A 54,738-nucleotide genomic window follows, 5' to 3' on the forward strand; every position below is an offset into this window, starting at 1 on the left:
CGAATAGTTGCCCGGCGTCTGATTGGCCAAGACATTGAGCGTCCCGCCGACATTGAGCGTGTCCTGCCCCGAAGCGCCCAGTACGCCGATGCCGAACGTGCCGGCGTCCGACGTAAAGTCGCTCACCTGCATTGTCGCCGCGCCCGAAGAGATCGTGGTGGTGCCCGGCAGGGTGACGAGGAACAGCCGATAGGCGGATCCGTTGAGCTGGAAGCTGGCCGCGCCGCGGCCGCCACTGCTCTGCGCCAGCGAAAGGTTGCTCGCCATGCCGCCAGTGCCGGTGACGGCACCGGTGGTGCTGACGGTTTCGGTTCCGGCCGTGGTCGGCCGCGTGAAGGCGCCGAAGCGCAAGTAGGCCAGCGGCACAATCTGCGCGGGCGCCACCACTTCGGCGGTGGCCGAACCCTTGGCCCCGGCCGCCAGCGCTGCCCCCGGAGCCAGCGTGCAAAGCACGGCTCCGAGCAGGGCAAGATTGGCCCGGTTCTGTCTCCTGCCGGTCATCCTCGTCCTTTGCAGCTGCTGACGGAAAGGTATGTCGGCCCCGATCCCCCTCGGGGCCGACACGGACGAGCCTTCGGATGGCGGCCCGCGCCGCCTCCGGAGGGCCCACCCCCAACGGGATCAGTTGTAGGTGACGGTCGCGTCGTAGCTGCCGGTGTAGCTGCCGGCGACGGCGGTCGACGGAACGGTCAGCGTGCCGCCAACCGTGAAGCTGGCCGCGCCCGAGCTGCTGAGCGTGCCGCTGGTGGCCGATGCAAGGGTGGTGAAGCTCAGCGTGTTCGAGCCGCTGGCAACGGTGCTGCCGGTGGTCGAGATCGTGAAGGCGCGGCTGGCATCGCCGCCGACCGTGAAGGAATCGGCGGTGTTGGTCGAACCGGCGACAAGGACGACGCCGCCGGTCTTCGAACCGGCACCGGCCGAAGAGACGATCACGGTGCCGCCCGTGCCGGCGGTGAACGAACCGAAGGCCAGCGCCGAACCCGAAGCGTGGGTCAGCGTGATCGGCGCGACGACAGTGGCGGTGGCAGTACCCTGCGCGGTAGCCGCCAGTGCCGAACCGGCAAGAAGCGGCGAAGCGGCGGCAACCGCCAGAGCGGAAACGAGAGCAAGCTTCTTCATGATAAGTACCTCCTGAATAGTCCGGACAAAGCGGAGGGCCCGGACCACACGAGGCGACCCCCGTCTCGTGTCGACTAGGGGCTTATGCTGAGGATTCTTACTGAAAAATAATCAATATTGCCGTTTCACACCAAAGTACTAGGCGCTTCATACGGTTGTCGGAGAAATCTTCCCCAAAATGGCATGTAATCAACCGTAGACAACAATGACCGGTACTTGCGCGCGGTAGTGCGAGGCTTCGGTGCCCGGCGGGATGCGCAGTTCGCCCCCGATCTCGAAACCGTCGCCGCCGGCTTCGTCGAGCACGCCTTGCGCGCCGGCCTGCGGACGGCTGTCGGTCCGCACGGTCAGGCCGGTGACCGGCAATGTCGGCATTTCGGCGGCGGTATCCGCCGCGTGGGCCAGGACCGATTCCGGCACGACGACACGGTAAGCGCGGCCGGGCTGGCCCTCAACCCGCAGGCGCGCAGCGTGAGGTGCGGCGCATTCGGCCTCGGCAGCGGGGCAGGCGGAATGGGCGGCTCCGGCATAGCGCGCCTCGCCGCCGCCGGGCAGGACCATCAGGCTGCCACCCTGCGCACCGACATCGCCAACCGATCCGAAGTCGAGATCCGAAAGCGCGCGGACCGAAAGCGGATCGACCACCGTGGCACTCGCCACGCCAGCCGCACGCGCGCCCCCCTCGGCTACGCCATCCGCAGCCAGCGCCGGTGCGCCCTCGACAAGCGCTCCGGCGGCGAGCAGTCCGGCAGCGACGGGAAGGACAGGCGATCGGGACACGGCATTCTCTCGCAGCGCGGCGCACGGGCCGCATCCGGGTCGTCGGGCCCTGCGTATGGCAAACGGACGGACGGCAAGCCGGTTCCGCGCCCGACACATGCCGGGCCCTTCGCCTTCATTTTAGGAAGAAAATCGCAAGACCGACGGTACGCGCGGCTAGGGAAATGCCCGTGACCTTTGCTTCAGTCGATGCCGACAACGGTGGCATCGATCGGCAGCGGCATCGCCAGCGTGCCGCCGCCATAGCGCCGCGTCAGGTCGATCCGCGCGCCGACCCGGAAGCTGCGCGAGCAGATGCGCTGGGCGCAGCTTTCGAACGTGATGCGCACCACTTGCCCCGGCACGACCGTGCCATATCCGGGCAAGTCCGTCTCGAAAGCGGAAAGCTTACCCGTGACGCCGCCGCTGGCCACCGTTCCCGGTGCGGAGAGCACGACTTCCACCGTGATGTCGAGCGGCTTGCGGTTCTCGTTCCCGCGATCGTAGGCCACCGTGAACTGCGCCGGCCGCGTGCTGCCGCCGGATACGGGCATGACGCCGCTGTCAGTCACCATGCCGCTTGCCGAGATGCGCCGACTGCCGCTGTCGACCACCACCATCTTGCCGAAATCGAGCCGGAAATCGGCAGTAACCGTGGTACGCGCGGGATCCGCCAAGGCCGGAACCGCAATAACGGCGATAGAGAGGGCAGCGGGCAGCAACGGCGCCCGGCGGAGCACGCGCAAGTTTCCCGTTCGATTAATAGAACCGCAGCTGTCCATCCCGCCGCCGAGCTTATACCGCCCCTCCCGCGCAGGCCAGCCCCGCCGAAGGGGCGCACGAAGCTGTCCCCTTTCAGGTCAGCCGCAGAAAAGCCGCAAAGGCCTGCCGGTTCTCGATCAGGAAGGCGATCATCGCCAGAGCACGGTGCCGTTCTGGTGGATATCGCGCAGCATGGTGGTCAGAACGGCCTCATCGGTCGCGGCGCGATCAAGCATGCGCTGGACGAACGCCTCCTGATCCAGCGCGGTGAACACGCCGAAGAACAGCAGGTTGTCCAGCCGCTCATCCTCCAGCCTTGGCGCCCGGGTGCGCGGCATCACCGCCCCCATCGCCAACAGCGCCGCCACGAACGCGAAGCAGACGAGGGTCAGCAGCGAATAGCGATAATGCCCGGCATCGAATTCGCGCATGGACAGCGTGAAGACCAGAAAGGTCGTGCCCATCAGGATATTGGCCTTCTGGTCCGCCATCTGGCTGAGCGCCATGTGATTGGTCATGGCGGTGCGCACCATGTGGATCGAATGGACCGAGAACGTGCGCGGCACGCCCTCCGCAATGGCCAGATCGTGCGTCAGATCGTTCATGAGCAGCCCCCTGCCGGCCGCCGCCGCCCCCGGGCCGCGACGTTCACGAAGGTGGCAGCATATCAGGCAATCAGCCCTCGCGCACCCATTCCCGGCGCAGCGCCGGTCCCGCCAGCGCCATCAGCAGCGCCGCCAGCAGGTAGAGCGTGAGCCCGATCAACATCGAATAGCGCAGCGCCTCTGCGCCCCACACCGGCGTCAGCGCCTTGGACAGTGCGCCCAGCGCATAGATGCCGCCACCAAGGCCGATCAGGTTGTTGATGAGCAGGAACAGCGCCGAGGCGGTCGCCCGCGCGGGCGGCTCGACAAGGTGCTGCACCGCACTCGTCACAGGGCCCAGCCAGACGTAGGCGAGCGCTTGCGGCAACAGGAACAGCACGAAGGCGGTGGGCACGCTGTGCGTCCAGATCCCGCCCGCATAGAGCGGCACCGCCAGCACGTAGGCCATGGCCGGAACCCAGCCGTAGAACGCGCGGTCGGCGCGGCCCAGCCGGTCCGCCAGTCGTCCGCCCGCCAGCACGCCCACGGTCCCGCCCAGCAGCAAGACCGCGCCGAGGAACCACGAAGTCTGCACCAGATCGAGCCCGAAGCTGCGCTGGAGCAGGCTGGGCATCCAGAACATCACGCCATAGCCCAACATCGAACTGGACGCCGCGCCGAACGAGAGCAGCCAGAACGCCTTCTTGCGCATCAAGGTGGCGGCCACTTCGGCAAAGCGCACGGTGGGCGGGGCAACCGCCGGCTTGGGCTTGTCGCGCACGATCATGCGGAACGGCACCGCCGCCAGCAGGCCGGACAGGCCGACGACCACGAAAGCCGTGCGCCAGTCCACCCGCGCAGCGACATAGCCGCCCGCCAGCACGCCCGTTGCCGCGCCGATGGGAATGCCCAGCGAATAGATCGAGAGCGCGAAGGCCCGCTTCTCGCTGGGAAAATGGTCCCCGATCACCGCGTAGGACGGGGCAACGCCGCCCGCCTCCCCCACACCGACGCCCAGCCGTGCCGCGAACAAGTGCCAGAACCCCTGCGCCGCGCCGCAAAGCGCGGTGAACAGGCTCCAGACCAGCAGCGATCCGGCGATGACCCAGGACCGACTGGTGCGGTCCGCCAGCCATGCCAGCGGCACGCCCAGCGTGGAATAGAGGATCGCGAAGGCCAGCCCGCCCAGCATGCCCATCTGCGCATCGTCCAGCCCCAGATCCTTCTGGATCGGCGCGGCCAGAATGGCGAGGATCTGGCGGTCCACGAAGTTGAACACGTAGACCAGCAGCAGCATCGCCAGCACCAGATTGGGCGAGGCGGATTTACGTAACGAAACCTTCGGCAAGGAGGCAGAGGCGCTCATGTCAGTCCAGATATTCCTTGCAGAATGAGAGGATCGCCGCGAGCGCGGACACCTCGTCGAGAATCGGGGCATGGCCGACACGCGGCACCTCGACATGGCTGTAGGGCCCGGAATGGCGCTGCGCCATCTCGCGCACGGTCTCGCGGCTGAGCAGGTCGGACAGTTCGCCGCGCACCACCAGCACCGGCGCGGCGTCCAACGCATCCCACAGCGGCCAGAGATCCACCGGCACGGTCTGCGGCGCATCGCCCGCCATGCTTTGGGCGATGGCGGGGTCGTAATCGAGCGAGACGGTGCCGTCTGCATTCTCACGGCAGGTGCGGCGGGCAAAGGCCAGCCATTCGGCCTTGCCGTAGTCTGGAAAGGCCACGGCATTGACCGCCCGGCAACGCGCCGCCGCCGCCGTCCACGAGGCCATCGGCTCCGACGGCCCGACATAGCCCTGAATCCGCGCAAGCCCCGCCGGATCGAGCACCGGGCCGATGTCGTTGAACACGAACCCGGTGGCAAGGCCCGGCCGCAGGGCGTTCATCACCATGGCCATCAACCCGCCCATCGAGGTGCCGACAAGACAGGCGCGTTCGATCTCCAGCCCGTCGAGCAGGGCGAACATGTCCTGCGCATAGACATCGGGCCGGTAATTCGCAGGCTCCGGGTCCCACTGCGAAAGCCCGCGCCCGCGCTGATCGGGCACGATCAGCCGGTAAGTGCCGGAAAGGTGCGCCGCCAGCGGCTCGAAATCGGCACTGTTGCGCGTAAGACCGTGCATCAGCAGCAGCACGGGCGCGGGTCCGGTCCGCGTGTAGTCACGGGCCGGATAATCGCGGGCGACAAGGTCCAGCCGCCCGCAGGCGCTGCGATAGCGGTGGAGGCTGTAGTCCATCTCTTGCGAAATCCTCTTGTACCGGAAAGGGGGCCCTAGAACTTGACCGTACCCGTTACGAACACCTGACGCGGATTGCCGTAGAACCCAGTCAGTGTGCCTTGCGTACCCAGCGTCGGGATCGGGTTTCCGGCGGCATTGAGGTTCACCGCCCCGGTCAGCGCATCCTGGCTGATGTAGCTGTAGCCCGAGGTGATGTACTCCTTGTCGAGGATGTTCTTGCCATAGACGCCCAACGTCCAGCGTCCGCCCGGCGCCGAATAGACAAGGCTGGCATCCCACAGCGCATAGCCCTTCTGGTCAAGGTAAGGGTTGGGGAACTCGAACTGGTGGACCTTGGAACGGTAGGACACCGTGGTCTGGAACAGCAGGTCGCCGGAACCGACGGGGGTATCGTAGCTGAGCGTGCCGCTGGCGGTCCACTTGGGGGTATTCTGGATATTGCGGTACTTGGCGACGTCCACCGTCTGGCCGGCGATCAGCGTTTCGTACTTGCGGAACTTGGCATCGATATAGCCCATCGAGCCGGACAGGCTCAGCCTGTCACCCGAAGTCACGAAGTTATGGGCAAGCTGCGCGGTGCTCTCCAATTCGAGGCCCTGCAAACGCGCCTTGCCCGCATTGGACACGACGCCGCAGAAAGTGGGCACGCCGCTGACGGTGCAGGCCACCGATCCGGGGATCTGGATGTCCTTGTAGTCCATGCGGAACGCCGCCGCCGCCACATAGAGCGCGCCGCCGAAGAGGTTGCCCTTGTAGCCGAGTTCGTAGCTGTTCACCGTTTCCGGCTTGAAGCTCAGGTAATCGGCGATCTCGGCGTCGCTGGGGATGCCGTTGGCATTGCTGGTCGGCGCGTTCTTGCCAACGCCGCGCGGGTCGAAGCCGCCGCCCTTGAAGCCCTGGCTGTAGCTTGCGTAGATGTTGTTGTCGCGGTTCGGCTTGAACGAGAGCGAGGCGCGCGGGGTGAACTTCTTGTAGACCGCGCTGCCGGAAAAATTGGTGTCGGTGGAGAACAGCACGCCCGGATTGCCGAAGCGCGCGCCGCCGCCCAGGAAGTAGGTCTGCTTGACGATATCCGCCTCGCGCTTGTCCCAGGTATAGCGGCCGCCCACCGAGAGGCTGAGTTGGTCGGTGAAGTTGTAGGTCACGTCGCCGAAAACAGCCCAGGTCTTGGTGTCGACATCGGCCTCGGTATGGCCGGTCAGCATCGGCAGCAGCGCGGGCAGCGTGGTGTAAGTGCGCGAATCGAAGTAAGTGTCGGCGCTGGCGTTCAGCCAGTAGAAGCCGACCAGCGCCTGAAGCGGGCCCTTGTCGTAGGCGAGCTGGAATTCCTGGCTGAGCTGCTCGTTGTCATAGAAGGCGGGCACGTCCAGATCGATCGTGGGGCTGGCGTCGAAGTCGATCGGGGTGGCCGAATGGTCCTTGCGCCAGGCACTGATCGATTTGAAGGTCAGCGCGTCCGACAGGTCCACCTTGATGTTCATGGCAAGGCCCCATGCCTCGATATCCTGCTTGGGATCGTCGATGGCGCCGGCGCTGTCGAACACGTCGGGCAGGATCTCGCTGCCCGGCGCGGAACCGGCGATCAGGCGGTGCCCGCCGCGCGGGTTGCTGCGGTCACGCGTATAGTCGCCGGTGATGCGGATCAGCACCGGCTGGCCGCTACCACCCATCTCCAGCGTGCCGCGCGCGCCCCAGATGTCCTTATCGTAATTGTCCTTGCCGGTGGTGATGTTGTCACCAAACCCGTCGCGGGTCAGCCGCGCCACCGAACCGCCGACACGGACGATATCGTTGATCGGCGCGGACGCAGTGACCACGCCGTCGAGCTGGTTGTAGGTGCCGTAAGTGGCACGGGCCTTGAAAGCGAACTCATCCGGCAGCGACTTGGTCACATATTTGACGGCGCCGCCGATGGTATTGCGTCCGTAAAGAGTGCCCTGCGGACCGCGCAGCACTTCGATGCGATCGACGTCGTAGATATCGAGCACGGCGGCCTGGGGACGGTTGAGATAGACGTCGTCCAGATAGATGCCGACGCCCTGTTCGAAGCCCGAAACGGGGTCCTGCTGGCCAACGCCGCGGATGAAGGCGGAAAGCGTGGAGTTGGTGCCTCTTGAGGGCTCCAATGTCACGTTAGGTACCGTCTGGGCCAGATCGGTGATGTCGGCCGCGCCGGAGCGTTCGAGCTGCGCGCCGCTGAAGCTGGTGACGGCGATCGGCACGTCGACAAGGCGCTCCTCGCGGCGGCGGGCAGTGACGATGATCTCGCCCTCGCCCACGTCCGAGGATGCCGCCGGGGCCGCCTCCTGCGCCAGTGCCGGGGCTGCGCCGAAGCCCGCCAGAACCGTTGCCAATGTCAGAAAACCGGTGGTCGCACGGCCACGCAGGCCGCCCCTCTGCGCCTTTTGCATCACTAGTCGCTCCCAATGAATCTTATCGTTGGAGAGGGTTATATTGATAGTTGAACCATGTTTCAATATTGAACATTTGCCAAGGGGCGGTTGCGGGTCTAGCTGTGTCCCTGTGAGCACAGATGCCCCCCTGCCCCCGGCCGACATCGCACCGGAAGAGCGGCTCGCCTCGGCCAAGACCCCACGCACCGAGCGCGGCCGGAAAACCTTGCGCAAACTGCTCGACGCGGCGGCGGTGGAGTTCGGAGAGCGCGGATTTCACGAAGCCTCAATCACCGGCATAACCCAGCGCGCGGGAACGGCGCTGGGCAGTTTTTATACCTACTTCGATTCGAAGGATGAGATCTTCCGCGCGCTGGTGGACGACCTCAGCGGCAAAGTCCGGCAGGCCGCGCGCGAGGCGCTGCGCGAGCCGCTGCCCGCGTTGGAAACCGAACGGGCCGCGCTCACCGCGTTCCTCCAGTTCGCCCGTGATCACAAGGAAATCTACCGCATCATCGACGAGTGCGAATTCGTCGATCCGGCCAGCTTCCGCATCCACTACGAATCGACGGCAAGGCGCATCACGGAGCGGCTCGGCGAAGGCGTCCGCAAGGGCGAACTGCGCGAAGGCCTGGGCGAAGCGCATGCCTGGGCGATCATGGGCATGAACGTGTTCCTGGGCCTGCGCTACACCGTCTGGTCGGACGAAATGCAGCCTGAAGACGTTGCCGAACTTGCCAATTCGATCCTGCGCAAGGGCATAGCGGCTCCGGAAAGCAGCTAACCGACTAACATAACATGTTAACACTTTGGCTGGTAAGCAGTCTCACAACGAGACGCCATTAGTTAACGCTCTGGCAACTTCCGCGATTCCGCGCGATAAGCGTCTCGTGGAAAACAACGCTCATCCCCGCAAGCGCGCCCCGATGAGGGCCCGGCTCCTCCTCGCTTCGGCGGCACCTGCCCTGGCGGTGATCGCGGGCGTGCTGGTCATGGCCATGCAGCCCTCAACCCCGGCCAGCGCCGAGGCGACATTCCATCCCGCCGCGAAGACCGCGCCCGCTCCGGCGCAAGCTGCGAGCCCGAAAACGGCGGCCGACAGCGCTTTCGTCATCAAGCGCATCCTGCCGATCGAAGGCGCGATCAAGTACGGCGAATGGCACTGGGACGAAGCGGGCGTGCCTGCCGGTCCGATCGTCATCACCGTGGACCTCGACGCCCGCGTGCTTTCGGTGTTCCGTGACGGCTACGAGATCGGCGCGACTGCGGTACTGCTCGGCACCGAGGACACGCCTACTCCGCTCGGCGTGTTTCCGATCACCGAGAAGGACAAGGATCACGTCTCGAACATCTACACCGGCGCGCCGATGCCCTACATGCAGCGCCTGACCAACGACGGCATAACCCTGCACGGTTCGGAAGTGGCCAAGGGCTACGCCAGCCATGGCTGCGTCGGCATGCCGGACGATTTCGCCGCCAAGCTGTTCGCGGTGACCAAGCTGGGCGACAAGGTCTACATCACGCGCGGCAAGCAGGCCGGTTTGGGTGACGATCTGGTTGGGGCGTGAGTTTGGCGAAAGCTACCGCATTCCGTCCCTCTCCTCCTTCGTCATTGCGAGCGTAGCGAAGCAATCCAGGGGGCGCATTAGGCCGCTCTGGATTGCTTCGCTACGCTCGCAATGACGAAAGGAGGGGTGGACCGCTTTCTGCAATCGACGGAAAGGTGGGGCCTGCCCCCCACAAACCTCACAATCACAACACTCCGTCGCCCCCGCGAAGGCGGGGGCCCCGCTTCCTTCTGCAACCTCTCGCATGTCGCAAGAAAAGCGGGATCCGCCAAGTTCACAAACGAAGTGCAACACCAGGTTATGGTGTTGTCATGGGAAGAGCTTACGAACAGCTTGATCTGGAAGAGCGGTGTACGATTGCCCGTCTTCATGAAGACGGGCAATCGCTGCGCCAGATCGCGGCAGCTCTGGATCGCTCGGCATCGACGATCTTTCGGGAGCTGAAGCGCAACAGCGGCAGCACGGTGGGCTATCGGCCCGGCTATGCGCAAGAGCAGGCGCGCGCCCGGCGCTGGTCGGGCATGCGCCTCGAACGCGATCAGGCCTTGCGCGAGGGCGTGCTGGGCCGCCTCGCGGCCGGCTGGTCACCCGAGCAGATCGCCGGCCGCATGGCCCGCGAGGCCGGCGTGCGTATCATCAGTCACGAGAGCATCTATCGCTTCATCCATGCCCAGATCAGGCGGACGAACGATCGATCATGGCGCCATTATCTGCCCCGCGCCAAGGCCCGCCGCGGATGGCGCCGCAAGCCCGGCGGATCCTCGGTCCGCTTCATCGCCAAGCGCCAACCCATCGCCATGCGCCCGGACGAGGCCGCGGATCGGTCCCGGCCCGGCCACTGGGAGGCCGACTTCATGCTCTTCGCCCGATACGGCCAGGCCATCCTCGTCGCCCATGAACGCTCCTCGCGCTACACCCTGATCTGCCATCCGCCCGACCGAAAGGCCCGGCGCACCGCCGACCTGCTCGCCGCCATGCTGCGGCCCTGGCCCGCCGCCTTGCGCCAAACCCTGACCCTCGACAACGGCACCGAGTTTGCACAGCACCACAGGTTGCACCGTCTCGGCATCGATACGTTCTTCTGCGACCCCCATGCCCCATGGCAAAAGGGCGGCGTCGAAAACGCCATCGGCCGCCTCAGACGCGACCTGCCGCGCAAGACCAACATCGAGGATCTCTCGCCTGCCCACTTTGAGGACATCATCCAACGCTACAACAATACACCGCGAAAATGCCTCGACTTCAAAACACCCGCCGAGGCATGCTCTCTTCAACCGTTGCACTTCGAATGTGAATCCACATCCCCGCCTTCGCGGGGATGACGGATTTGAACTTAGGAACTGCCGAACGCGCGACTATGTGATCGAAGAACGGATCGCCGCAGTCAGCCCTTGATCTTCTTAGCCGCCCGCACCGGTGCTTTCGCGAAGCTCCAGCCCCCAGCATTCGGCCTCACCACGAGTTCCCCGATCGAAGCGGGCTTGCCCTCACACAGGGCATCGAACAACCGCGCCACCGCGCTTCCGCGCGGCTCTTCGCCGCCCAATTCGGCCACGCAACGCGCCAATACGCGCAGCGCGATGGCACGCGGAGCCTGAGGGCGGTAACGCAGCCCCATCGGCTCTTTCTTGACGCAAGACCGCCATTCAAGCGCGGCCATCCATTCCAGCGCCGCATCCGCATCCGCGAGATTCTCGGCACTGCGCGCCACGGCGGCCACGTCGAGCCAGTCCGCCTCGGCCAATGCCTTGCGGATGCGCACGCGGTCGAATCTATCGTTGGCATTGCTGGGATCGTCGACCGCCGAAACGCCCGCCGCCGCAACGACTGCGCCCAGTTCCGCGCGCCGCCATTCCAGCATCGGCCGCAAGAGCGGGATCGCAGTTTCCGGCACCCGCCCGCGCCCGCGCGTTCCGGCGAGCCCGGCGACGCCGCTGCCCCGGTTGAGCCGCATCAGCAGCGTCTCCGCCTGATCGTCGGCATGGTGCGCGGTAGCGAGCGCGGAAAGGCCGCGTTCGGTCACCCAGCCCGCCATCGCCGCATAGCGCGCGGCGCGTGCCTCGGCCTGCACATTGCCCGGCGCGACCGTCACCGCCAGCGTTGCATGGGGTATTCCGAGGCGCTCGCAGAGCAGCGCCACATCGGCGGCCTCGCGCGCGCTTTCAGGGCGCAGGCCGTGATCGACCGTTGCCGCCTCCACCCGTCCGGGCAGCGCGGCGGCCGCGAGCAGCAACAATGCGGTGCTGTCCGGCCCACCGGAAACGGCCACACCCAATCGCGTGGCCTCTTGGCCCAGCTCAGGCCAGACCGCGTCCAGCCCGGACCGGAAGCGGGAAACCGCTTCCGGTGCCGGGATCAGCGCGGGATCAGGAACAGGCAAGTCCACTGCGCGTGGTATCGTAAAGGCCCTTCAGACGACCTGCCGCCTCGGCCGCATAAGTCTCGCTGAACTCGGCCAGTGCGATGCAGGCACGCTTGGTGTCCTTCATCTGCTTCATCGAGATGGCGAGGTACAGCAGGCTGTCCGGCGCACGGTCGCCGCGCTTGTCGGCCTGGTAGTTCTGGACGAACCACTTGGCGGCCTCAAGCGGCTTGCCATCGTCGAGATAGGCGCGGCCCAGCAGGTTGCGGCCCCAGCTGACGCGGGCATGCTTGGGGTACTGTTCGAGATAGAGCTTCAGCTGCTGCTCCGCCTCGGGGTAGAACTTGGCTTCCCACAAGCGATAGCCGTAGGAATATTCATCGTCCGCCGCATCGCCCGACTGCGGCTTGGCAATCGCCTTGACCCCATCGACGCGCGCGTTGGACGGGCCGACCGGCCGGGTCTCTACCGCGGGCTTGAGTTCGGCAGGCTTGGTGCTCGGCCGCACTACTGCCGGCTGGGACACGTTGCCGTTCGTCGCCGTGAAGTTCGCCGGCATTGCGCCGGGACCGGCCGGCGCTGCGGGCTGCGGATCGACCGGAGCGGGCGCAGGCGCCAGCGCCGCCATCTTCGCTTCAAGCTGGTTGATGCGGTTGGTGTTCTGTTCGACCTGGCCGGTCAGGCGCGCCATCTGCCCTTCGATCGCATCCATGCGCACGAGCACGTCGCTCAGCGGCGTGGTAGCGGGCTGGCCGGGCGCCGCAGGCGGCGCGGCAGCCGGAGCGGTGATCTCGGGCGAGAAATACTTGCCGTCCGAACCGGGGAATACCTTGCGCTGAAGTGCGCGCACTTCGGCCTCGACCTTCTTGAGGCGGGCATCGGGCGAGACATCCTCGGCCTGCGCGGGCAAGCTGATGCCGACAAGCGCGAGTGCGACCACGCCGGTAGCGGCAAGCCGCATCCGCCGCACGGTGGTCAGGGAAAGCGCCTTGTTGCCGAAACCCTGCGATCCCAGTGAAGAAATCATTGCCTAATCAACTCCGTCTCGGACGATGCCCGTTGACACGCCCTCTTTACGCCAACCGCTTCTGCGCGGCAGGCTGATCGCCCGGCGAGTTGGCTCTCAACAGGCCGCTTGCGACCGAGGCTGCCTCGCTCGTTCCGAACGGGACATTAACCAATGCCTGCCGACAGAGACGTGCCGCAAGACGCCCGTCCTGTCGAGGCGGGGCTATTCGGAAGTCGTGGAAAGCGGCGTGACGGCAGGCGCCGGAGCGTCAGCCGCACCGCCCGCCGGCATCGTTGCCGGGCTCGGGGCCGCGGCCGTCGTCACCGGAACCGTCGCGCCCGCCGAAGCACGCGCCGGGGCGCCCGGAACGGTGGCAGCGGCCTGCGGATTGGTCCGCGCAATAAGATCGGCCGGGACCAGCGACACGTTCGACATCGTCATCGGCTTGCTGGCAAGCGGCGGCAGCGTGCGGCCACCGACCGTGATCGCCAGCGCATCGGGACGGCCGAGGCGAAGCTTCGGCGCTTGCGCGCCTTCCGGCACGGTCCAGGTCTCGCCCTTCTTGAGCGTGGTCTCGACAAGGCGGGTGCCGGTACCATCGGTCACGCGCAGCCAGACGCCTTCTTCCGTCGCGGTCAGCACGACCGGCCCGGTGGTGGGTGCGGCCGTCGGCGTCGCCACGGGAACCGGCACGGCCACATGGGTCGGCGCGGGTGCAGGCTGCGGCGAAATCAGGTCGGGCAGCTTGCCCTCGGGCGAGAGATAGCTGCTCCAGAACACCACCAGCAGCGCAACCACGACCAGCGCGCCAAGACCGGCGATCCAGGCCAGCTTGGCCGAAGGAACACGGGCCGGATCGCCCGGCTCGAAATCGTGGACCACCACCGGCTCGCGGCCGCCATCGGCTTCAAGCTGGCGATGCACGATATCGGCGATCACCTTCTCGTCCAGCCCGAGCGCGCGCGCATAGGCGCGCGAAAAGCCCACGGCATATGTGCGCGCGGCCAGATCCCCCAGGCGGTCTTCCTCGATCGCGGCCAGGTGCCGTTCGGCGATCTTGGTCTGCGTGGCGATGTTGGCGCGGGTCAGTCCCGCAGCCTCGCGCGCGCGGCGCAGCACAGGGCCGACAGTCGTTGCTGCCTGCTCGCCCGCCTGCCCAGTCGCGTCTTGATTTTCGACGTGTTCCATTCCGCTCCCGAAGGGAATTTCGCTAAAAGTGATAGTTCCGAACCGGGATCGACATCAAGCCGGGTGGCCCCTCAAAGTCAATCGGGGCCCCGGCTATTCTCTCAGAAATCTGCGGCGGATGCGACCCCGTGCACGGTGAGTACCCTTCCCGCAAGGCAAACCGGCGCAAATACCCGTGCAAGCTCAGTCGTTTCGCGACGACCGGAGCCGCTGGAACGACAAGCGCCGCGAATGGATCAATCCACCGCTATATCGCGCTCCGCCGCCCATGCCGTCAGCGCCGCGCGCAAGTCGGGCGGGGGCGAAGCCAGCCATCCCTCGACCGCGGCACCGATCTCGGCGAGATCGACTTTGCCGATCAGTTCCTTGACCGGGCCGACAGAGGCCGGCGTGATCGACAATCTGTGGATACCCAGCCCCAGCAGCGCCAGGGCTTCGAGCCGGCGGCCGCCCATCTCGCCGCAGACCGCGATCTCGACATTGTGCCCCTCGCAACTGCGTACGACCCGGCGCAGGAAGCGCAGGATCGCCGGGCTCAGCCAGTCGTAGCGCTCGGCAAGCTTGGGATTGGAGCGGTCGGCCGCGAAGAGGAACTGGGTGAGATCGTTGGTGCCGATCGACAGGAACGAGATCTTCGGCGCCAGAATGTCCAGCTGCTCCGCCAGCGCGGGCACTTCCAGCATGACGCCGTAGTGGATCGCCTCGGGCAAGGTCTTCTTCTGCTTGCGCAGATAGGCAAGCTGCCGCTCGAAGACTTCCTTGGCCTGATCGAACTCCCACGGTTCGGCCACCAGCGGGAACATGACGTGAAGCGTGCGGCCCGCCGCCGCTTCGAGCAAGGCGCGCGCCTGGACCTTGAGCAGCCCCTCGCGCTCCAGCGCGACGCGCAGCGCGCGCCAGCCCATCGCCGGGTTTTCCTCACCCTCGCCGTCGTCGTGGCGCAAGTACGGCAGGGTCTTGTCGCCGCCGATGTCGACCGTGCGGAACTTCACCGGCTTGTCGCCCGCCGCCTCCATCACGTCGCGATAGAGCCGCGTCTGCCGCTCGCGCGAGGGCAGCGTCGCGGAGACGAGGAACTGGAATTCGGTGCGGAACAGGCCGATGCCGTCGGCGCCGGTCATCGTCAGGTTGGCGATATCGTCGCGCAGGCCCGCGTTGATCATGACCTGGATGCGCGTGCCGTCGCGCGATGTCGGGTGCACGTCGCGCAGCGCCGCATAGCCGGCCTGCCGCTCACGGCTCTTGGCGAAACGCGCCTCGAACGCCTCGACCACACCGGCCGGCGGGCGCACCATCGCGGTCGCCTGATCGGCATCGAGCAGCAACTGGTCGCCCTCGCGTACCACGCCGCGCAGGCCGCGCACGCGGCCGAGCACCGGGATACCCATCGCCCGCGCCACGATCACGACATGGCTGGTGAGCGAGCCTTCCTCAAGGATCACGCCCTTGAGGCGGCGCTTGTCGTATTCCAGCAGTTCCGCCGGGCCGAGGTTGCGCGCAATCAGGATGGCGTCGTTGCGCAAACCCATCGAGGCCGCCGTGCCAAGCTGGCCGGAAACGATGCGCAGCAGGCGGTTCGCCAGATCCTCCAGATCGTGCATGCGGTCCGCCAGCAGCGGATCGTCGATCTGACGCATGCGCATGCGGGTGCGCTGCTGCACGCGCTCGATGGCGGCTTCGGCGGTGAGGCCCGAATCGATCGCTTCGTTGATGCGCCGCGTCCAGCCTTCGTCGTAGGCAAACATGCGATAGGTCTCTAGGACCTCCTCATGCTCGCCGCCGACGCCGAATTCGGCCTGGCTGGACATGCGGTCGATCTGTTCGCGCATCTTGTCGAAGGCGAGGATCACGCGCTGGCGTTCGGCCTCGGTATCCTCGGCAACGATATGCTCGATAGTGACGCGCGGCTGATGGTAGACAGCCACGCCCGAGGCGAGGCCCTTGACCAGCGCCAGCCCGCGCAGCTGCTGCGGGCCCGACTGGAGCGAACCAGCGGCGTTGACATCTTCCTCGTCGATGAGGTCGGCATTGGTGATCAGCTCGGACAGCACCATGGCCACCGTCTGCAGCGCCTCGATCTCGACTTCCTCGTAGCGGCGCGGCTCGACATGCTGGACGCAGAGCACGCCCACCGCCCGTTCGCGCCGAACGATCGGCACGCCTGCGAAGGAGTGGAAGCGATCCTCGCCCGTCTCGGGGCGATAGGAAAAGTCCGGGTGGGCGGCCGCCTCGGCAAGGTTGAGCGTCTCGATCCGGTCGGCGATCATGCCGACGAGGCCTTCCGCCACCGCCATGCGGGTGACGTGCACGGCCTCCTGCGCAAGGCCGCGCGTGGCATAGAGTTCGAGCATCCCCTCGCGCAGCAGATAGACGGAGCAAACCTCGCTATTGAGGCACTCGCCGATCACTTCCACCACGTTGTTGAGCTTGGACTGCGCGTGGTTGCGCGAGGCCATGACCTCATGGAGGCGGGTGAGGATATTCCGGGCTGCTTCGACGGCTCCGCTGGTCATGGCTACCCGACTAACCGAAAGCGCACGCTTTGGAAACGCGGCAGACCCATGAAATCAGCCATTATCTTGAAATCGGCACTTATCGCACGAGCGGCCGATAAGGCTTCGCGTGCCGGAGCGCCCTTCGGGGGCCTGGGTGCGGGGGCGGCGCCCGAAAAAAGGCGCCGCCGACAGCACGGTCAGAATGCGCTCAGTGGCGCGACAATTCCTCCTTGAGCTTGAGCTTTCGCTTCTTGAGGGCCTGGATCATCACGGCGTCAGGCATCGGGCGGCTCAATTCGTCATGAATCTGACGTTCTATTCCGGCATGCTTGAGCTGCAGCGCGCTGACGTGACGACTATCCATGGACAGTTCTCCTCTTCTCGGGGGGTGAAGCCCGTACCCGCGACCGCCTTCTTGCGAAGGCTGAATCGTCGAATTTCCGACGACCGAATGTTCTGTTCACCGCGGTTTGGTACGGCGCTTTTGGCGACTCGGCATCGTGCAGATGCGGCGCGAAAGGGATCGAACCATATTCGCGCCATCTTGCGAAGAGTGTGAATGCTTCATATCGGTGAATCGCGTGACACCTGCGCCAAGCGGGGGCCCGCAAAAATCACCGTGAAACGGCCAAATCGAGAGTAGGGATTCCCTGAGTGACCGAAGAGGAAATGCGCAAGCGCCTCGAAATACTCAAGATCGAGCACCGCGATCTCGATGCCGCCATCGACGCGCTCAACGCGGCGGGGGCCGGTGATCAGTTGCAGATTGCCCGTCTGAAAAAACGCAAGCTGAAGCTGAAAGACCAGATCTCGCTGATCGCGGACTACCTGATCCCCGACATCATCGCCTGACCGGCCCTGCCCAACTCCGAGTCGCTTCCCGGCCCGCGCCTTTGCGACCGCCGCTGGCTCGCGGCCTTCGCCTTGATGGTCCGGGCGTGCTCTTGCAGGGGCAGCGGAGAGCGGCCGTAGCTGGACGCCAGCCCGCGAAATCCGACTCGAGATCCAAAAGTTCCCAATGAATTCAGTTAACAAGCGTTAGGCACGAAGCGTACCGAACGGGGACAATCGCGAAATAGGTTTGGAAATTTACCTTTGGGCAGTTGCTCGCGAGTCGTTGTTAAGAAATATCGACCGTCGAATGTCCGAACCCGCGATCATAAACCCACGCATCGTCGAAGCGCTCTATGCAGAAGCGCTGCTGCTTTCCGACGAGGTGCGCCATGCCTTCTCGTACTCGGGGCGGCTGAGCGGCGTGCCGCCTTGCGAGGACGATTTCGCCCGCGTCGCGCTGTCCAGCGAGGGGCTGCGCACGACCACGCGGATGATGCATGCGATCGCCTGGCTGCTCAATCACCGCGCCTATTTCATGGGTGAAATCAGTGAGTTCCAATTGCGTCGTCATGGTCGGTTGTCTCCGGTGATGCGTCAGTCCGATGCCCGGCAACTGGCCTTGCTGGAGCCTGAAATCATCCGGCTGGTCGAACGCACCCGCCGCTTCTATGACCGTCTGCTGCGGCTCGAAGGCAGTTGGAAACTGGCCGACGAAAACACGCCCAGCGTCATCGAACGCCTGCGCGAACGCATCGAACAGCGCCTCGCCAGCTGACAGTCGCGGACTGTACCCGAACGACACCTAAAGCGACCTGAGCGGCCAATAGAATTCGGCGCCACATGTCGCCCGATGATGCCCCCAATTTTGACGGCGAGCTCTCGGTTTCAAAACATCGTCGCCCCCGCGAAGGCGGGGGGCCCGCTTCTTTGCGACCTCTCGCCCCGCACAACAGAAGCGGGATCCGCCAAGTTCACAAACGAAGTGCAACACCAGGTTATGGTGTTGTCATGGGAAGAGCTTACGAACAGCTTGATCTGGAAGAGCGGTGTACGATTGCCCGTCTTCATGAAGACGGGCAATCGCTGCGCCAGATCGCGGCAGCTGTGGATCGCTCGGCATCGACGATCTCTCGGGAGCTGAAGCGCAACAGCGGCAGCACGGTGGGCTATCGGCCCGGCTATGCGCAAGAGCAGGCGCGCGCCCGGCGCTGGTCGGGCATGCGCCTCGAACGCGATCAGGCCTTGCGCGAGGGCGTGCTGGGCCGCCTCGCGGCCGGCTGGTCACCCGAGCAGATCGCCGGTCGCATGGCCCGCGAGGCCGGCGTGCGTATCATCAGTCACGAGAGCATCTATCGCTTCATCCATGCCCAGATCAGGCGGACGAACGATCGATCATGGCGCCATTATCTGCCCCGCGCCAAGGCCCGCCGCGGATGGCGCCGCAAGCCCGGCGGATCCTCGGTCCGCTTCATCGCCAAGCGCCAACCCATCGCCATGCGCCCGGACGAGGCCGCGGATCGGTCCCGGCCCGGCCACTGGGAGGCCGACTTCATGCTCTTCGCCCGATACGGCCAGGCCATCCTCGTCGCCCATGAACGCTCCTCGCGCTACACCCTGATCTGCCATCCGCCCGACCGAAAGGCCCGGCGCACCGCCGACCTGCTCGCCGCCATGCTGCGGCCCTGGCCCGCCGCCTTGCGCCAAACCCTGACCCTCGACAACGGCACCGAGTTTGCACAGCACCACAGGTTGCACCGTCTCGGCATCGATACGTTCTTCTGCGACCCCCACGCCCCATGGCAAAAGGGCGGCGTCGAAAACGCCATCGGCCGCCTCAGACGCGACCTGCCGCGCAAGACCAACATCGAGGATCTCTCGCCTGCCCACTTTGAGGACATCATCCAACGCTACAACAATACACCGCGAAAATGCCTCGACTTCAAAACACCCGCCGAGGCATGCTCTCTTCAACCGTTGCACTTCGAATGTGAATCCACATCCCCGCCTTCGCGGGGATGACGGAATTAGGTTGGTCGCTTTTCGATCAGGGCAATGGTCTGCCCGCTCGTCCCGCTCAGACGGAACTCAGAGCCTTATTCCACGCCGCGATCCGGCGGGCGCGTTCCTCTTCCGTCATATGCGGCGCGAAGCCGCTGCGCTCACCGGCCATCGCGCTTGCCGCAGCCTCCAGATTCGCAAAGAGCCCTGCCCCATACGCCGCCAGAATCGCCGCACCGAGCGCAGTGGTCTCGACGAAGCCGGGCCGCTCCACCGGAATGCCGAGCACATCGGCGATGTCCTGTGCCATCCAGTCGTTGGCGCTCATGCCGCCGTCGATCCTGAGGTGCGTCCAGCGCGCGCCGTCGGCGGCGAAAGCCTCGGCCAGATCGCGCGTCTGCATCGCCATCGCTTCCAGCGCCGCGCGGGCGAGGTGGGCGCGGCTGCTCGCGAAGGTCAGCCCGGTGATCGCCGCGCGCGCATCCGGCCGCCAATGGGGAGCGCCAAGTCCCGATAGCGCCGGAACGATAACCACCCCGCCACTGTCCGGAACCGAGCGCGCCAGCACCTCGGTCTCGCCCGCCGCGTCGATCAGGCCTAGGCCGTCGCGCAGCCACTGGACCAGACTGCCCGCCACAAAGACCGATCCCTCCAGCGCGTAGATCCGCTCTCCGCCCAACTGGTACAGCACTGTCGCCAGCAGCCGGTGGCGCGAGGCGGGCACTTCGCGGCCCATGTTGGCGAGCACGAAGGCCCCGGTGCCATACGTCGCCTTGGTCGCGCCGGGCATGAGGCAGCCCTGCCCGATGGTCGCCGCCTGCTGATCGCCCGCGACGCCGGTGATCGGGATCGCCGCGCCCAGCCATTCGGGCCGCGTCGTGCCCAGCAGGCCCGCGCTGTCGCACACGTCCGGCAAGGCGCCGCGCGGCACCCCGAAAAGATCGCCCAGCCCCGCGTCCCACGAGGCTCCTGCCAGCGCCATCAGCGCCGTACGGCTGGCATTGCCCGCATCGGTCAGGTGCGCGCCGCCGGTCAGCTTGAACAGCAGCCACGAATCGATCGTGCCCAGCGCCAGCGTCCCGGCATCGGCCGCCGCGCGCACGGCGGGCTCATGATCGATCAGCCAGCGCATCTTCGTGGCCGAGAAATAGGGATCGAGCACCAGCCCGGTCGCCCCCTGCACCGCCGCCTCGTGCCCGGCCTCGCGCAGCGCGGCGCACATCGCCTCGGTCCGCCGGTCCTGCCAGACGAGCGCGCGGGCCAGCGGCTCGCCGCTCACCTTGTCCCAGGCCACCACGGTTTCGCGCTGGTTGGCCAGGCCGACAGCGGCGATCCGGGCCGCGCCGCCCACTTGCGACACGGCATGGCGCGCGCAAGCCAGCACGCTCTGCCAGATTTCCGATGCATCGTGCTCCACCCACCCGGGCTGCGGGTAATGCTGCGTCAGCGGACGCTGCGCGGTGGCGCGCACGCTGCCGTCGAGCGCGAAGACCATCGCCCGATTGGAGGTGGTCCCGGCATCGATCACCAGGATCAGTTCGCCCTCACCCGCCATGCAACTCCCCTTTTCGCACCTTTATACGCGACCTCGACACCGGAGCCGCGAATGACCATATCGGCCAGATGAACGCACCGGACCTGATCGACAAGCCTTACGCCGTCTCCGAGCGGATCGCCCCGCTCGTGCGGCGCGTGCTCGCGCGCAATCCTTCGCCGTTCACCTATACCGGCACGCAGACTTATATCGTCGGCGACGCCGCCGAAGTCGCGGTGATCGATCCCGGCCCGGCCGACGACGAGCATATCGAGGCGATCCTCCACGCCGTCGGCACCGCGCGCGTGGTCGCGATTGCCTGTACCCATACCCACCGCGACCATTCGCCCGCCGCCGCCCCGCTCAAGGCCCGCACCGGCGCGCCGATCATCGGCTGCGCGGCGCTCACGCTCGACGATGATGGCCCTCGCGCCGACGCCGCCTTCGATGCGGACTACCGGCCCGACCGCGTGCTGACCGATGGCGAGACGATCTCCGGAGACGGCTGGACGCTGGAAGCCGTGGCCACCCCCGGCCACACTTCCAACCACTTGTGCTTCGCCTTGCAGGAAACCGGCGCGATGTTCACCGGCGATCACGTGATGGGCTGGTCCACCAGCGTCGTCTCCCCGCCCGACGGCGATATGACCGCCTATCTCGAAAGCCTGTCCAAGCTCTACGAGCGCCAGCAGGACACGATCTATTTCCCCGCCCACGGTCCGGCGGTGGAAAAGCCGCGCCAGCTCGTGCGCGGCATGATCGGCCACCGCCGCCAGCGCGAACGCCAGATCCTGAAGCAGATCGCGGCGGGCCACCACTCGATCGGCCAGATGGTGCCGCTGATGTACAAGGGCGTCGACGAACGGCTCTGGCCCGCTGCGGGACGCTCGGTTCTGGCCCATCTGATTGATCTGGAAAGAAGAAGCCTTGTAAAGCGCGAAGAAGAGGACTGGACGCTCGTCGCGCCGAATTCGTAATTCGTCGAATGACTATATGACCTGAACCCCAATTCACGTATTCTACGCAAGTATTGACAGCGCCGAAACACAATACGGCGCAAGAACAATGCAATGCGTAGGGAGAATTCATGGCGACTTTGCCTCAGGCGCGGATCGGCGCCTTTTCGTTCTGGCAGAAGCTGGCAATCGGGCTTTCACTGTTCATCGTCTTCGCCTTTGCGCAGTTCGGCCTGCGCGGCTTTGTCGATTATGCCCATGCGCCGCTGGTCATGCACTTGCACGGCATGGTGATGCTGACATGGCTGGCGCTGCTGACTACGCAGTCCTTGCTGGCCGGAAGAGGCGGGCTGGCGATCCATCGCCGGCTTGGCTGGGCCAGCGCGGTCATGGTGCCGACGGTCGTCGCCCTGGCCAGCGCGCTGTGCTTCACCGCGCTTCGGCTGCACATGTATCCACCGTTCTTCACGCCCGCCTATTTCCTCGCGCTGGTCCATGTCGAGGCGGCGTTCTTCGCGCTGCTGGTGGCCATGGCAGTGGCGCGGCGCGGGCAGAGCGACTGGCACAAGCGGCTGATGGTCGGCTCCACCGTGCTCCTGATGGAACCGGCGCTCGGCCGCCTGCTGCCGATGCCGCTGATCGTGCCGTGGGGCGAATGGCTCTCGATGGTGATCCAGCTTGGCGTCGTGCTGCTGATCGTCCGCCACGACCGGCGCGAGATCGGCCATGCCCATCCGGTCACCATGGCCGTGGCCATGACCGTGATCCTCAGCCACGTGATCGTCGAACTGCTGGCGATCACCCCCTGGTGGATCGCTCTGGCGGACCGCATCGCGGCCTGAGCTTTTTCTGCTTGGGCATTCCGGCAAGCCTCCCTAGATAGGCCCCGAATTCCGGCACCGGACTTTCCAACACCGGGCCGCACCGGCCAGACAGAGAGACACCATGACCGCAATGCCCGCAAACCTCTCCGGACTCGACTTGCGCGCCGAGATCGAACGGCTGCGCAAGGAGCGCAACGCGGTTATCCTTGCGCACTATTACCAGCGCCCGGAATTGCAGGACATTGCGGACTTCGTGGGCGACAGCCTCGAACTCAGCCGCAAGGCGGCCGAAACCGATGCCGACGTGATCGCGTTCTGCGGCGTCAAGTTCATGGCGGAGACCGCCAAGATCCTCAGCCCCGAGAAGATCGTGGTGCTGCCGGACATGGAAGCCGGTTGCAGCCTTGAAGATTCGTGCCCGCCGGAAAAGTTCGCCGCCTTCCGCGCCGCACACCCGGATCATATCGCGCTGACCTACATCAACTGCTCGACCGAGGTGAAGGCGCTGTCCGACATCATCGTCACCAGCTCCAGCGCCGAGACGATCCTTCAGCAGATCCCTGCCGACCAGAAGATCATCTTCGGGCCGGACCGTCACCTTGGCGGCTATCTCAGCCGCAAGTTCGGGCGCGAGATGCTGCTGTGGCCGGGCGTCTGCATCGTGCACGAGGCGTTCAGCGAGACCGAGCTGCTCAAGCTCAAGGCGCAGCACCCCACGGCGCCGATCGCGGCGCATCCGGAATGCCCGCCGCATATCGTTGACCACGCGGACTATGTCGGTTCGACCAGCGGCATTCTGAACTATGCGAAGACGGTGGAAGCCGACACGCTGATCGTCGCCACCGAGCCGCACATCATCCACCAGATGCAGCTGGCGATCCCGAACAAGACCTTCATCGGCGCGCCGGGTGCGGACGGCAACTGCAACTGCAACATCTGCCCTTACATGGCGCTCAACACGATGGAGAAGCTCTACATCGCGCTTCGCGACCTGGAGCCGCGCGTGGAGATCGACGAACAACTGCGCCTCGACGCCAAGCGCAGCCTCGACCGCATGCTCGACATGGCGAGCGGCACGGTGGGCAAGGGCGATCTCGGCAGCCGTTGAGGTTTTGAAGTGATAGGGCGGCCCTGCAGGCAGAGCCGCCCTTCACCCACGTCCGATTGCCAACACGCTTATCAAAACTCACCCGTCGCCCCCGCGAAGGCGGGGGCCCCGCTTTTCTTCGACGCCCAGCCAATAGGGTTCACGCGGAGGCGCGGAGACGCGGAGAAAACGGTTTTCCTGTCGCACGTAACCTCGGCGCACCTGCGCCTTCCCCCTTTTTTCTTCTCCGCGTCTCCGCGCCTCCGCGCGAAACCATTTCAGGTCCGACCGACACCAGCCCTTGATCACATTACAATATCCGCGCCAGAGTACCGATGAGCGGGACAAAGTCCGCAGCCACAGGGAATTGCGGACGAAATGAATCTTCAGCTCGATTTGCCCACTCTTTTCACCGGCCTCACGCTGCTTTTCGCGGCACTGAAGCTCAGCCCCCTGCCCTATCTGTGGTGGCGGCTGCGTCATGTCGAAAACCTGCTCGATGACCGACCGACGGCAGCGCTTTACCTTACGTCCAAACTTTCCGGCGTGTTGGCGGTGGCATTTGCCGTGAGCGCGGCGGCCAGTTCCGGCCGCCGGATCGAATCGATCCTCCTGTCCCTGCTCCTGGTCGTGGGTGGTGCATTGACGATGTGGAGCATTCTCGGCCGCCTTTCGGGCACCTTCAAAGGGCTAATGCCCGTTGCGCGAACACCCGACTGAAGCGGCCCCGGAGGCTCGGCGAATCAGGCGTCCCTGCACTCGCAACCCGGCCCGCAATTTTCTTTCATGCCGGAAACCGCGAAATTCCGCGGGTTTTAGCCCGAAATTGGGAAAATAATGCCCTGTGAATAAATAATCGAACCCGAATCGCTTGCAGGGTCCGAAGCTCCTTGCTAGTGGCGCGCTCCTACCACGGAGCGGTAGCAATACAGCTCCGGTGATTATGCGGTCGTGGCGGAATTGGTAGACGCGCAACGTTGAGGTCGTTGTGGGCGAAAGCCCGTGGAAGTTCGAGTCTTCTCGACCGCACCATCACCCTAAATCGGAATTGATAAAAGCCTTCGGGCACCTTCCGATTTTCTTTCCCTGATACTTGGAACTACCCTTAGGGGCCCTGCTCCGGTCAGGCGAATGCGGCTTTTGAGCTGCCGCTACTCTCCCGCTTCAGATCCGTCACTTCACCGGCATCGCCCAGCAGTTCGCGCACGATCGCGTATGTCCGCTCGTCGTCGACATCGATCGCCTGCGTGCCGTCCGCCAGCACCACCGTGCGCACCCGCATGCCCAGCCGCCGCGAGGCGCGCACGATGGCGCCTGCCAGCGTCTCCATGCCCAGCCGTACCATCACGAAGCCCACAAGCCCGATCGCGCGCCAGATCCGCAGCGCCTCCCGGTCCGTCCGCACGCCGCGAAACACTTTCACGGCATCGACGAAATGCGCGGAGGCCATGCCGTAGAGGTCGCAAGCCGCATAGTCGCCATCATGCAGCGTGATGAAGCCGCGCTGGGCGCCCGGATGTGCAGCCTCCACCGCCGCGCGGCTGGTCAGCGCGAAAGCGACATCCGCCGTTTCCAGCGCCTCGATCATCACATCGATCGACTCTGCGGACAGCAGCGCATGGTCGGCAGTGGTGACCAGCAGCGGCCCGTCCCAATCCTTTGCCGCCGCGCGCACGCTGGAGGCGATGTCCGCCTGCGCCTCCACCAGTGCCACGGTGCCGCGCCCGGGAAGCTGGGTCAGCACGTCCCACACGGGATCGAAGGCCTCGCGCTCCACGCAGATGGCGAGGCTGGTGACACGCGCATGCTGCGCGGCGGTCTGCAATACGTGCGCGATCAGCGGACGCCCCGCCAACGGGACGAGGCAGCGGTGGCTCTTGCCGAACCGCGCGGCCAGCGCATCCGCGCCCCGGCTGGGGGCGCCGGGTCCGTGCCCGGCAAGCACGATCAGCCGCAGCGGCTGCGGTTCATCGTCGCGGCTGTCAGGGAGATCCGAAGAAGCCATTACCTATGCGGCTATGCCGCGCGCGTGTGACAGGCCCGTGACCCTTCGCGCCCTTCCCTGCCCCCAAATGCGGTGTTTGCTCCAGACCCGATCCAGCGCCGATGGTGCTCCCGCCGCAGGCGGGGTAGAACTCCGAAAGACCACAGCGGGAGAACAATGTGGCCGCGGACTTCGTGAGCCCGGAGCGGGTGCTGATCGTCGACGACCATGCGCTGGTCCGCGATGGCCTGCGCACGGTCTTCGAACAGGCCTTCCCGGGCTGCGAGGTGCTGGACGCGGCGGACCTTGCCGAAGCGTTGGACAGGTTGGAGAGTTCGGGGAAAGACATCGGTGAACAGGGCGGCGATGTCGATCTTGTTCTGCTGGACCTCCTGATCCCCGGGATCGAGGGGCTATCCGGCCTGGAAACCCTGCGCGGCCGCTTCCCGACGGCGCCGGTGGTGATCGTCTCGGGCGTCTCCGACCCACAGGCCGTGCGCAGCGCGCTGGCCGCGGGCGCCGCCGGGTTCGTGCCGAAATCGCTGAGGCGCGACCAGCTTGTCGAGGCCCTGCGCCTGGTACTGGCGGGCGGGATCTATCGCCCGGAACTCCTCGCCGGAGCCCCCTACGCGGCCGAGGACGCCTCGATCCGCGCGCGGATAGATAGCCTGACACCGCAGCAACGCGTGGTGCTCGGCCAGCTTGCGGCGGGCAAGCTCAACAAGCAGATCGCCTATGAACTGGATGTCTCGATGACGACGGTGAAGGCCCATGTCTCGGCGATTCTGCAGAAGATTCATGTCTTCAGCCGGACGCAGGCAGTGATCCTTGTCAACCGGATCGATTTTCGCGGGTAGGTGAGGTTGGGCGAGCCCATGTTACGCTGTACAAAAGGCTGCCTGTCGAAATGGAATTGTCGCGGTAAATTGCGGTGACGCGGGTTTCTCCCGATAATAAAATGCAGTCAAAAGAGCTAAATCCCTGCGTTCAGTCTCATAACAGCCTCCGCTTGAGCTGCCGCCAATGCGCCACCAAGCCGGCGCTGACATATCGGGAGAATCCTATGCGCACGTCCCTGATCGCGTGGCTTGCAGGTGCCCTGATCGCAGTGAGCAGCCCGACATTTGCAGCAAAGCCGCCGGACACATGGGACGGCCTTGTGCGCGTAAGTGCCAAGCAGGTCGACGCCGTGTACCTGATGCCCGCCGCCGACTTTCGCACTTATACGAAAGTGATCATCGATACGCCGCAAGTCGCGTTTCGCAAGAACTGGCAGCGCGACTACAATAACGACAGGCGGGGCGCGTCCGGTCGCATTACCGACGAAGATATCCGCAAGGCCATCGACGAAGCCAGTGAGCGGTTCCGCGAGATGCTTGCCAAATCCTACGCCGAGGCAGGCTATGAGGTCGTCTCGCAGCCCGATCCCGCCGCCTTGCGGGTTTCGACAGCCATCCTCAATGTCAATGTCGTCGCCCCTGACGTGATGACCGCCGGCAGATCCCGCACTTACGCGGACGAAGCCGGCGAAGCGACACTCGCACTGGAAGCGCGCGATTCCGTTTCGGGAACGCTGCTTGGACGCGCATTGGACCGGCGCATTGCCGGCGACAACTCCACCTTCCGCCGCACCAGCGTTTCCAACCGGTCCGACTTCGACAGGCTTTTCTCGGTCTGGGCCAAGCTGAGCGTGGAAGGGTTGGCCAAACTGAAAGCAATGTCGCCGATCGATGCCAGTGGCGCCTCGCACAAGTAAGGGAGTAAAGGGCAGATGCGGCGAGGCCTGATACGCGCCTGGCGCGCGCCCAGGGTGAGCGGGTAAATTCCAGTCTGAACGGCAGAAAGGTTGGGGTTTTCTGACCCATTCCCTCCCTCGCCGCTCATCCTGAGCCTGTCGAAGGATGTGAGGTCAGCGCCACGCCCGCCGGGGGCTTCGACAAGCTCAGCCTGAGCAGGTTGGGAGGTCAGCCCATTGGCCCGATTTGGGAAGATGCAAAACTTCGCCCTCCTCCACGTCATCCCAGCTTCCGCAAGGGAGGCCTGCCCTCAGAACTCGCGCCCGAATATGCTCGCCCCCTAGAACGTGTAGGCGACACCCGCGCCCAACGTCCACTGGTTGGAACTGCCCCGCAATGACGTAAACGGCGTGCGCTTGCCGTCATTCAGCATCGCCGAATAGTTCAGCGCCGCGAACAGCGAGAAGCCGCCATCGGTGAAGTCACCCGAGAGGTCATAGCCTGCGAGGATACCCGCGCTCACGCTGCTCCAGCCGCCCTTCGCGTCGAATTCCGGCAAGCCGCTCCTGGCCGACTGTTCGGGCGTGACCGAGAAGTAATAGCGGGCGTATTTGTCATCGACATGGTGCGCGCGCACGTTGAGCGCGACGATCACCGCCTTGCTGAGCGGGGTCTTATACGTGATCCCGGGGCTCCAGGTCATGCCGTGGTAGGCATTCACATCCCACATCACGTCCGTCGAAAGCGTCAGGGAATCGTAGGGATTGAGCAGCCGGTTGGCGGTGACGCCGGTATTGACGCCGAATTCGATCGCCGGGTCGAGCTTGCCGAGCGATTTGACCACCGGGTCCTCGATATGCCGGACCCGGTTGTATGAAATCGACCCCACCGGGCCCAGTTCGAAGCCGAACTTCGCGTCCTTGCCGTCGGGGATCAGGTCCAGCGATACGCCGCGCGGGCGCGGGTTGATGTTTACGCCGTGAAACCGGCCCATCACGACGGGTATCGCCGAGAAGACCTGATCGTTGGAGCCCTGGTAGCTCGGCCCATAGAGGGCACCGACGCCGATGAGCAGATAATCGCCCTTCATCACGTCCTTGTGAGGCTTCGCGACGCTGTCCGCACTATCGCCGCCGGCAGTGGCGGCATCGCTGCTGACATCGCTGGTCCCGGCCCCATCCTGCGCGGCGGCATCCTGCGCTGCTGCGGGGGCAAGCGGAAAGGCTGTGGCAAGCAGCGCGAAAGGTAGGCCAAGGGTAAGTGTAGTCGGCGGGAAACGCATGGGATTTCTCTCCATCCTTTCCCCACCAACGCCTGTCGCGCCGTGCGGTTGCGAGACAGCGCGCGTCAGCGGGTCGGGGTACGCCGCCCGTTCAGGTCACGGTCTCCTGCGGAAGCGACTGGTTTCCCTCGTCCAGTTGGCGCTGCATGATGAACACGTCGAGCCACTTGCCATGCTTCCACCCGGCACCCGCAAGCGTGCCGACCGGGCGGAAACCCGCGCGGGCATGGAGCACGACCGAGGCCGGTTCGCTTTCGGCAATCACCGCGAAGGCCTGCCGGAACCCCCGCGCCTCGCACTGGGCCAGCACCGCGCCGAGCAGGGTGCCGCCGATGCCGCGCCCGACGCTGGTTGGCTCGACGAAAATCGTGGTCTCGACACTGTAGCGATAGCCCACGCGCGGGCCGTAGCGATGCGCGAAGCCGAAACCGATCACGCGCCCGGTCTCTCCGCCGTCGCGCACCAGCACGAAGGGATAGCCGGCCTCCAGCGTGGCAGCGATGCGCCGGCGCGTTTCCGCTTCGCCCGGAGGCTCGGTTTCGAAAGTCGCGGTGCTTTCCAGCACGTAATGCGCATAAATTTGGGCGACCGCGGCGGCATCGTCCAGCCGGGCGTCGCAAACAGTCAGTTCCCCAGTCATCGTCATAAATATGCCGTAAACCTAACGGGCTGCCAAGCTGCGCATCCGGGAACACTAAATCCCTTCGGGTAACCGACTGAGCCGTTCCATTTATCCATTATCCGCCTAAACGTGGTGCGATGACTGCTCGCACCTGCAACCTGGCGATCCTTGGCGGCGGCCTTGCCGGCGCGTTGATCGCGCTCGCGATGGCGCGGCACCGTCCGGACTTGCGCGTGCTGCTGATCGAGCGCGGCAACACGTTGGGCGGCGAGCATGTCTGGTCGTTCTTCGAAAGCGACCTGAACGCGGAGGGTCGCGCGCTGGTGGAACCGTTGGTGGCGGCGCGCTGGCCCGGATACGACATTCACTTTCCCGCATTTTCGCGCAGGCTCTCCACCCCCTACGCCAGCGTGACGAGCGACCGGCTGGACAGCGCTGTGCGCGCGGCGTTGCCTGCGCAAGCCGTGCTCACCGGGGCGGACGTGCGCCACGCCACGCCGGTCTCGGTCACGCTGGCGGATGGCACCGAGATTGCCGCCGATGCAGTGATCGACGCGCGCGGCGCGCGGGCTCTGCCCCACATGGCAGGCGGATGGCAGAAATTTGCGGGGCAGATGCTGCGCCTCTCCGCGCCGCACGGGCTCGACCGCCCGGTGGTGATGGATGCGCGGGTCGAGCAGGTAGACGGCTATCGCTTCGTCTATGCCCTGCCCTTCTCGCCCACCGAGGTCTTCGTCGAGGATACGTACTACGCCGATAGTCCCGTGCTGGACCTGCCGGTGCTGCACGCCCGCATCGCCGACTATGCGCGGCAACGCGGCTGGCAGGTGGCGGCTGTGGACTATCAGGAAACCGGGGTGCTGCCGGTGATCGCCGCCGGGGATTTCGAGGCGTTCTGGGCCACAACGGGCGAGCCGGAAATGGCGCGGGCCGGGACGCGTGCAGCGCTGGTTCATCCGCTCACGTCCTATTCGCTGCCCGACGCGGTGCGGTTCGCGCATCATCTCACCACTCTCGACAACCTCTCGGGCAACAGCCTAGGAAGGGCCAGCCATGCATGGGCCGCAAACCATTGGCGCGGGGGGCGCTACTATCGGATGTTGACTCGCATGCTGTTCGCTGCCGCACCGCCCGGTGCGCGCTGGCGCGTGCTCGAACGTTTCTACCGGCTGCCCGAGCCGCTGGTGGAGCGTTTCTACGCGGGCCGATCGACGCTGGCAGACCGCGCCCGGCTGCTGATCGGTCGTCCGCCGGTGCCGGTGGGTGCCGCGCTGGCCAGCCTTTCCGGCGGCGGCAGGGCGCTTGCGGACCTTGGCGCCGATCTTGGCATCACACGGGAACCTTTGCGATGAATACTGTCGAGTCCAGCAGGGCCTGCGTCGTCGGCGCCGGTTTCGGCGGCCTCGCCCTCGCCATCCGCCTGCAAAGCGCGGGCGTGGCAACCACTCTGGTCGAAGCGGGCCAGCAAGTGGGCGGCCGCGCCTGGGTCCGCGAGCAGGAGGGCTTCACGTTCGACGGCGGCCCCACCGTCATCACCGATCCCGCCGCCCTGCGCGAACTCTGGGCCCTGTCCGGCAACGACATGGCAAGCGACATCGAACTGATGCCGGTCATGCCGTTCTACCGGCTCAACTGGACCGACGGCGTGACGTTCGATTACGCGAACGACGAGCCCGCGCTGCGCCGCGAGATTGCCCGCGTCGCCCCTAATGACATCGGCGGCTACGAGGAATTCTCGCGCTATGCCGCCGGGGTCTATCAAGAGGGCTACGTCAAGCTGGGGCACCAGGCATTCCTCGATTTCAGCAGCATGGTGAAGGCCGCGCCGGCGCTGGCCCGCTATCAGGCCTGGCGCTCGGTCTATTCGATGGTCAGCCACTATGTGAAGGACGAGCACCTGCGGCAGGCGCTCTCGTTCCACACGCTGCTGGTGGGCGGCAATCCGATGACCACCAGCGCGATCTATGCGCTGATCCACAAGCTGGAAAAGGACGGCGGCGTCTGGTGGGCGCGCGGCGGCACCAACAAGCTGGCGCGGGCGATGGCCCGCCAGTTCGAGCGGATCGGCGGCACCCTGCGGCTGGGCGACAAAGTCGCGCACATCCACACGGTGGGCGATCAGGTTACCGAAGTCGAATGCGAGAGCGGCTGGAAAGCTCGCTTCGACGCCATCGCCAGCAATGGCGACATCATGCACTCCTACCGCGACTTGCTGGCAGGCAGCATGCGCGGGCAGGAAATGGCGAAGAAGCTGGCGCACAAGCGGTATTCGCCCAGCGTCTTCGTCGTCCACTTCGGCCTTGAAGGGGCATGGCCGGGCATTCCGCACCACTCCGTGCTGTTCGGCCCGCGCTACAAGGGCCTGCTGGACGATATCTACGAGCACGGCGTGCTGCCGCGCGACTTCTCGATCTATCTCCACCACCCCAGCGTCACCGATCCCTCGATGGCGCCCGCCGGCAAGAGCACGTTCTATGCGCTGGTGCCGGTGGCCAACATGGGCAAGCTGCCGGTCGACTGGGACGAAGTGGGCCCGGTGCTGGAACGCCGCGTGCTCGCCGAAGTGAGCCGCCGCCTGATCCCCGATCTGGACGACCGGATCGTCACCAAGTTCCACTATGCCCCGCCCGATTTCGAACGCGATTTCGGCGCCTACAAGGGCAATGCCTTCAGCCTTGAGCCGCTGCTGACGCAGAGCGCATGGTTCCGGGGGCACAATCGGGACGACAAGCTGAAGAATTTCTACCTCGTCGGCGCCGGGACTCACCCGGGCGCGGGCATTCCCGGCGTCGTCGCCAGTGCCAAGGCCACGGCCAAGCTGATGGTCGAGCAACTGCGATGAGCCGCGAGGTCAATGCGCTGAACGCCGCATGGGGCTGGACCGGCGTCACCTTCGCCGAAGTGGTGGCGCACAGCCTGATGGGCCACGCGCTGGTCACCGACAGCACCGGCGCCTTCCACTACCTCGACCCCGACCTTGGCGAACTGACGATGCTGGGGGACGAGGCCGCCGCCAGCGCGCACATGGCGCTGGAAGAGACGCAGGCGATCTGGCGCGCCACGGCCCTGGTAGAGGCGGCGGCGAAGCGACTGGGCCCGCCCGCGATTGGGGAAGTCTACAGTCTCACGCTTCCGGCCTTGCTCGCGGGCGACTATGCGCACGAGAATCTGATCAGGATCGAATTCGTGAAACTGATCTTTCTTACCGGCGACCTTGCCCGGCAGACACGCGATCTGCCGGATGGTGCGCCGGTCCAATTGAAGGTTATCGACTGACATGAAGCGTCTCGCGGTCTACTGCGGCTCGGCCACCCCCGCCGATCCGCGCTATATCGAACTCGCCCGCGAAGTGGGTGCGACTCTGGCCCGCAAGGGCATCGGCGTTGTCTACGGCGGCGGCAGACTGGGCCTGATGGGCGCGGTGGCCAGCGGCGCGATCGAGGCCGGCGGCGAAGTGATCGGCGTGATCCCCGAAGCGCTTACCGGCACCAACGGCGCGGGCGGCGAAGTTGCCAACCACGACTGCACCGAACTGCACATCGTCAAGACCATGCACGAGCGCAAGGCCGAGTTCACGCGCCTGTCGGACGGCTTCATCGTCATCCCCGGCGGCGTCGGCACCATGGACGAGCTGTGGGAAGCGGTAAGCTGGGCCCAGCTCGGCTATCACGACAAGCCGGTGGGCGTGCTCAATGCCTTCGGGTTCTACGACCTGCTGCTGGCCTTCAACCGCCACATGGCCGAAACCGGCTTCGTGCGCCCCGCACATCAGGGCATCATCATGGCCGAAACCGAACTGGAGGCCCTGCTGGACCGCATGGCGGCGCATGAGCCGATCGTGCCGATCGTGCGGATGGACCCGAAGACGCTCTAGACCCGCCATGACGTCTGATCGCACCGCTCTGGTAGAGGCCGCCCGCAAATCGATCCGCAAGGGTTCGAAAAGCTTTGCGGCGGCCAGCCGGCTGTTCGATCGGACCACGCGGGAGCGGGTCTGGCTGCTCTACGCCTGGTGCCGCGCCTGCGACGACATTGCCGACGAGCAGGACCACGGCCGCGCCGCCCGCGCGGTGCCGCTGGGCACGCGGCTCGCCCCGCAGGACCGGCTGGCGACGATCCGCACGCTGACCGAACTCGCGATGGCAGGCGAATCCACCGGTACCCCCGCTTTCGACGCGCTGGCGCAGCTCCGCCGCGAAGTGCCGATTGCCGATGGGCTGATCGAGGACGTGCTGGCCGGCTTCGCGCTGGACGCCGCCGACTGGCGCCCGCGCAGCGAGGCGGACATGCTGCGCTATTGCTACCACGTCGCCGGGGCCGTCGGCGTCATCATGGCGCTGGTCATGGGCGTGGACGCCGGGGATGACGACACGCTGGACCGCGCCTGCGACCTCGGCATCGCATTCCAGCTTGCCAATATCGTGCGCGATGTCTGGGAAGATGACGCGCATGGCCGCTGCTACCTGCCGGAAGAATGGCTGGCCGAAGCCGACATCCCGCCCGGCGAAGTGACCAAGCCGCACTATCGCGGCGCGCTGGTGCCCATGGTGGCGCGCGCCTGCGGCCTCTCGCGCGATTACGAGGCATCGGCCCGCGTCGGCGTGACCCGGCTCGCCTTCCGCCAGCGCTGGGCGGTGCTGGCCGCCGCCGATATCTACGGCGGCATTGCAAGGGGCGTGGAGAAACTGGGCAGCCATGCCTGGGACCACCGCGTGCGCACGTCGGGCATGCGCAAGCTGGTATATCTCTGGCAGTCCTGGTGGGAAGCGCGGCGATCTCCGGCGCTGGACGCCGCCCCGCACCCGGCTCTGTCACGCCGCGAACTGGCGGACATGGCCCATAACCGACCGACACACTGACCGGGCTGAGGAACTTGCGAGGCGAGGCCATCCCGCTTCGCAATCGAAACAAGCCTGCGCCGAACCATAAAACCCCGTCGTCCCCGCGAAGGCGGGGACCCCGCTTTTCTTTTCACAACGCCGCGCCAATCCGCAGCATCCGCGGTCGAATAATCAAGAAGAAGCGCACAAAAACAGGCAGGCCGCCGGTTCTTCCCGGCCGGCCCGTCATGCCTGTCAATTTTCTGAAACTGTGGACCCGAGGGGCGGTAGCGAGATGCGCGCAAGGGCGATTCGCGGTCGCAGGGGGACCATGCCCGGCCCGATACCGGACGGCAACCGCCCGGCGCCCTGCAATCTGCCGTCCGCCCCGCGCCTGAGACGAGTTGCATTTTTCGGCATCCAGACCGCACCATCGCATGCAGCCAAGCGCGCCGATGCGCGTTTCTATCGGTGTCTCACGAAGGAGAAGATGCCATGCTTTTCACCATCGCCGCCATCCTCATTGTTCTCTGGCTGCTCGGCTTTGTCGTGTTCCACGTTACGGGCGCGCTGATCCATGTCCTGCTGGTGGTCGCGATCATCGTCGGCCTTGTGCAGCTGTTCCGCGGCCGAAGCGTCTAGCCCGTCAGGCTGCTAGAACTCGTGCCCCGCCGTTGGCGGGTGCGCCTTGTAGAAGCCGGGCGGGTTGACCCTGCGGAAGAGCCGCCCCTTCTCCGAATACAATACCAGAACCAGTGAAATCAGCCCGCAAACCACCATGGCGCCCAGGATCGGTCGCGCCGTCCCGTCATAGGCCTGCCCGATCAGCGAGCCGAGCCCGGCGCCCAGCACCGTGCGCACGAACGACATGACCGAAGCCGCCGCGCCCGCGATCCGCGCGAACGGCTGGAGCGAGATCGCCTGGAAGTTCGCGCCGATGAAGCTCATCATGCACATGGTGGCGGTCATCAACGGGATGAAGGTCCACAGCGTCTCGCCGCGCATCGCCAGCGCCAGATGGATCGCGGCGAACAGGATGTAACAGAGCAGCGCGGTGTGCGAGACACGCCGCGCGCCGAACTTCTCGACGATGCGCGAATTGGCGAAGTTGGAGCAGGCCATGACCAGCGCCATGCTGCCGAACACCAAGGGGAAAAGCGTGCCGGCGCCGAAGTGCTCACCCACCAGCTGCTGCGCCGAGTTGATGTAGCCGAACAGCGCCCCCTGCACGAAAGCCGCGCCAAGGAAGTAACCGAGCGAGGCCCGCTCCTTCAGCGCCATCGCCATGTTGCCCGCGATCACGCGCGGCCGGATCGGCTGGCGATAATCGGCATGCAGCGTCTCGGGCAGGCGCAGCGCGCTCCACGCGAGGACCAGCACGCCCATCGTGCACATGATCCCGAAGATCCAGCGCCACCCGGCAAAGAGCAGCACGGTCTGCCCGATCATCGGCGCCACCATCGGCACTACCATGAACGTCATCGCCACCAGCGACTGCGTGCGGGCCATGCGGTCGCCATCGAAGCGATCGCGCAGGATGGTCATCGGCATGACCATCATCGCCGAACAGAACGCGCCCATGAACCCGCGCGCGATCAGCAGCAGCATGAAACTGCCCGAAATCGCACAGAGGAAGGCGGTGAGCACGTAAGCCGCGATCGCGGTAATCACCACCGGCCGTCGCCCGAACCGGTCCGCCAGCGCGCCGGGAAACAGCGAGCCGAGCCCCGAGCAGATAAGGAAGACGCCGACGATAAGCTGGCGGCTATTCGGATCGGTCAGCCGCAAATCGTGCGAAATCGCGCCAAGCGCGGGTAGCATGACATCGATCGAGAGCGCCATCAGCGCCTGGAGCGAGGCCATCAAGGCGACGAATTCGACTTCCCCCATCGGGAAGCGGTCGGACCTGGCATCGGCGGACTGCATGCCCAAGCCCATGCCGCATGCGCGAAGCGAGCGCCAGCCCCTTGCCGCGGTTTCCGTGCTTTGGGGCCGATTCAGGGCCGGGCGATGTGTTCCCGGAACCAGTCGGCCAGTTCCTCTTCCGACAGTTCGCCCCCGGCAAGTGCCACGAAAGCGACGACCATTTCGGCATCGCTTGCCGTGAGGACATGGCCGTGCAGCATCAGGAAGGTTTCCGCGATCACCGCCGCCGTGCGCTTGTTGCCGTCCAAGAAAGGATGATTGCGCGCAATCCCAAAGGCATAGGCCGCCGCCAACGCGCAAGCATCCGGTTCGCCATATTCCGCGAGATTGCGCGGACGCGCCATGGCGCTTTCAAGCCCGCCCCGATCACGCACGCCATCTCCGCCGCCGTGTTCGACTATCTGCTCGGCGTGCGCCGCCAGAGCCACCTCATCGGCGATCCAGACCCAGCCTCTTGCCACGATGGCTACTTAGCGAGTTCGCGCAATGCCCGCTTGCGCCGCGCCATCACCTCGCGCGCAGCCGCCATCTGCGCCTCGAAATCCGGCTCCGCCGCCGAAAGCTCGATCCCGCGCGGTGTGACGACCACCGACAGGGCCTCCCCCACCTCGGCATGCAGATGCGTGAGCAACTCCTTGGGCAGGATAACACCTGCCGAATTGCCGATCCGGGTGATCTTGAGCGTGGTGTTCATACGCGAGTTATAACGAATTCAGGGCATGGATGCGAGGGGGTCAGCGCAGCTTTTCGATCAACGCCATTGCGGCGGCGGGGGCTCTTTCCTTGGCGCCGTTGATGAAGAACATGAAGACTTCCTTGCCGTCCTTCGACCAGTCGCGGGCGCGCTTTGCCCAAGCGTCGAGTTCGGCGTCGGGATAGCCCTGCTCGATTTCGGCGCGGGCATTCTGAAGGCGGGCGTAGAGGAACGGCGCATTCTCAGTGGCGTCGATCACCGGATACTTCGCGGAATCGGCAAGGATCACGGCAACCCCGGCTTTGTGTACGAGGTCGAAGAATGCCGGATCGTCGAAGCTCTCGTGACGCGCCTCGATGGCGTGACGCAGGGTCAGGCCCTCGTGCCTTGCGGGCAGCAGGGCCAGGAAGGCGGCGATTTCTTCGGCGTCGAACTTCTTGGTGGCGGCGAGTTGCCAGTTGATCGGGCCCAGCTTGTCGCCCAGTTCGACCAGGCCCTGCTCGACGAAGTTCCTGACACTCTCTCCCGCCTCGCCGAGGTTCTTGCGGTTCGTGCAATAGCGCGAGCCTTTCAGCGCGAAGCGGAAGCCGTCCGGCACCGTATCGCGCCACTTGGCGAAGCTGGCCGGTTTCTGGCGGCCGTAGAACGTGGCGTTGATCTCGGTTCCCGTAAGGTGCTGGCCGACATATTCCAGCTCGCGCGCCTTGGAGACCGTCTTGGGGTAGAACGTCTCGCGCCAGGGGTCGTAGCTCCAGCCGCCGATACCGATATGGATGCTGCCCTGCTTGCCCGCGCTCATGCCCGATCTCTCCTTGGTGCTCGCCAAAGCCAGCTTGCCCTGTCATGGGCAGCGATAACAGGAGAATACGACATGTCGGGCGACGACGAAGACTATATCTACGACGAAGAGAGCGGCGAATGGCTGCCCGCTTCCGAGCTTGCGGCCAAGCGGGCGGCGGCGGACACCGTCGAAGTGCGCGATGCGGTCGGCAACCTGCTGGCGGACGGCGATGCGGTGACGCTAATCAAAGATCTGGACGTGAAGGGTGCGGGGCAAACGCTCAAGCGCGGCACGCTGATCCCCTCGATCCGGCTGACCGGCGATGCGCAGGAGATCGACTGCAAGTATCCCGGCATCAAGGGCCTCGTCCTGCGCGCGGAGTTCGTGCGCAAGCGGTAGTCGCGCGCCGAAGCCATCCTTCCCTTCGTCATTGCGAGCGCAGCGAAGCAATCCAGGGGCGCGTGGAGCCGCTCTGGATTGCTTCGCTGCGCTCGCAATGACGGGGAACGGGGCAAGAAGGTTCGCCGGGACGCTAGGCGGATTTCAGACGCGGCGGCGGAGCATCCCGGGTTCGGCTATCCCTTGGAAAGCCGCTTGCGATTGGCCCTGACGCGTTTGCGATAGTGCCGCACGGCCTTGCGCGCCGCCTTTTCGGGCGCGATCGGGCCGCCCCAGAACAGCTTGGCAGCGAGTTCGGCATTGGCCTCCACCTTTTCGGTGACCATGCGCATGTTTTCGTGGCTGCTGCCCTGGCCGGTCATCATGTCCGAGGTCCGCATCCCGATAACCATCATGGAATCGGCCCAGAGCCAGTAGCTTTCTTGGGCCAACTTCATCCAGTCGGCGGTGGGGTTGTGCATGGAATCGGAACTCCTGAGTGGTCCCCATTCTAGCACCCCCTTTCGCAACCGCGAAGGCGAGAGACCCCGTTTTTCTTGCAGTGCAGCGCAAAAAGAAACGAGGCCCCGCCTGACGGGCGAATTTGCGCGGGTTCAGTCGTGCTCGCGGCCGCCCGCGCCCATGTAGAGTTCGCTGCCGGTTTCCCTGAACACCTTGCTCATTTCCTGCATCCCGGCATCCGCAGCGCGTTCTTCGACCGGCTCGGGATGCGCGGCGAGGAAGGCGTCGCTCGGCTGGTTCTGCTTCGCCGCAAAGTCGCGCACTTCCTGGCTGATCTTCATCGAACAGAACTTCGGCCCGCACATCGAGCAGAAATGCGCGGATTTGGCGCCCTCCGCCGGAAGCGTCTGGTCGTGGTACTGCTCGGCCGTGTCGGGATCGAGGCTGAGGTTGAACTGGTCGCGCCAGCGGAACTCGAAACGGGCGCGAGACAGCGCATCGTCGCGAACTTTGGCGGCCGGGTGCCCCTTGGCCAGATCGGCGGCATGGGCGGCCAGCTTGTAAGTGACGACGCCGACCTTCACGTCGTCGCGGTCCGGCAGGCCAAGGTGCTCCTTGGGCGTGACGTAGCAGAGCATCGCCGTGCCGTACCAGCCGATCATGGCCGCGCCGATGCCGCTGGTGATATGGTCGTAGCCCGGCGCAATGTCGGTCACGAGCGGCCCGAGGGTGTAGAACGGCGCCTCGCCGCAAGCCTCAAGCTGCTTTTCCATGTTCTCCTTCACCTTGTGCATCGGCACATGGCCCGGCCCCTCGATCATCACCTGCACGTCCTGCGCCCAGGCGCGCTTGGTCAGTTCGCCAAGGGTGTAGAGTTCGGCGAACTGCGCCTCGTCATTGGCGTCCGCGATCGAGCCGGGGCGCAGGCCGTCGCCCAGCGAGTAGGCGACGTCGTAGGCCTTCATGATCTCGGTGATTTCATCGAAGCGTTCGTAGAGGAACGATTCCTTGTGATGGGCAAGGCACCACTTGGCCATGATCGAGCCGCCGCGGCTGACGATGCCGGTCACGCGCTTGGCCGCAAGCGGCACGAACGGCAGGCGCACGCCGGCGTGGATCGTGAAGTAGTCCACGCCCTGCTCGGCCTGTTCGATCAGGGTGTCGCGGAACACTTCCCAGGTCAGGTCCTCGGCGATGCCGCCGACCTTTTCCAGCGCCTGATAGATCGGCACGGTGCCGATCGGCACGGGCGAGTTGCGGATGATCCATTCGCGGGTGTCGTGAATGTTGCGGCCGGTCGACAGGTCCATCACCGTGTCCGCGCCCCAGCGGATCGACCAGACCATCTTGTCCACCTCGCTCGCCACGTCCGAGGCAACGGCGGAGTTGCCGATATTGGCGTTGATCTTGACCAGGAAGTTACGCCCGATCGCCATCGGCTCGCTTTCGGGGTGGTTGATGTTGGAGGGGATGATCGCCCGGCCGCGCGCCACTTCCTTGCGCACGAATTCGGGCGTCACGTAGTCCGGGATCGCCGCGCCCCAGTCCTGCCCGTCGCGGACGTATTCCTTCAGCATTGCACGGCCGAGGTTCTCGCGCTCGGCGACGTATTCCATCTCCGGCGTGATGATGCCGGCCCTCGCGTAATGCATCTGGCTGACGTTCATGCCCGGCTTGGCGCGCAGCGGGCGTTTCACCACGTTGGGGAAGGCCGGGACGCCGCCCGAGCGGTCAGGGCCGAGCTGGCCGTTGTCCTCGGGCTTCACGGCGCGGGCGTCGTATTCCTCGACATCGCCGCGCGCCATGATCCATTCGCGGCGCTTGGCGGCGAGGCCCGCCGCGATGTCGATAGTGACGTTTGGATCAGTGTAGGGGCCGGAGGTGTCGTAGACACGAACCGGCGCCTCGCCCGATCCGGGCTCAAGGTGGATTTCCCGCATGGCAACGCCGAGCGGCCCGACGTGAATCTTCTTCGACCCGCGAATGGGTCCGGTAGTAACGCCGATTTCCAGTTTGGAATTGATGTCGGCCATAAGCGATTTCCTTCGACTTATGGACGAAAGAAAGGTCGCGACAGAATAGTCCTGTGGCCCGCCCTTCCCTCCGCCCGTGTTAACGGGTTCAGGTTCAACGGGTCGGGCAGCGTGACCTGCCCCTCTCAGCCATTTGTTTCCGTTCGGCGTTCGGGATTCGAAAGCCTTGGGCACAAGCTCCCCGGGGATGGCGGGGACAATAGACGCGGCGTTTACAGGCGTCTAGACCGCCAACGAGACATGCCGGTAATCTATCGCCTCGACGCGCCCGCCTCCGAAGTCGCCCGTGCCATGGGCGCGGAAGCAGGCAATGATCCGTGGAGCGGCGGCCCTATTTCCGCCGGTGGCTTCGCGCCGATCATCACCATGGGGCGCGAGTTCGTGGCGGGGCCGCGTCCGCAGCACCGCCTCCCCCGCCGCATGATCCCGCGCCTCTGGGGCGTGCCGCCGCCGCCCGCCGCGTTCGACGAGCGCCGCCACGGCATTCTCACGGTCCGCAATCCGGGTAGTCCGTTCTGGACCGGCAACTTGCGCAATAGCGAGTTCCGCTGCCTCGTCCCCGCCACCGCCTTCATGGAATGGGGCAAGGCGGACCCGCGCGACGGCAAGCGGCGGCAATGCTGGTTCGGCACGTCCGACCAGCCGATCTTCGCGATGGCGGCGGTGTGGAAGGACAGCGAAGTGCCCAGCTTCGCGCTGCTTACCTGCCCTGCCAATGCGGCGCTGCGCAGCGAAGGGCGCGACACCATGCCGGTGATCCTGCCCGCCGATCCGGCCGCGCACAACCTCTGGCTGCGCGGCGAATGGAAGCGCGCGGCGGAACTGATCGCGCCTTACTCCTCCTCGCTGATGACCATGCGCGTGGCGGGATGATATTCAGCGATTGATGAGAGCCGCCGCGATCAGCGCAAGCCCGAAGGCGGCCGAAATCCACGCCCATACTCTCGACAGGGGGCTGAACCGCCTGATCCAGACCCCGAGGTAGCGGTCGGGAATGGCAAGGATCAGCAGCGCCTCCGCCCCCATCAGCACGCCGATCACGTTCATCACACGCGACAGCCAGTCGGGTGAGGACCACGGGTTGAGGAACCAGATCGCCACGCCGACAGGGAACTCGATCATCGCCGTCAGGAGTTGCAACGCGGGCGAGCGGGTGATCTCGTCCAGCAGTTTCTGCCAGTGGCCAGGCCGCTGCAATTCGCCAAGGCTGGTGAAGAGCGTGAACAGTCCGAGAAGCAGCGCGGACCAATGGGAAATCGGCACAAGCTCGTTCATGCGGAACCTCCGTATCTGAACAAGTGCCGGAAAGCGTTGTCGTTCCCGGCGAGCCGCGCGATCGCCCAAGGCTTGCGGCGGAGATCGGGGAACGCCATTTGCTTGCCGTGACCGATACGCCTGCCGATATCGATGCCCTGCTGCGCGCGATCCGGGCCTGCCGTGTCTGCGCCGCAAGCCTCCCGCACGAACCGCGCCCGGTGGTGCAGGCGGGCGTGAGCGCGCGCATTCTGGTGATCGGGCAGGCACCGGGCAGCAAGGTCCACGCCAGCGGCATTGCCTGGGACGACGACAGCGGCAACCGCTTGCGCGACTGGACCGGTCTATTGCCGGAGACGTTCTACGATCCCGCGCGGGTGGCCCATATGCCCAGCGGCTTTTGCTATCCCGGCAAGGGCTCCGGCGGCGACCTGCCTCCGCGCCCGGAATGCGCTCCGCTGTGGCACGGTCCTTTGCACGCTGCGTTGCCCGAGGTGCGGCTTACGCTGCTGGTGGGCCAATATGCGCAGAAACTTTACCTCCCGCGCGGCTTTGCGCCCAACCTGACCGAGGCCGTGCGCCATTGGCGCGAGGCGCCGGAGGGGCTGTTTCCGCTGCCTCATCCGGCATGGCGGAGCCGGTTGTGGATGGGGAAGAATCCGTGGTTCGAGGCGGAAGTTCTGCCCGATTTGCGAGCGCGAGTGCGCGCGGCGCTGGGGGATTAGGGTTTGGCCGATGAGGGCCCGCTTCGAATTGTGCGGTGCGCTTCTCTCGTTTCCGCTCAGGTTGAGCCTGTCGAAGCCGCCGAGGTGGGGCGCGAGGCCTCCATCCTTCGACAAGCTCAGGATGAGCGGAGTGGGGGTGGAGATGTTCGCGCTCCGTAATGCGAGATCATTTCCTGCCCCCTCCCAGCCCCGCTCAGGCTGAGCCTGTCGAAGCCCCCAAGGCGGGGCGCGAGGCCTCCATCCTTCGACAAGTTTTGCAGCACCCGGCGCAACAGGCGCGTGTCCGAGCGGACCCAGACCGCGCTCGCCGGCACGACGAGAGCCAGCCCCCCGCTTTCCGCCAAGGGCGCGAATTCCCGCTCCAGCGCGCCCAGCAACGGCGCCAGCGGCATGGCCCCGACCTCCGGATGGATTGCCCCGGCATCGAGCCGCGAGATCTCGAACAGCGCCTCCAGCAAGTCCTCCACCGAATCGAGCGCCGAGGCCGCCTGCCGCACGAGCACGCGGGGCCGCTCGGGCATGTCCTCGCCGTCGAGCGCCGAGACGAACAATCGCGCGGCATTGAGCGGCTGGAGCAGATCGTGGCTGGCCCCGGCAAGGAAACTGGTCCTCGAACGGTTGGCGCTTTCCGCCGCCTCGGTGGCGGCGACCAGCCGGTGGTTGACCTCCACCAGTTCGGCGGTGCGCTCGGCCACGCGGCGTTCGAGCGTCTCGGCCGTCTCGGTCAGCGAGCGGCGGAAGCGCACCTGATCGGTCACGTCGTCGAACGTGAAGACCATGCCCCCGCTGCCCAGCGGCACCGAACGCACGGTGATATGCCGCTGCCCCTCGGCATCCGCGAACATGCGGCAATCGGCCACCACGCGCGCGCCGCCGCCCACGCGCCATTCCAGCGCCTCGGGCCGGTCCAGCCCGCCCCGCTCGACGCACCAGCGCACCAGCACGTCATGCGTGGCGATCGGCGGGCGTTCGCCCTCGCCGCGGCCGGGCCCATCGAACCCCAGCAACATGTCGACGCCCTGGTTCCACGCCTGAAGCCGCCGGTGCGCGTCGAACAGGCAAACCCCTTCGGACAGCGTGTCGAGCGTGGCCTGCAAGGCAAGGTTGCGCTCACCCAGTTCGCGGGCACGCTGGCGGGCGTCCTCCGCCTTGACCGTGGTGACGTCGGTATAGATGCCGCCTTCGCGCGTGCGCAGCTCGTTGATCTGGATCCAGCGTCCATCGGCCAGCGCCTGCACATGCGCGCCGCGCGCCTCGCGGTGCAGGGCCACGCGGTCTTGCAGCCAGCGCTCGGGCGCGATGCGTGCGCCGATAGTGGCCCCCGCGTCCGCCATCTGCCGGGCGAGATCGAGGAACGAGGGCCCCGGCGCGGCATTCGCATGGCGCAGCGACTCGAACCACGGGAACATCCCGAAAAAGGCCTCGTTGCAGAGCACCAGCCGGTCCTCGGCATCGAACAGGGCGAATCCGTCGGCCAGCGAATCGATGGCATCGCGCAGCAGCGTCCGCGCGGCATCGGCAGTGGCATGCGCTTCGGCCAGATCGCGATGGGCCTCGGCCAGTCGGTCCAGCGCCTGCGACAGATCGGCCGTATCGGCGCATTCCGCTCCGGACTTCAATACCCTGCGCTTCACCGGATCCGCCACGCCGACGCGCTCCCGCTGCTGCCGCGATCATAGGCCGGTCGGGGCGGCGGGTGCCATTCGGGTGGCTACCTATGGATAAAGGGGTGGTGCCCCTTGCGCCGCGCCGCCCGCCTTTGCCAATAGGCCCTCGTGAGCGCCAACATCGTGATCGGACAGACGCCGGACGGCCAGCCGATCGAGATCGACATCAAGGAACTTCTCGCGACCCGCCTGCTGGTGCAGGGCAATTCCGGGTCCGGCAAGTCGCACCTGCTGCGCCGCCTGCTCGAAGAATCGGCCCCGATCGTGCAACAGGTGGTGATCGATCCCGAGGGCGACTTCGTCAGCCTTGCCGAGGAATTCGGTCATGTGGTGATCGACGGCGCGGCCTATGCCGAAAGCGAGATCGCCCGGCTTGGCGCGCGCATCCGCCAGCACCGCGCCTCGGTGGTCCTCGCGCTCGACGAGCTGGAGATCGACCAGCAGATGAAGTGCGCCGCGCAGTTCCTCAACGCCATGTTCGATGCCCCGCGCGAGCAGTGGTACCCGGTGCTGGTGGTGGTGGACGAAGCGCAGATGTTCGCGCCTGCCGCTGCCGGTGAAGTGACCGAAGAGGCCCGCCGCGTCAGCCTTGCGGCGATGACCAACCTGATGTGCCGTGGCCGCAAGCGCGGCCTGGCGGGCGTGATCGCCACCCAGCGTCTGGCCAAGCTGGCCAAGAACGTGGCGGCCGAAGCCTCGAACTTCCTGATGGGCCGCACCTTCCTGGACATCGACATGATTCGCGCTGCCGACCTGCTCGGCATGGAGCGGCGGCAGGCGGAAGCGATCCGCGATCTTGCGCGCGGTCAGTTCCTCGGCCTTGGCCCGGCGATCAGCCGCCGCCCGCTGGCGGTCAACATCGGCTCCGTGCGCACGGGCGCCAAGTCGGTGACGCCGGGGCTCACCCCGCTGCCCACCGCGACGACCGACGAACTGCGCGAGCTGCTGCACGACAATCTCCACGTCGAGCCCGAGCGCCCCGACTTCCACCGCCCGCCCCCGCGCCCGGCCATGGATGTCGAGGACTTGTCCGAATCGATCGCCGCCTCGCCCACGATCGCCGCCGCGCCGCCTGCCCGCCCGGAGCGGCCGGAGCCGGAGCCGGAGGAAAACCGCGCGGCGATGCTCGAAATTCTCAACGCGATGGCGAACGACGACGATTGCGCGTTCCAGCCTTCCACCACGCTGTTCCAGGACTTCACGATCCGCTGCCGGATGAAGGGCATCTCGGTACGCGGGCTGGACGCAACGATGTTCCGCCGGGGCTTCGCCGCCGCGCTCGCGGGGATCGAGGATCCGGAGGACGAGCGCTGGTTCGACCTGTTCAACCTGGCCAAGCACGTGCCGGACGACGCGCTGGCGCCGTTCTACCTGATCGCGCGCGCCGCCATGGAAGACCAGCCCTGCCCGGACGACATGGTGCTGGCGCGCATCTACGGCACCAGCAGCCCGCGCCGCGTGCAGCGCCTGCTGGACTATCTGGAAAAGGACGGCCTGATCGTGGTGCGCACCGACTTTTCGGGCAAGCGCTCGGTCGGGCTGCCCGATCTCGGGGTTACCACCGCGCCCGTTGAGGCGTAGAAGGATCTCATGGCCGAGATCATCAACCTGCGCATGGCCCGCAAGGCGAAAGCCAGAGCCGAGACCAAAGCGCAGGCAGAGACCAACCGCGCGCAACACGGCCGCAGCAAGAGCGAACGCCGGGCAACCGAGGCGGAGATCGCCCGGATCGACCGCACCGTCGACGGCGCGAAGCGCGAACGCGCGGACCATGAAGGCGGGGACGACTGATGCGCACCACCAGCGGCGAGGCCAGTGTGCGCCTCTATCACCTCGACGGCGGCCCTGAGGGCGGCGGCGTGACCACGATTTTCTACGGCTCGCTGTGGGAAGCCATGGAGATCGCCGCGCAGCAGACCGAGGACGTGCAGGATGGCCTGTTCATCGCCACCGACAACGATGTGATCGCCTATATCGACCTGCTGGAGGGGTAAATCCCTGAAGCTCCTCCCCTGCAAGGGGAGGAATTGGCGCTTGCCTACTCCGGCTGCGGCACCAGCCGAAGGTAGGGCTTCAACGTCTCCCAACCCTCCGGATAAATCTTCGCCGCTTCGTCGTCCGACACGGCGGGAACGATGATCACCTTCTCACCATCCTGCCAGTTCACCGGCGTCGCCACGCGATGGCGGGCGGTAAGCTGCATCGAATCGAGCACGCGCAGGATTTCGTCGAAGTTGCGGCCGGTGGTCATGGGATAGCTGATCATCAGCTTGATCCGCTTGTCCGGACCGATCACGAAGACGGTGCGCACGGTGGCGTTATCCGCTGCCGTCCGACCGTCTGAACCGCCCTCGATCGCTTCGGGCAGCATGTTGTAGAGCTTGGCGACGGTCAGTTCAGTGTCGCCGATCATCGGGAAGTTGGGCTTGGTGCCTTGCGTTTCGGCAATGTCCTCGGCCCAGCGCTCGTGATTGCCGACGGGATCGATGCTGAGGCCGATCACCTTGGTGTTGCGCTTGTCGAATTCGGGCTTGAGGCTGGCCATATAGCCCAGCTCGGTGGTGCAGACCGGCGTGAAGTCCTTGGGGTGCGAGAACAGGATCGCCCAACTGTCCCCGATCCATTCGTGAAAATTGATCGGACCTTCGGTGGTCTCTGCCCTGAAATTGGGGGCTTCGGAATTGATGCGGAGCGTCATCGCGGTCTTCCTCTCGGCGTCGGGAAGACCTTGGGGCTTCCCGAACATGTGAAACGTCGAATTCGAGAAGCGTTATTCGCGCGATTGAGTATCCGATTCGTCGGAAGCTGGACAGAACCTTTCGTGTAGTGGTGAACACATCTTCATCCCCGCCGCAGCCACAGGCGACGAGGCGAGCCTAAAAGGAGATCACCGCCGCGCCGATGGCGTCCCAGATCCGCGCCAGTTCGTCGTCGGTGATGCAGTAGGGCGGCATGACGTAAACGGTGTTGCCCAGCGGGCGCAGCAGCACGTCGCGCTCGCGGAAGAAGGCCATCAGGCGGGGAGCAAGGTCACTCATGTAGCCGGTTTCGCCACTGGTCTTGAGGTCCAGCGCGGCAATCGTGCCAAGCGTGCGCGGGTTGTCGAAATGGCAGAACTGACCCAGCTTTTCGATCCACGCCGCCTGCTTTTCGGCCAGTGCCTGCACGCGTTCCAGCACCGGCTCCTCACGCCAGATGGCAAGGTTTGCCGCCGCCGCCGCGCAGGCGATGGGGTTGGCGGTGTAGCTGGAGGAATGGAAGAACATCCGGGCCCGATCGGTCGAGTAATGCGCCTCGAAGATCGGCTCGCTGGCCATCGTCACTGCCAGCGGGATCGCGCCGCCGGTCAGGCCTTTCGACAGGCAGAGGATATCGGGCACCACGCCGGCCTGTTCACAGGCGAGCAGCGTGCCGGTGCGGCCCCATGCGGTCATCACTTCGTCGGCGATGAACAGCACGCCGTACCTGGCGCAGATCTCGCGCATCGCCTTCAGCGTGTCCGGCCCGTAGAACAGCATCCCGCCGGAGCCGAGCACCAGCGGCTCGACGATCAGCGCGGCTGTATCCGGCTGGCGGCAGAGGGCCTCCAATGCGTCCAGCGTTTCCTGCTCGGCACCGGCGGCGGGGAAGGGGATGCGGCCCACGTCGAACAGCAGCGGGTCATAGGGCCGGTTGAACACACCGCGCGCCCCTACCGACATCGCGCCGATGGTGTCGCCGTGGTAGGAATTGTCCATCACCACGATGCGGTGGCGGTTTTCGCCGCGCCAGTGCCAGAAGCCGAGCGCCATCTTCAGCGCCACCTCGACACTGGTGGAGCCCGAATCCGAGAAGAACACACGCGTCAGGCTCTCGGGCATCAGCGCGCGCAGGCCGGCGGCGACTTCCTCGGCCGGTTCGTGCGTCCAGCCTGCGAAGATCAACTGGTCCAGCTTGCCCGCCTGCTCGGCAATCGCGCCCATGATGCGCGGGTGGCAGTGACCGTGCGTCGTCACCCACCACGAGGAGATCGCGTCCACCACCGCGCGCCCGTCCGCCGTGTGCAGCAGCGCGCCTTCGGAGCGGGTGACCAGCGGCACCGGCTCCTGAAGGCCGTGCTGGGTGAAGGGATGCCAGATCGAAGAGGTCATGCTGCCCCCGTTTCCACTACGAAATCGTTGAGATCGAAATTCGCCTCGAACGCCTCGCGCAGCGTATCCGGCGTCAGCGGCGAGACGTGCGGCAGGCGGCCGAGGCGGCGGACTTTGCCCATCGCGCAGATTGTTGCCTCGCTGTCTTCCTGAGGCTCGCCGACGAAGGCCACGCCCAGCACCTCGACCCCGCGCGCGCGCAGGGCTTCGATGGTCAGAAGCGAGTGGTTGATCGTGCCCAGCACCGTGCGGGCGACCACGATCACCGGTGCGTTCCAGCGTGCGAACTGGTCGGCATACGTCATGCTGCGCGAAAGCGGCACCAGCGCGCCGCCTGCGCCTTCGACCACCAGCGGGCCATCAACCTGCGGCAGGGCGAGGCGGGCAGGATCGATCTCCACCCCGTCGATCTCGGCCGCGCGGTGGGGCGAGCAGGGGGTGGTGAGGCGATAGGCTTCCGCCAGCACCTTTTCGCGCGGCAGGCCAGAGAGGCGGGCGACGCGGTCGGCATCGCCGCCGTCTTCTTCCAGCCCGGCCTGCACCGGCTTCCAGTAATGCGCGCCGAGGGCGCCCGCGAGGGCGGCGGCGAAGACGGTCTTGCCGATTTCGGTATCGGTGCCGGTGACGATCAGGGTGCTCATAAGCCGCTCAACTAGCGCGGCATAAGTGACAGGTCACGACCTCGTAAGTCACTTCGCATCCGCTTTGGGCAAATCGACCCAGCGTGCGGCGCAATTGTCCGGGCGTCAGGGGGCGGTGATTGGCGTCGGCCGCCTGCGCGCCGATGGCTTTGAGGCCGCGCAGGAAGGCCATCGGGTCTTCGTGGCGCTCCACGTGATTTTCGACCGTGACGGCGCAGTCTCTGAAAGCTTCGACCGGCGCGAAAGCGGGTGTTCCGGCGCTCAAGCCTTCGGCAGCATGAGCGGCGCGCCACTCGGCGAAGCTGCCGGGGCCGAGCGTGGTGACCATCAGGTGCCCGCCGGGAGCCAGCCATCCCGCCATGCGGGCGAGCGCGGCGGGAGCATCGTCGAACCACTGCACGGCAAGGCTGGAGCAGATCAGTTCGAACGGCCCGCATTCGGGCGCGCCATATTCGCCGTCGAGCACGGCAAAGCGGCGGTGCGCGCTTTCGCCAAGGCGGGCGCGGCAGCGCTCCAGCATTTCGGGCGCGAGATCGGTGATCAGCCAGTCGCCGCCGATGCCGACGTTAGTCAGCGCCTCGGTGAGAAAGCCGGTGCCGCAGCCGATCTCCAGCACGCGGGGCGCTTCAGGCAGGTCCAGAGTGGCGATCCGCACCGCCAGCGCCTCGGCCACTTCGCGTTGCACGCGGGCATGGCCGTCGTAGTCGGGGGCGGCGGCGAAGGCGCGGCGCACTTTCTCGCGCGGGACGTTCATGTCAGCAGCCCCGCCAAACCGCGCACCGCTTCGGCGCAGAGGTCGGGGTCCTGTATCGGCAGGAGATGGCCGCCCGCTTCGCTTTCGATCCGGCGCACGTCGCCGCCCTCGAAGGTGGTGGCGCGCATGGGGCCGGGCAGCAGCGGATCCTGCCCGCCTTGCAGCGAGATCACCGGCACCTTGGGCAGCGGCGCGCGGGCGTCGCGCAGGCGCAGCAGGTCGCGGCGGAGCAGCTCGGCGTCGATCTTGCCTTCGGGAACGGTGCCGCCGATCTGCTGGTGGAAGCTGGCGAGCACGCCTGCCGGGCTCTGTCCGAAACGGCGGATCATGTGCTCCACCACGCGCACCGGCACGCCCGGTTGGCCAAGCGGGGCGGTGAAGCGCGCGAAGCCGTTGATCGCCACCACACCGGCAAGCCCCGGCGGCGGATCGGTGAGTACGCGGATCGTGCCGAAGCTGTGCGTCACCGCGATGCAGGGGCCGTCCACTTCAGGCGCGAAAGGCGCGCCGAAATAGCCGCGATCGTCGATCACGCTGTCAAAATCGGACAGCAGGGCGGCAAGCGGCTGCCAGAAGCTGCGGTCGAACCCCCAGCCGTGGGCGAAGAGCAGCTTCACAGATGGCCCTCGATGGCGGCAAGCAGCGCGTCGATATCGGCTTCGGAATGCGTGGCGCGCAGGGCAAGGCGCAACCGGCTGGTGCCGGGCGGTACCGTCGGCGGCCGGATCGCGGAGGCGAGGAAGCCCGCCTCCTCCAATTTGCGGGAGAGCGCCATGGCATCGGCCTCGGCCCCGATCACGGCGGGCACGATCTGGGTGGAGGACTCGCCATGGTCCAGCCCCAGTCTTGCCAGCCCTGTACGCAGCCTGTCGCCCAGCGCAGCAAGATGCGCGCGCTCGGCGTGCATAGTCGGCACCAGATCCAGCGCGGCATCGACCGCGCCCAGCACGGCGGGCGGCGGCGCGGTGGTGAAGATCATCCCGCTGGCGGCGTTGACGAGATAGTCGATCAGCACTTGCGACCCGGCGATATAGGCGCCGAACCCGCCCAGCGCCTTGCTGAACGTGCCCATGATCACGTCCACGCGCCCGGGAGCGAGCGCCGAAAGACCGGCGCCGTCCGGGCCGAGCACGCCGGTGGCATGGGCCTCGTCGATATAGAGCACGGCGTCATACCGCTCGGCGATTTCGGCCAGACGCACCACATCGGCGCGGTCACCGTCCATCGAGAACACGCTCTCGGTCAGGATCAGCCGCGCGGGAGCCTCTGCGCCTTTGCTGGCAAGAAGCTGTTCGAGATGATCGAGATCGTTGTGCCGGAACCGGTGCTGGCGCGCGCCGGACATGGCTACACCGGCATGCATGGAAGCATGGATCAGCCGGTCCGCGAACACCGCGACACCGGGCATGGCCGCGATCAGCGCGGGGATCACTGCCGCATTGGCCTGCCAGCCGCTGGCGAACACCAGCGCCGCTTCGGCATGCTTGAACCGGGCGATCCGGGCTTCGAGGGCGAGATGTTCGGCGCTCGTCCCCGTTACCAGCCGCGAGGCGCCCGAGCCGGCGCCATGCGCGCGCGCCCACTCGCCCGCACGCTCCACCAGCAGCGGATGGCGGCTGAGGCCCAGATAATCGTTGCTCGAAAAGTCCACGAGTTCGCGGCCATCGCGCCGGATGCGCCCCGCCGGGGCGAGGGCTGCGGGCCGCAAGATGCGGCGTTGACCGGCGCTGTCGATCCGCGCGAGCGCAGCTTCAAGGAAGGAATCGAGCCTCTTCATCGCCGCCGCCGGTATGGCAAGCGGACGGCGGAGACAATCGATATCGGCGAATAGAGTGCGCGAACGCGCCCAGCCGCATGCGTCAAGGAGCGCAATCAATTGGATGATCGACGAACGGCCCAATTGCAGATAGATTCGCCGCGAACAGGGGGAGGGGTGATGATGGACGACGGTTCCCATCACGGCGAGCAGGTCCTTCGCACGGTGCGGTCCGAAAGTGCCGCCGCGCTGTCTCCTGTCGCGGCATCGTGGTGCCGTTCTGCATTGCGCTATGGGTTGGACCCCGATGGCATGCCCGCCGTCCAGCCGATAGAGGCCGCCATGCTGGCCAGGATCCGCGAGGCGAGCGGCGCGCTTCCTCTCATTGCCGGTCCGGTGATCGACACGCTGTTCGGCAGTGTTGCGCGCAGCGGCGCCTGCCTGTTGCTGGCCAATGGCGACGGCGTGGTGCTGGATATGCGCGCCGGGGCCGCGGACCACGCACACTTCATGTCGCACGGCCTTGCGCCCGGGGCCGACTGGGGCGAAGCGCGCGAGGGCACCAATGGCATCGGCACTTGCCTTGTCGAGCAACGGCCCGTCACGATCCGCCGCAACGAGCACTTCGCCAGCCGCAACACCGCCGTTTCCTGCATGGCCGCCCCCGTCTTCGATCCCGAAGGGCGGGTGATGGCGGCGCTCAATGTCTCCAGCGCCCGGAGCGATCTGGACGATGCGATGGCGCTGCTGGTCGCCGCGCTGGTGCATGACGCCGCGCGCACGATCGAGCGCGACGTGTTCTGCCAGAGCTTTGCGGACGCGCGCATCGTGCTGGCACCCGGCGAGCGTCCGGGCGGCGGCCCGTCGCTGCTGGCCGTGGACCGTGACGATCTGGTGATCGGCGCCACCCGCGCGGCTCGGCGGCGGCTGGGGCTGGAGATCGGCACCATGCTTGACCCGCGCCCGCTGGGCGACGTGCTGGGCCAGCCCGCGACGGGCGGCTTCGATGATGGCGACCGGGCCGTGCTGCGCCGGGCGCTGGCGCGTGCGGGGGGCAATGTCTCGGCTGCGGCACGGCTGTTGGGAATCGGCCGGGCCACGTTCTACCGCCGTATGGAGCGTGTGGGCCTGACTGCCTGAGTGACTAACGGCCGACGGGCAGAGCGATAGGGCTCCGACCTGTCCCGCTGCTGAGACAGGTTCGCAAAAGCACTTCCTCCGGCCCCTTGCCCGCCTGATTACGCTGTCATATTTTCCATATGCAGTTTCCCGAGGTCTCCTCCCCTCCGCAGCCTTGGGAAGCGCTGGCGCTGGCGAGACCCGTCCCTCTCTCCCATCCCCCCGCACGGGGCCTCGCCGGCGCTTTAAATTCTCTCATCGGACCCTTCGGGGGCCATGCAATCGGAGCCGCAGGCCGGTTCACGCGTTGCAACGGCATCGAAAACAATCCCGATGGGGTCGCGCTTGAAACTGCTTCTTCCCTCTTCGCTTGTGCTCTGTGCACTGCTCGCCGCTTGTAATTCCCAGCCTCGCAAGCCCGAGGCGCCGGCTTCCACGGCTCCGGCAAACCCGCTCGCATTCGGCGATGCGCGGGATGCCGGAGCGCCCGATAATCCCGTGTTGCGTGGGCAAGTCGCGCTGGACCGGCGGGGCTTTTCACCCGGCGTGATCGACGGCAAGGACAATGCCGCAACGGCGCTGGCGCTGCGCGGTTTCCAGCAGGCGCAGGGCCTGCCAACGACCGGCAAGTTCGACCCGGCGACGCAGCAGGCGCTGTTCGCCGGGATCGACGGCACCGGCACCCGACTTGTGGTGATCCCGGTGGCCTTCGCGCGCGGTCCGTTCCATCCCAACCTGCCGCGCGACATCGCGGGGCAGGCACGGTTTGACCACCTCGGCTACCGCAGCATGAGCGAGGCGCTGGCCGAGCGTTTCCACACCACGCCCGAAATGCTACTTGCCCTCAACGGCCCGGGCACTGTGCTGGGCGCAGGCCGCAAGGTGCGTGTGCCTGACATTCCCGACGCCGCGCCCGCGCAGATTCGGGACGACAAGACCGGCTGGGCGGATACTTTGGTGCGCCTCGGCGTCAGCGGCGATCAGCCCCACGCCGATCACATCGTGGTTGATCGTTCGGACGGTGCGCTGCGGGCCTTCGACAGTCAGGATCGGCTCATAGCGCAATTCCCCGTCACCACCGGCAGCGCGCACGATCCCTTGCCGATCGGCACGTGGAAAATCGTCGGCGAGGCGCGCAATCCGGACTATCACTTCAACCCGGATCTGTTCTGGGACGCGAAGAAGAGCGCCAAGGACAAGCTGTTGCAACCGGGTCCGAACGGGCCGGTGGGCGTGGTCTGGCTGGACCTGTCCAAGGCGCATTACGGCATCCACGGAACGCCTGAGCCGCAGAATATCGGCAAGACCGAAAGCCACGGCTGCGTGCGCCTGACCAACTGGGATGCGGCGCGGTTGGCGCAGATGGTCTCGCCGGGGACGAAGGTGGTGTTTCAGATCTGAGGGCGGCCAGTTGGGGGCGCAAACGCCCTCCCGCCAACCGACGTCATCCTGAACTTGTTTCAGGATCCATCACGCCACCGGCACTGTGCTTCGATCGGCAAGCGGAAATCGCCGCCCCATGCGCGCGGCCGTTCCGGGCAGGCCGACAAATGGATCCTGAAACAAGTTCAGGATGACGGATTGAGGGGAGCGATTGAGACGCTGCCGAAGCTAGAGGATCGAAATTTCCGCCAGCCACCGCTCCACGAGCGAAGGCCATATCTCGACCGGATGCCCGATCTTCCGGAGCGCAAAGGCATGGTCGCCTTTGGCGAAGAGATGGACCTCGGTCGGCACGCCCGCCGCATCCAGAGCGCGCGCGTACATCGTGCTGTTGCAGATGTTGTCCTTATGATCGTCCCAGTCTTGCACGATGAAAGTCGGCGGTGTCTGCCTGGTCACGTGGATGGTCGGGTCGAACGTCGTGCCTTCGCGGCAGAGATGGCCGGGATAAGCGGCCACGGCAAAGTCGGGACGGCTGCTGATCCTGTCCATGGCATCGACGGGCTTGTAGGCGGGTGTGAAGATATTGCTTGTCTGCGCGACCAGATAGCCGCCCGCCGAAAAGCCGATGACGCCGATCTTGTTCGGGTCGATGCCGAGTTCCCCGGCGCGGGCGCGGGTGAGCCTGATGGCCCTTTGCGCGTCTTGCAGCGCCCGCAGGACTTTCGGCGTGAATTGGCAGTCGCAGCTATCCGACCAGGCGGTGTCGCTGCCGGGAACGCGGTATTTCACGAGAACGCAGGTCATCCCGCGCGAGGTGACCCAGTCGCAGACTTCGGTTCCTTCGAGATCGATGGCCAGATTCTG

General features: G+C 66.0%; 58 protein-coding genes and 1 tRNA gene (2 of these 59 cut by a window edge). 27 read left to right on the forward strand and 32 right to left on the reverse strand.

The window, feature by feature from the left end:
• From AC1VVK_RS06460 to AC1VVK_RS06495, 8 genes are all read right to left on the reverse strand, one after another.
• Positions 1-501 carry the 5' portion of a DUF4402 domain-containing protein gene (locus AC1VVK_RS06460; RefSeq protein ID WP_482904825.1) on the reverse strand. Its footprint begins 33 nt before the window's first position, so 501 of the gene's 534 nt are visible here — the first part of the coding sequence; it begins with the start codon at positions 499-501; its stop codon lies off the left edge, out of view.
• Between the two features lie 120 nt (positions 502-621).
• Complete coding sequence (locus AC1VVK_RS06465; RefSeq protein ID WP_482904826.1) at positions 622-1,119, reverse strand: DUF4402 domain-containing protein; 498 nt, start codon at positions 1,117-1,119, stop codon at positions 622-624.
• A 189-nt stretch (positions 1,120-1,308) separates the two neighbouring features.
• On the reverse strand, positions 1,309-1,899 hold the full coding sequence (locus tag AC1VVK_RS06470) for a DUF4402 domain-containing protein (RefSeq protein ID WP_482904827.1): 591 nt from the start codon (positions 1,897-1,899) through the stop codon (positions 1,309-1,311).
• A 182-nt stretch (positions 1,900-2,081) separates the two neighbouring features.
• Entirely contained in the window at positions 2,082-2,618 is a 537-nt protein-coding gene (locus AC1VVK_RS06475) for a DUF4402 domain-containing protein (protein ID WP_482904828.1), read from the reverse strand.
• A 171-nt stretch (positions 2,619-2,789) separates the two neighbouring features.
• Positions 2,790-3,245 carry a Pycsar system effector family protein gene (locus tag AC1VVK_RS06480; protein ID WP_482904829.1) on the reverse strand — a complete coding sequence of 152 codons (456 nt, stop codon included), beginning with the start codon at positions 3,243-3,245 and terminating at the stop codon, positions 2,790-2,792.
• 70 nt (positions 3,246-3,315) lie between these two features.
• Positions 3,316-4,590, reverse strand: a complete 1,275-nt coding sequence (locus AC1VVK_RS06485) for a spinster family MFS transporter (RefSeq protein ID WP_482904830.1) — start codon at positions 4,588-4,590, stop codon at positions 3,316-3,318.
• Between the two features lies 1 nt (position 4,591).
• Positions 4,592-5,473, reverse strand: coding sequence for an alpha/beta fold hydrolase (locus AC1VVK_RS06490; RefSeq protein ID WP_482904831.1), 882 nt, complete (start codon positions 5,471-5,473; stop codon positions 4,592-4,594).
• A gap of 35 nt (positions 5,474-5,508) precedes the next feature.
• The gene (locus AC1VVK_RS06495) at positions 5,509-7,887 is read right to left on the reverse strand and encodes a TonB-dependent receptor (RefSeq protein WP_482904832.1); all 2,379 of its coding nucleotides are present in this window, start codon (positions 7,885-7,887) and stop codon (positions 5,509-5,511) included.
• Positions 7,888-8,017: 130 nt separating this feature from the next.
• On the opposite strand from AC1VVK_RS06495, the gene AC1VVK_RS06500 reads away from it, so the two are divergent.
• The 3 genes from AC1VVK_RS06500 to AC1VVK_RS06510 all read left to right on the forward strand — a co-directional run bounded on the left by AC1VVK_RS06500 (position 8,018) and on the right by AC1VVK_RS06510 (position 10,759).
• Positions 8,018-8,653, forward strand: a complete 636-nt coding sequence (locus AC1VVK_RS06500; RefSeq protein WP_132387489.1) for a TetR/AcrR family transcriptional regulator — start codon at positions 8,018-8,020, stop codon at positions 8,651-8,653.
• Between the two features lie 142 nt (positions 8,654-8,795).
• On the forward strand, positions 8,796-9,437 hold the full coding sequence (locus tag AC1VVK_RS06505) for a L,D-transpeptidase family protein (protein WP_482904833.1): 642 nt from the start codon (positions 8,796-8,798) through the stop codon (positions 9,435-9,437).
• Between the two features lie 311 nt (positions 9,438-9,748).
• A complete protein-coding gene (locus AC1VVK_RS06510; RefSeq protein ID WP_482904834.1) occupies positions 9,749-10,759 on the forward strand; it encodes an IS30 family transposase in 1,011 nt (336 codons plus the stop codon).
• A gap of 62 nt (positions 10,760-10,821) precedes the next feature.
• Here the strand turns inward: AC1VVK_RS06510 and tilS are convergent, their stop codons facing one another.
• The 5 genes from tilS to AC1VVK_RS06535 all read right to left on the reverse strand — a co-directional run bounded on the left by tilS (position 10,822) and on the right by AC1VVK_RS06535 (position 16,855).
• A complete protein-coding gene (gene tilS / locus AC1VVK_RS06515) occupies positions 10,822-11,823 on the reverse strand; it encodes a tRNA lysidine(34) synthetase TilS (RefSeq protein ID WP_482904835.1) in 1,002 nt (333 codons plus the stop codon).
• Positions 11,804-12,760 (reverse strand): tetratricopeptide repeat protein, encoded by a 957-nt coding sequence (locus AC1VVK_RS06520; RefSeq protein ID WP_482905127.1) that lies wholly within the window; start codon positions 12,758-12,760, stop codon positions 11,804-11,806. Before AC1VVK_RS06520 ends, tilS begins: the two co-directional genes overlap by 20 nt.
• 270 nt (positions 12,761-13,030) lie before the next feature.
• Positions 13,031-13,996, reverse strand: a complete 966-nt coding sequence (locus AC1VVK_RS06525; RefSeq protein WP_482904836.1) for a helix-turn-helix domain-containing protein — start codon at positions 13,994-13,996, stop codon at positions 13,031-13,033.
• Positions 13,997-14,232: 236 nt separating this feature from the next.
• Positions 14,233-16,509: a phosphoenolpyruvate--protein phosphotransferase gene (ptsP, locus tag AC1VVK_RS06530; RefSeq protein ID WP_482904837.1), complete on the reverse strand. Its 2,277-nt coding sequence runs from the start codon at positions 16,507-16,509 to the stop codon at positions 14,233-14,235.
• 190 nt (positions 16,510-16,699) lie between these two features.
• On the reverse strand, positions 16,700-16,855 hold the full coding sequence (locus AC1VVK_RS06535; protein WP_132387144.1) for a DUF465 domain-containing protein: 156 nt from the start codon (positions 16,853-16,855) through the stop codon (positions 16,700-16,702).
• 290 nt (positions 16,856-17,145) lie between these two features.
• Here AC1VVK_RS06535 and AC1VVK_RS06540 point away from each other — a divergent pair, with 290 nt between their 5' ends.
• From AC1VVK_RS06540 to AC1VVK_RS06550, 3 genes are all read left to right on the forward strand, one after another.
• Positions 17,146-17,343 (forward strand): YdcH family protein, encoded by a 198-nt coding sequence (locus AC1VVK_RS06540; RefSeq protein ID WP_132387146.1) that lies wholly within the window; start codon positions 17,146-17,148, stop codon positions 17,341-17,343.
• Between the two features lie 289 nt (positions 17,344-17,632).
• Positions 17,633-18,100, forward strand: a complete 468-nt coding sequence (locus AC1VVK_RS06545) for a DUF1465 family protein (protein ID WP_482904838.1) — start codon at positions 17,633-17,635, stop codon at positions 18,098-18,100.
• A gap of 233 nt (positions 18,101-18,333) precedes the next feature.
• Positions 18,334-19,344: an IS30 family transposase gene (locus tag AC1VVK_RS06550; RefSeq protein WP_482904839.1), complete on the forward strand. Its 1,011-nt coding sequence runs from the start codon at positions 18,334-18,336 to the stop codon at positions 19,342-19,344.
• Between the two features lie 55 nt (positions 19,345-19,399).
• Here AC1VVK_RS06550 and glpK read toward each other — a convergent pair whose 3' ends face one another.
• Positions 19,400-20,878, reverse strand: coding sequence for a glycerol kinase GlpK (gene glpK / locus AC1VVK_RS06555; RefSeq protein WP_482904840.1), 1,479 nt, complete (start codon positions 20,876-20,878; stop codon positions 19,400-19,402).
• A 68-nt stretch (positions 20,879-20,946) separates the two neighbouring features.
• Here glpK and AC1VVK_RS06560 point away from each other — a divergent pair, with 68 nt between their 5' ends.
• The 5 genes from AC1VVK_RS06560 (at position 20,947) to AC1VVK_RS06580 (ending at position 24,756) form a co-directional block, all read left to right on the forward strand.
• On the forward strand, positions 20,947-21,834 hold the full coding sequence (locus tag AC1VVK_RS06560) for an MBL fold metallo-hydrolase (RefSeq protein WP_482904841.1): 888 nt from the start codon (positions 20,947-20,949) through the stop codon (positions 21,832-21,834).
• Positions 21,835-21,944: 110 nt separating this feature from the next.
• Positions 21,945-22,655: a hypothetical protein gene (locus AC1VVK_RS06565; RefSeq protein ID WP_482904842.1), complete on the forward strand. Its 711-nt coding sequence runs from the start codon at positions 21,945-21,947 to the stop codon at positions 22,653-22,655.
• A gap of 103 nt (positions 22,656-22,758) precedes the next feature.
• Positions 22,759-23,745 (forward strand): quinolinate synthase NadA, encoded by a 987-nt coding sequence (gene nadA / locus AC1VVK_RS06570; protein ID WP_132387156.1) that lies wholly within the window; start codon positions 22,759-22,761, stop codon positions 23,743-23,745.
• 357 nt (positions 23,746-24,102) lie between these two features.
• Positions 24,103-24,444, forward strand: a complete 342-nt coding sequence (locus tag AC1VVK_RS06575; protein ID WP_482904843.1) for a hypothetical protein — start codon at positions 24,103-24,105, stop codon at positions 24,442-24,444.
• Positions 24,445-24,669: 225 nt separating this feature from the next.
• Positions 24,670-24,756 (forward strand) — tRNA-Leu (locus AC1VVK_RS06580).
• A gap of 91 nt (positions 24,757-24,847) precedes the next feature.
• Here AC1VVK_RS06580 and AC1VVK_RS06585 read toward each other — a convergent pair.
• Positions 24,848-25,729, reverse strand: a complete 882-nt coding sequence (locus tag AC1VVK_RS06585; protein WP_482904844.1) for an NTP transferase domain-containing protein — start codon at positions 25,727-25,729, stop codon at positions 24,848-24,850.
• Positions 25,730-25,887: 158 nt separating this feature from the next.
• Here AC1VVK_RS06585 and AC1VVK_RS06590 point away from each other — a divergent pair, with 158 nt between their 5' ends.
• Together AC1VVK_RS06590 and AC1VVK_RS06595 are read left to right on the forward strand one after the other, a co-directional pair.
• Positions 25,888-26,565, forward strand: coding sequence for a response regulator transcription factor (locus AC1VVK_RS06590; protein ID WP_482904845.1), 678 nt, complete (start codon positions 25,888-25,890; stop codon positions 26,563-26,565).
• 206 nt (positions 26,566-26,771) lie between these two features.
• Positions 26,772-27,464 carry a DUF3313 family protein gene (locus AC1VVK_RS06595; protein WP_482904846.1) on the forward strand — a complete coding sequence of 231 codons (693 nt, stop codon included), beginning with the start codon at positions 26,772-26,774 and terminating at the stop codon, positions 27,462-27,464.
• A 320-nt stretch (positions 27,465-27,784) separates the two neighbouring features.
• Here the strand turns inward: AC1VVK_RS06595 and AC1VVK_RS06600 are convergent, their stop codons facing one another.
• On the reverse strand, positions 27,785-28,726 hold the full coding sequence (locus tag AC1VVK_RS06600; RefSeq protein ID WP_482904847.1) for a MipA/OmpV family protein: 942 nt from the start codon (positions 28,724-28,726) through the stop codon (positions 27,785-27,787).
• A 91-nt stretch (positions 28,727-28,817) separates the two neighbouring features.
• Complete coding sequence (locus AC1VVK_RS06605) at positions 28,818-29,366, reverse strand: GNAT family N-acetyltransferase (RefSeq protein ID WP_482904848.1); 549 nt, start codon at positions 29,364-29,366, stop codon at positions 28,818-28,820.
• A gap of 119 nt (positions 29,367-29,485) precedes the next feature.
• Between AC1VVK_RS06605 and crtY the strand changes: the two genes are divergently transcribed.
• The 6 genes from crtY (at position 29,486) to AC1VVK_RS06635 (ending at position 34,810) form a co-directional block, all read left to right on the forward strand.
• Complete coding sequence (gene crtY / locus AC1VVK_RS06610) at positions 29,486-30,700, forward strand: lycopene beta-cyclase CrtY (RefSeq protein WP_482904849.1); 1,215 nt, start codon at positions 29,486-29,488, stop codon at positions 30,698-30,700.
• Complete coding sequence (locus AC1VVK_RS06615; RefSeq protein ID WP_482904850.1) at positions 30,697-32,190, forward strand: phytoene desaturase; 1,494 nt, start codon at positions 30,697-30,699, stop codon at positions 32,188-32,190. The genes crtY and AC1VVK_RS06615 overlap by 4 nt, the downstream gene beginning before the upstream one ends.
• Complete coding sequence (locus AC1VVK_RS06620; protein ID WP_482904851.1) at positions 32,187-32,624, forward strand: hypothetical protein; 438 nt, start codon at positions 32,187-32,189, stop codon at positions 32,622-32,624. Before AC1VVK_RS06615 ends, AC1VVK_RS06620 begins: the two co-directional genes overlap by 4 nt.
• A gap of 1 nt (position 32,625) precedes the next feature.
• Complete coding sequence (locus AC1VVK_RS06625; RefSeq protein ID WP_132387172.1) at positions 32,626-33,222, forward strand: LOG family protein; 597 nt, start codon at positions 32,626-32,628, stop codon at positions 33,220-33,222.
• 7 nt (positions 33,223-33,229) lie between these two features.
• On the forward strand, positions 33,230-34,207 hold the full coding sequence (locus AC1VVK_RS06630) for a phytoene/squalene synthase family protein (protein ID WP_482904852.1): 978 nt from the start codon (positions 33,230-33,232) through the stop codon (positions 34,205-34,207).
• Between the two features lie 456 nt (positions 34,208-34,663).
• The gene (locus AC1VVK_RS06635) at positions 34,664-34,810 is read left to right on the forward strand and encodes a lmo0937 family membrane protein (RefSeq protein WP_132387176.1); all 147 of its coding nucleotides are present in this window, start codon (positions 34,664-34,666) and stop codon (positions 34,808-34,810) included.
• Between the two features lie 12 nt (positions 34,811-34,822).
• On the opposite strand, the gene AC1VVK_RS06640 is transcribed toward AC1VVK_RS06635, so the two are convergent.
• From AC1VVK_RS06640 to AC1VVK_RS06655, 4 genes are all read right to left on the reverse strand, one after another.
• A complete protein-coding gene (locus AC1VVK_RS06640; protein ID WP_482904853.1) occupies positions 34,823-36,094 on the reverse strand; it encodes a multidrug effflux MFS transporter in 1,272 nt (423 codons plus the stop codon).
• Between the two features lie 71 nt (positions 36,095-36,165).
• Positions 36,166-36,555 (reverse strand): type II toxin-antitoxin system death-on-curing family toxin, encoded by a 390-nt coding sequence (locus tag AC1VVK_RS06645; RefSeq protein WP_482904854.1) that lies wholly within the window; start codon positions 36,553-36,555, stop codon positions 36,166-36,168.
• Positions 36,556-36,560: 5 nt separating this feature from the next.
• Positions 36,561-36,788 (reverse strand): AbrB/MazE/SpoVT family DNA-binding domain-containing protein, encoded by a 228-nt coding sequence (locus AC1VVK_RS06650; protein WP_132387493.1) that lies wholly within the window; start codon positions 36,786-36,788, stop codon positions 36,561-36,563.
• 40 nt (positions 36,789-36,828) lie between these two features.
• Positions 36,829-37,587, reverse strand: a complete 759-nt coding sequence (locus AC1VVK_RS06655) for a DUF72 domain-containing protein (RefSeq protein ID WP_482904855.1) — start codon at positions 37,585-37,587, stop codon at positions 36,829-36,831.
• 72 nt (positions 37,588-37,659) lie between these two features.
• Between AC1VVK_RS06655 and AC1VVK_RS06660 the strand changes: the two genes are divergently transcribed.
• Complete coding sequence (locus AC1VVK_RS06660; RefSeq protein WP_482904856.1) at positions 37,660-37,968, forward strand: alkylphosphonate utilization protein; 309 nt, start codon at positions 37,660-37,662, stop codon at positions 37,966-37,968.
• Between the two features lie 176 nt (positions 37,969-38,144).
• Here the strand turns inward: AC1VVK_RS06660 and AC1VVK_RS06665 are convergent, their stop codons facing one another.
• Together AC1VVK_RS06665 and thiC are read right to left on the reverse strand one after the other, a co-directional pair.
• Positions 38,145-38,429, reverse strand: a complete 285-nt coding sequence (locus tag AC1VVK_RS06665) for a hypothetical protein (RefSeq protein ID WP_132387186.1) — start codon at positions 38,427-38,429, stop codon at positions 38,145-38,147.
• Positions 38,430-38,561: 132 nt separating this feature from the next.
• Complete coding sequence (thiC, locus tag AC1VVK_RS06670; protein ID WP_482904857.1) at positions 38,562-40,442, reverse strand: phosphomethylpyrimidine synthase ThiC; 1,881 nt, start codon at positions 40,440-40,442, stop codon at positions 38,562-38,564.
• 240 nt (positions 40,443-40,682) lie between these two features.
• Between thiC and AC1VVK_RS06675 the strand changes: the two genes are divergently transcribed.
• On the forward strand, positions 40,683-41,315 hold the full coding sequence (locus tag AC1VVK_RS06675) for an SOS response-associated peptidase family protein (RefSeq protein ID WP_482904858.1): 633 nt from the start codon (positions 40,683-40,685) through the stop codon (positions 41,313-41,315).
• Between the two features lie 3 nt (positions 41,316-41,318).
• Here AC1VVK_RS06675 and AC1VVK_RS06680 read toward each other — a convergent pair whose 3' ends face one another.
• Positions 41,319-41,717 carry a hypothetical protein gene (locus tag AC1VVK_RS06680; protein ID WP_482904859.1) on the reverse strand — a complete coding sequence of 133 codons (399 nt, stop codon included), beginning with the start codon at positions 41,715-41,717 and terminating at the stop codon, positions 41,319-41,321.
• A 107-nt stretch (positions 41,718-41,824) separates the two neighbouring features.
• On the opposite strand from AC1VVK_RS06680, the gene AC1VVK_RS06685 reads away from it, so the two are divergent.
• Positions 41,825-42,421, forward strand: a complete 597-nt coding sequence (locus AC1VVK_RS06685; protein WP_482905128.1) for a uracil-DNA glycosylase family protein — start codon at positions 41,825-41,827, stop codon at positions 42,419-42,421.
• A 116-nt stretch (positions 42,422-42,537) separates the two neighbouring features.
• Here the strand turns inward: AC1VVK_RS06685 and AC1VVK_RS06690 are convergent, their stop codons facing one another.
• Positions 42,538-44,067 carry a sensor histidine kinase gene (locus AC1VVK_RS06690; protein ID WP_482904860.1) on the reverse strand — a complete coding sequence of 510 codons (1,530 nt, stop codon included), beginning with the start codon at positions 44,065-44,067 and terminating at the stop codon, positions 42,538-42,540.
• A gap of 129 nt (positions 44,068-44,196) precedes the next feature.
• Between AC1VVK_RS06690 and AC1VVK_RS06695 the strand changes: the two genes are divergently transcribed.
• From AC1VVK_RS06695 to AC1VVK_RS06705, 3 genes are read left to right on the forward strand one after another with little or no spacing between them, the layout of a single operon-like run.
• Positions 44,197-45,669 carry a helicase HerA domain-containing protein gene (locus AC1VVK_RS06695; RefSeq protein ID WP_482904861.1) on the forward strand — a complete coding sequence of 491 codons (1,473 nt, stop codon included), beginning with the start codon at positions 44,197-44,199 and terminating at the stop codon, positions 45,667-45,669.
• Between the two features lie 9 nt (positions 45,670-45,678).
• Positions 45,679-45,879, forward strand: coding sequence for a DUF4169 family protein (locus AC1VVK_RS06700; RefSeq protein ID WP_132387198.1), 201 nt, complete (start codon positions 45,679-45,681; stop codon positions 45,877-45,879).
• On the forward strand, positions 45,879-46,082 hold the full coding sequence (locus tag AC1VVK_RS06705) for a hypothetical protein (protein ID WP_482904862.1): 204 nt from the start codon (positions 45,879-45,881) through the stop codon (positions 46,080-46,082). Before AC1VVK_RS06700 ends, AC1VVK_RS06705 begins: the two co-directional genes overlap by 1 nt.
• A 44-nt stretch (positions 46,083-46,126) precedes the next feature.
• Here the strand turns inward: AC1VVK_RS06705 and AC1VVK_RS06710 are convergent, their stop codons facing one another.
• From AC1VVK_RS06710 to bioF, 6 genes are all read right to left on the reverse strand, one after another.
• Positions 46,127-46,786: a peroxiredoxin gene (locus tag AC1VVK_RS06710; protein WP_482904863.1), complete on the reverse strand. Its 660-nt coding sequence runs from the start codon at positions 46,784-46,786 to the stop codon at positions 46,127-46,129.
• 178 nt (positions 46,787-46,964) lie between these two features.
• Positions 46,965-48,218, reverse strand: a complete 1,254-nt coding sequence (locus AC1VVK_RS06715) for an adenosylmethionine--8-amino-7-oxononanoate transaminase (RefSeq protein ID WP_482904864.1) — start codon at positions 48,216-48,218, stop codon at positions 46,965-46,967.
• The gene (gene bioD / locus AC1VVK_RS06720; protein ID WP_482904865.1) at positions 48,215-48,859 is read right to left on the reverse strand and encodes a dethiobiotin synthase; all 645 of its coding nucleotides are present in this window, start codon (positions 48,857-48,859) and stop codon (positions 48,215-48,217) included. The genes AC1VVK_RS06715 and bioD overlap by 4 nt, the downstream gene beginning before the upstream one ends.
• Positions 48,860-48,866: 7 nt before the next feature.
• Entirely contained in the window at positions 48,867-49,613 is a 747-nt protein-coding gene (locus AC1VVK_RS06725; RefSeq protein ID WP_482904866.1) for a methyltransferase domain-containing protein, read from the reverse strand.
• On the reverse strand, positions 49,610-50,230 hold the full coding sequence (locus tag AC1VVK_RS06730) for an alpha/beta fold hydrolase (RefSeq protein WP_482904867.1): 621 nt from the start codon (positions 50,228-50,230) through the stop codon (positions 49,610-49,612). The genes AC1VVK_RS06725 and AC1VVK_RS06730 overlap by 4 nt, the downstream gene beginning before the upstream one ends.
• Entirely contained in the window at positions 50,227-51,390 is a 1,164-nt protein-coding gene (gene bioF, locus AC1VVK_RS06735; protein ID WP_482904868.1) for an 8-amino-7-oxononanoate synthase, read from the reverse strand. Before bioF ends, AC1VVK_RS06730 begins: the two co-directional genes overlap by 4 nt.
• Before the next feature lie 159 nt (positions 51,391-51,549).
• Here bioF and AC1VVK_RS06740 point away from each other — a divergent pair, with 159 nt between their 5' ends.
• A complete protein-coding gene (locus AC1VVK_RS06740) occupies positions 51,550-52,509 on the forward strand; it encodes a GAF domain-containing protein (protein ID WP_482904869.1) in 960 nt (319 codons plus the stop codon).
• Positions 52,510-52,821: 312 nt separating this feature from the next.
• Entirely contained in the window at positions 52,822-53,889 is a 1,068-nt protein-coding gene (locus tag AC1VVK_RS06745) for a L,D-transpeptidase family protein (RefSeq protein WP_482904870.1), read from the forward strand.
• Between the two features lie 210 nt (positions 53,890-54,099).
• On the opposite strand, the gene AC1VVK_RS06750 is transcribed toward AC1VVK_RS06745, so the two are convergent.
• Positions 54,100-54,738: the 3' portion of an alpha/beta hydrolase gene (locus AC1VVK_RS06750; RefSeq protein WP_482904871.1), read on the reverse strand. 309 nt of this gene lie beyond the right edge of the window; only the last 639 of its 948 coding nucleotides appear in the window; the start codon falls outside the window, past its right edge — the gene reads right to left on this strand; the stop codon is at positions 54,100-54,102.

It is taken from the genome of Novosphingobium sp. BL-S-32, from assembly GCF_056857055.1.

Excerpts from the sequence above, each read along its gene's own strand:
- AC1VVK_RS06650 (WP_132387493.1), bottom strand. The coding sequence starts at position 36,788 with ATGAACACCACGCTCAAGATCACCCGGATCGGCAATTCGGCAGGTGTT.
- AC1VVK_RS06745 (WP_482904870.1), top strand. The coding sequence starts at position 52,822 with ATGGGGTCGCGCTTGAAACTGCTTCTTCCCTCTTCGCTTGTGCTCTGT.
- AC1VVK_RS06550 (WP_482904839.1), top strand. The coding sequence starts at position 18,334 with ATGGGAAGAGCTTACGAACAGCTTGATCTGGAAGAGCGGTGTACGATT.
- bioF (WP_482904868.1), bottom strand. The coding sequence starts at position 51,390 with ATGAAGAGGCTCGATTCCTTCCTTGAAGCTGCGCTCGCGCGGATCGAC.
- AC1VVK_RS06510 (WP_482904834.1), top strand. The coding sequence starts at position 9,749 with ATGGGAAGAGCTTACGAACAGCTTGATCTGGAAGAGCGGTGTACGATT.
- crtY (WP_482904849.1), top strand. The coding sequence starts at position 29,486 with ATGACTGCTCGCACCTGCAACCTGGCGATCCTTGGCGGCGGCCTTGCC.
- AC1VVK_RS06480 (WP_482904829.1), bottom strand. The coding sequence starts at position 3,245 with ATGAACGATCTGACGCACGATCTGGCCATTGCGGAGGGCGTGCCGCGC.
- AC1VVK_RS06560 (WP_482904841.1), top strand. The coding sequence starts at position 20,947 with ATGAACGCACCGGACCTGATCGACAAGCCTTACGCCGTCTCCGAGCGG.
- bioD (WP_482904865.1), bottom strand. The coding sequence starts at position 48,859 with ATGAGCACCCTGATCGTCACCGGCACCGATACCGAAATCGGCAAGACC.
- thiC (WP_482904857.1), bottom strand. The coding sequence starts at position 40,442 with ATGGCCGACATCAATTCCAAACTGGAAATCGGCGTTACTACCGGACCC.
- AC1VVK_RS06665 (WP_132387186.1), bottom strand. The coding sequence starts at position 38,429 with ATGCACAACCCCACCGCCGACTGGATGAAGTTGGCCCAAGAAAGCTAC.
- AC1VVK_RS06585 (WP_482904844.1), bottom strand. The coding sequence starts at position 25,729 with ATGGCTTCTTCGGATCTCCCTGACAGCCGCGACGATGAACCGCAGCCG.
- AC1VVK_RS06575 (WP_482904843.1), top strand. The coding sequence starts at position 24,103 with ATGAATCTTCAGCTCGATTTGCCCACTCTTTTCACCGGCCTCACGCTG.
- AC1VVK_RS06680 (WP_482904859.1), bottom strand. The coding sequence starts at position 41,717 with ATGAACGAGCTTGTGCCGATTTCCCATTGGTCCGCGCTGCTTCTCGGA.
- AC1VVK_RS06505 (WP_482904833.1), top strand. The coding sequence starts at position 8,796 with ATGAGGGCCCGGCTCCTCCTCGCTTCGGCGGCACCTGCCCTGGCGGTG.
- AC1VVK_RS06520 (WP_482905127.1), bottom strand. The coding sequence starts at position 12,760 with ATGCGGCTTGCCGCTACCGGCGTGGTCGCACTCGCGCTTGTCGGCATC.
- AC1VVK_RS06700 (WP_132387198.1), top strand. The coding sequence starts at position 45,679 with ATGGCCGAGATCATCAACCTGCGCATGGCCCGCAAGGCGAAAGCCAGA.
- AC1VVK_RS06490 (WP_482904831.1), bottom strand. The coding sequence starts at position 5,473 with ATGGACTACAGCCTCCACCGCTATCGCAGCGCCTGCGGGCGGCTGGAC.
- glpK (WP_482904840.1), bottom strand. The coding sequence starts at position 20,878 with ATGGCGGGTGAGGGCGAACTGATCCTGGTGATCGATGCCGGGACCACC.
- AC1VVK_RS06595 (WP_482904846.1), top strand. The coding sequence starts at position 26,772 with ATGCGCACGTCCCTGATCGCGTGGCTTGCAGGTGCCCTGATCGCAGTG.
- AC1VVK_RS06710 (WP_482904863.1), bottom strand. The coding sequence starts at position 46,786 with ATGACGCTCCGCATCAATTCCGAAGCCCCCAATTTCAGGGCAGAGACC.
- AC1VVK_RS06725 (WP_482904866.1), bottom strand. The coding sequence starts at position 49,613 with ATGAACGTCCCGCGCGAGAAAGTGCGCCGCGCCTTCGCCGCCGCCCCC.
- AC1VVK_RS06625 (WP_132387172.1), top strand. The coding sequence starts at position 32,626 with ATGAAGCGTCTCGCGGTCTACTGCGGCTCGGCCACCCCCGCCGATCCG.
- AC1VVK_RS06660 (WP_482904856.1), top strand. The coding sequence starts at position 37,660 with ATGTCGGGCGACGACGAAGACTATATCTACGACGAAGAGAGCGGCGAA.
- AC1VVK_RS06615 (WP_482904850.1), top strand. The coding sequence starts at position 30,697 with ATGAATACTGTCGAGTCCAGCAGGGCCTGCGTCGTCGGCGCCGGTTTC.
- AC1VVK_RS06495 (WP_482904832.1), bottom strand. The coding sequence starts at position 7,887 with ATGCAAAAGGCGCAGAGGGGCGGCCTGCGTGGCCGTGCGACCACCGGT.
- AC1VVK_RS06640 (WP_482904853.1), bottom strand. The coding sequence starts at position 36,094 with ATGCAGTCCGCCGATGCCAGGTCCGACCGCTTCCCGATGGGGGAAGTC.
- AC1VVK_RS06630 (WP_482904852.1), top strand. The coding sequence starts at position 33,230 with ATGACGTCTGATCGCACCGCTCTGGTAGAGGCCGCCCGCAAATCGATC.
- AC1VVK_RS06705 (WP_482904862.1), top strand. The coding sequence starts at position 45,879 with ATGCGCACCACCAGCGGCGAGGCCAGTGTGCGCCTCTATCACCTCGAC.
- AC1VVK_RS06545 (WP_482904838.1), top strand. The coding sequence starts at position 17,633 with ATGTCCGAACCCGCGATCATAAACCCACGCATCGTCGAAGCGCTCTAT.
- AC1VVK_RS06535 (WP_132387144.1), bottom strand. The coding sequence starts at position 16,855 with ATGGATAGTCGTCACGTCAGCGCGCTGCAGCTCAAGCATGCCGGAATA.
- nadA (WP_132387156.1), top strand. The coding sequence starts at position 22,759 with ATGACCGCAATGCCCGCAAACCTCTCCGGACTCGACTTGCGCGCCGAG.
- AC1VVK_RS06655 (WP_482904855.1), bottom strand. The coding sequence starts at position 37,587 with ATGAGCGCGGGCAAGCAGGGCAGCATCCATATCGGTATCGGCGGCTGG.
- AC1VVK_RS06465 (WP_482904826.1), bottom strand. The coding sequence starts at position 1,119 with ATGAAGAAGCTTGCTCTCGTTTCCGCTCTGGCGGTTGCCGCCGCTTCG.
- ptsP (WP_482904837.1), bottom strand. The coding sequence starts at position 16,509 with ATGACCAGCGGAGCCGTCGAAGCAGCCCGGAATATCCTCACCCGCCTC.
- AC1VVK_RS06485 (WP_482904830.1), bottom strand. The coding sequence starts at position 4,590 with ATGAGCGCCTCTGCCTCCTTGCCGAAGGTTTCGTTACGTAAATCCGCC.
- AC1VVK_RS06565 (WP_482904842.1), top strand. The coding sequence starts at position 21,945 with ATGGCGACTTTGCCTCAGGCGCGGATCGGCGCCTTTTCGTTCTGGCAG.
- AC1VVK_RS06620 (WP_482904851.1), top strand. The coding sequence starts at position 32,187 with ATGAGCCGCGAGGTCAATGCGCTGAACGCCGCATGGGGCTGGACCGGC.
- AC1VVK_RS06600 (WP_482904847.1), bottom strand. The coding sequence starts at position 28,726 with ATGCGTTTCCCGCCGACTACACTTACCCTTGGCCTACCTTTCGCGCTG.
- AC1VVK_RS06605 (WP_482904848.1), bottom strand. The coding sequence starts at position 29,366 with ATGACTGGGGAACTGACTGTTTGCGACGCCCGGCTGGACGATGCCGCC.
- AC1VVK_RS06635 (WP_132387176.1), top strand. The coding sequence starts at position 34,664 with ATGCTTTTCACCATCGCCGCCATCCTCATTGTTCTCTGGCTGCTCGGC.
- AC1VVK_RS06525 (WP_482904836.1), bottom strand. The coding sequence starts at position 13,996 with ATGGAACACGTCGAAAATCAAGACGCGACTGGGCAGGCGGGCGAGCAG.
- AC1VVK_RS06675 (WP_482904858.1), top strand. The coding sequence starts at position 40,683 with ATGCCGGTAATCTATCGCCTCGACGCGCCCGCCTCCGAAGTCGCCCGT.
- AC1VVK_RS06715 (WP_482904864.1), bottom strand. The coding sequence starts at position 48,218 with ATGACCTCTTCGATCTGGCATCCCTTCACCCAGCACGGCCTTCAGGAG.
- AC1VVK_RS06740 (WP_482904869.1), top strand. The coding sequence starts at position 51,550 with ATGATGGACGACGGTTCCCATCACGGCGAGCAGGTCCTTCGCACGGTG.